At 36.7% G+C, this 57,671-nt stretch carries 51 protein-coding genes, 15 tRNA genes and 4 pseudogenes (1 of these 70 running past the window's edge); 51 read left to right on the forward strand and 19 right to left on the reverse strand.

From position 1 onward, the window contains the following. Nucleotides 1–45 precede the first annotated feature (45 nt). The 15 genes from AC22L0_RS12240 (at nt 46) to AC22L0_RS12310 (ending at nt 1,373) form a co-directional block, all read left to right on the forward strand. A tRNA-Pro gene (locus AC22L0_RS12240) sits at nt 46–119 on the forward strand. A 16-nt stretch (nt 120–135) separates the two neighbouring features. Continuing rightward, a tRNA-Ala gene (locus AC22L0_RS12245) sits at nt 136–208 on the forward strand. Between the two features lie 20 nt (nt 209–228). Further along, nucleotides 229–305 (forward strand) — tRNA-Met (locus tag AC22L0_RS12250). Nucleotides 306–309: 4 nt separating this feature from the next. Beyond that, nucleotides 310–386, forward strand: a tRNA-Ile gene (locus AC22L0_RS12255). A 17-nt stretch (nt 387–403) separates the two neighbouring features. Further along, a tRNA-Ser gene (locus AC22L0_RS12260) sits at nt 404–496 on the forward strand. Nucleotides 497–524: 28 nt separating this feature from the next. Next, nucleotides 525–601, forward strand: a tRNA-Met gene (locus tag AC22L0_RS12265). A 3-nt stretch (nt 602–604) separates the two neighbouring features. After that, nucleotides 605–680, forward strand: a tRNA-Asp gene (locus AC22L0_RS12270). Nucleotides 681–693: 13 nt separating this feature from the next. Continuing rightward, nucleotides 694–769, forward strand: a tRNA-Phe gene (locus AC22L0_RS12275). A gap of 14 nt (nt 770–783) precedes the next feature. After that, nucleotides 784–859: transfer RNA gene (locus AC22L0_RS12280), tRNA-Thr, on the forward strand. A gap of 10 nt (nt 860–869) precedes the next feature. Next, a tRNA-Lys gene (locus AC22L0_RS12285) sits at nt 870–945 on the forward strand. Between the two features lie 13 nt (nt 946–958). Further along, nucleotides 959–1,029 (forward strand) — tRNA-Gly (locus AC22L0_RS12290). A 10-nt stretch (nt 1,030–1,039) separates the two neighbouring features. After that, nucleotides 1,040–1,116: transfer RNA gene (locus AC22L0_RS12295), tRNA-Ile, on the forward strand. A gap of 7 nt (nt 1,117–1,123) precedes the next feature. Beyond that, nucleotides 1,124–1,198 (forward strand) — tRNA-Asn (locus tag AC22L0_RS12300). Nucleotides 1,199–1,205: 7 nt separating this feature from the next. Then, nucleotides 1,206–1,296, forward strand: a tRNA-Ser gene (locus AC22L0_RS12305). A 5-nt stretch (nt 1,297–1,301) separates the two neighbouring features. Beyond that, nucleotides 1,302–1,373: transfer RNA gene (locus tag AC22L0_RS12310), tRNA-Glu, on the forward strand. Between the two features lie 98 nt (nt 1,374–1,471). Here AC22L0_RS12310 and AC22L0_RS12315 read toward each other — a convergent pair. Then, nucleotides 1,472–1,647 (reverse strand): annotated as a pseudogene (locus AC22L0_RS12315) (IS4 family transposase); the annotation flags it as partial. A 483-nt stretch (nt 1,648–2,130) separates the two neighbouring features. Between AC22L0_RS12315 and AC22L0_RS12320 the strand changes: the two are divergent. Beyond that, the gene (locus AC22L0_RS12320; protein WP_000715340.1) at nt 2,131–3,075 is read left to right on the forward strand and encodes an L-lactate dehydrogenase; all 945 of its coding nucleotides are present in this window, start codon (nt 2,131–2,133) and stop codon (nt 3,073–3,075) included. 221 nt (nt 3,076–3,296) lie between these two features. Here AC22L0_RS12320 and AC22L0_RS12325 read toward each other — a convergent pair. Next, nucleotides 3,297–4,175: pseudogene (locus AC22L0_RS12325) on the reverse strand (dockerin type I domain-containing protein); the annotation flags it as partial. Between the two features lie 327 nt (nt 4,176–4,502). On the opposite strand from AC22L0_RS12325, the gene glgB reads away from it, so the two are divergent. The 5 genes from glgB to glgP all read left to right on the forward strand — a co-directional run bounded on the left by glgB (nt 4,503) and on the right by glgP (nt 12,541). Next, nucleotides 4,503–6,440, forward strand: a complete 1,938-nt coding sequence (gene glgB, locus AC22L0_RS12330) for a 1,4-alpha-glucan branching protein GlgB (protein ID WP_000111398.1) — start codon at nt 4,503–4,505, stop codon at nt 6,438–6,440. Further along, nucleotides 6,388–7,518, forward strand: a complete 1,131-nt coding sequence (gene glgC / locus AC22L0_RS12335) for a glucose-1-phosphate adenylyltransferase (RefSeq protein ID WP_000057606.1) — start codon at nt 6,388–6,390, stop codon at nt 7,516–7,518. Before glgB ends, glgC begins: the two co-directional genes overlap by 53 nt. An 18-nt stretch (nt 7,519–7,536) precedes the next feature. Next, a complete protein-coding gene (gene glgD, locus AC22L0_RS12340) occupies nt 7,537–8,571 on the forward strand; it encodes a glucose-1-phosphate adenylyltransferase subunit GlgD (RefSeq protein WP_000504164.1) in 1,035 nt (344 codons plus the stop codon). A 112-nt stretch (nt 8,572–8,683) separates the two neighbouring features. Further along, nucleotides 8,684–10,114: a glycogen synthase GlgA gene (gene glgA / locus AC22L0_RS12345; protein WP_048568044.1), complete on the forward strand. Its 1,431-nt coding sequence runs from the start codon at nt 8,684–8,686 to the stop codon at nt 10,112–10,114. Nucleotides 10,115–10,132: 18 nt separating this feature from the next. Further along, nucleotides 10,133–12,541 (forward strand): glycogen phosphorylase, encoded by a 2,409-nt coding sequence (gene glgP, locus AC22L0_RS12350; RefSeq protein ID WP_000494098.1) that lies wholly within the window; start codon nt 10,133–10,135, stop codon nt 12,539–12,541. Between the two features lie 103 nt (nt 12,542–12,644). Here glgP and AC22L0_RS12355 read toward each other — a convergent pair whose 3' ends face one another. The 4 genes from AC22L0_RS12355 to AC22L0_RS12370 form a co-directional block, all read right to left on the reverse strand. Next, nucleotides 12,645–12,779: a hypothetical protein gene (locus tag AC22L0_RS12355; RefSeq protein WP_000911065.1), complete on the reverse strand. Its 135-nt coding sequence runs from the start codon at nt 12,777–12,779 to the stop codon at nt 12,645–12,647. Between the two features lie 76 nt (nt 12,780–12,855). Further along, the gene (locus tag AC22L0_RS12360; protein WP_001260134.1) at nt 12,856–13,578 is read right to left on the reverse strand and encodes a lipase family protein; all 723 of its coding nucleotides are present in this window, start codon (nt 13,576–13,578) and stop codon (nt 12,856–12,858) included. Between the two features lie 338 nt (nt 13,579–13,916). After that, nucleotides 13,917–14,066, reverse strand: a complete 150-nt coding sequence (locus AC22L0_RS12365; RefSeq protein ID WP_000521639.1) for a hypothetical protein — start codon at nt 14,064–14,066, stop codon at nt 13,917–13,919. Between the two features lie 214 nt (nt 14,067–14,280). Next, nucleotides 14,281–15,063 carry a TIGR00266 family protein gene (locus AC22L0_RS12370; RefSeq protein WP_001147834.1) on the reverse strand — a complete coding sequence of 261 codons (783 nt, stop codon included), beginning with the start codon at nt 15,061–15,063 and terminating at the stop codon, nt 14,281–14,283. Between the two features lie 326 nt (nt 15,064–15,389). Between AC22L0_RS12370 and cspD the strand changes: the two genes are divergently transcribed. Continuing rightward, entirely contained in the window at nt 15,390–15,590 is a 201-nt protein-coding gene (cspD, locus tag AC22L0_RS12375) for a cold-shock protein CspD (RefSeq protein ID WP_001193054.1), read from the forward strand. Between the two features lie 44 nt (nt 15,591–15,634). Here cspD and AC22L0_RS12380 read toward each other — a convergent pair whose 3' ends face one another. Both AC22L0_RS12380 and AC22L0_RS12385 read right to left on the reverse strand, forming a co-directional pair. Next, nucleotides 15,635–16,366 (reverse strand): yteA family sporulation protein, encoded by a 732-nt coding sequence (locus AC22L0_RS12380; RefSeq protein ID WP_087967163.1) that lies wholly within the window; start codon nt 16,364–16,366, stop codon nt 15,635–15,637. Nucleotides 16,367–16,475: 109 nt separating this feature from the next. Further along, nucleotides 16,476–17,429, reverse strand: coding sequence for a 1,4-dihydroxy-2-naphthoate polyprenyltransferase (locus AC22L0_RS12385; RefSeq protein ID WP_087967165.1), 954 nt, complete (start codon nt 17,427–17,429; stop codon nt 16,476–16,478). A 194-nt stretch (nt 17,430–17,623) separates the two neighbouring features. On the opposite strand from AC22L0_RS12385, the gene AC22L0_RS12390 reads away from it, so the two are divergent. The 17 genes and pseudogenes from AC22L0_RS12390 (at nt 17,624) to gntP (ending at nt 36,893) form a co-directional block, all read left to right on the forward strand. Beyond that, entirely contained in the window at nt 17,624–19,018 is a 1,395-nt protein-coding gene (locus tag AC22L0_RS12390; protein ID WP_087967167.1) for an isochorismate synthase, read from the forward strand. Then, nucleotides 19,015–20,769, forward strand: a complete 1,755-nt coding sequence (menD, locus tag AC22L0_RS12395; RefSeq protein WP_001059220.1) for a 2-succinyl-5-enolpyruvyl-6-hydroxy-3-cyclohexene-1-carboxylic-acid synthase — start codon at nt 19,015–19,017, stop codon at nt 20,767–20,769. The genes AC22L0_RS12390 and menD overlap by 4 nt, the downstream gene beginning before the upstream one ends. Next, on the forward strand, nt 20,766–21,578 hold the full coding sequence (gene menH / locus AC22L0_RS12400; RefSeq protein WP_000869216.1) for a 2-succinyl-6-hydroxy-2,4-cyclohexadiene-1-carboxylate synthase: 813 nt from the start codon (nt 20,766–20,768) through the stop codon (nt 21,576–21,578). The genes menD and menH overlap by 4 nt, the downstream gene beginning before the upstream one ends. Nucleotides 21,579–21,647: 69 nt before the next feature. Beyond that, a complete protein-coding gene (menB, locus tag AC22L0_RS12405) occupies nt 21,648–22,466 on the forward strand; it encodes a 1,4-dihydroxy-2-naphthoyl-CoA synthase (RefSeq protein WP_000963886.1) in 819 nt (272 codons plus the stop codon). A 446-nt stretch (nt 22,467–22,912) separates the two neighbouring features. Then, nucleotides 22,913–24,397 (forward strand): o-succinylbenzoate--CoA ligase, encoded by a 1,485-nt coding sequence (locus AC22L0_RS12410; protein ID WP_170925796.1) that lies wholly within the window; start codon nt 22,913–22,915, stop codon nt 24,395–24,397. 12 nt (nt 24,398–24,409) lie between these two features. Further along, a pseudogene (locus tag AC22L0_RS12415) lies at nt 24,410–25,009 on the forward strand (IS607 family transposase). Then, nucleotides 25,006–26,163 (forward strand): RNA-guided endonuclease InsQ/TnpB family protein, encoded by a 1,158-nt coding sequence (locus tag AC22L0_RS12420; RefSeq protein ID WP_000817282.1) that lies wholly within the window; start codon nt 25,006–25,008, stop codon nt 26,161–26,163. Before AC22L0_RS12415 ends, AC22L0_RS12420 begins: the two are co-directional and overlap by 4 nt. Nucleotides 26,164–26,318: 155 nt before the next feature. Next, nucleotides 26,319–27,425 (forward strand): o-succinylbenzoate synthase, encoded by a 1,107-nt coding sequence (gene menC, locus AC22L0_RS12425; protein WP_087967170.1) that lies wholly within the window; start codon nt 26,319–26,321, stop codon nt 27,423–27,425. A 255-nt stretch (nt 27,426–27,680) separates the two neighbouring features. After that, nucleotides 27,681–28,379, forward strand: coding sequence for a response regulator transcription factor (locus AC22L0_RS12430; protein WP_087967172.1), 699 nt, complete (start codon nt 27,681–27,683; stop codon nt 28,377–28,379). Further along, entirely contained in the window at nt 28,372–29,478 is a 1,107-nt protein-coding gene (locus AC22L0_RS12435) for a HAMP domain-containing sensor histidine kinase (protein WP_061654864.1), read from the forward strand. Before AC22L0_RS12430 ends, AC22L0_RS12435 begins: the two co-directional genes overlap by 8 nt. Before the next feature lie 82 nt (nt 29,479–29,560). Beyond that, a complete protein-coding gene (locus tag AC22L0_RS12440) occupies nt 29,561–30,421 on the forward strand; it encodes a D-Ala-D-Ala carboxypeptidase VanY (protein WP_000759395.1) in 861 nt (286 codons plus the stop codon). Nucleotides 30,422–30,779: 358 nt separating this feature from the next. Further along, nucleotides 30,780–31,880: an amidohydrolase/deacetylase family metallohydrolase gene (locus AC22L0_RS12445; RefSeq protein WP_058840199.1), complete on the forward strand. Its 1,101-nt coding sequence runs from the start codon at nt 30,780–30,782 to the stop codon at nt 31,878–31,880. Continuing rightward, nucleotides 31,858–32,961, forward strand: coding sequence for a DgaE family pyridoxal phosphate-dependent ammonia lyase (locus AC22L0_RS12450; RefSeq protein WP_061654863.1), 1,104 nt, complete (start codon nt 31,858–31,860; stop codon nt 32,959–32,961). Before AC22L0_RS12445 ends, AC22L0_RS12450 begins: the two co-directional genes overlap by 23 nt. Before the next feature lies 1 nt (nt 32,962). Next, on the forward strand, nt 32,963–33,718 hold the full coding sequence (gene dagF / locus AC22L0_RS12455; protein WP_000181937.1) for a 2-dehydro-3-deoxy-phosphogluconate aldolase: 756 nt from the start codon (nt 32,963–32,965) through the stop codon (nt 33,716–33,718). Continuing rightward, nucleotides 33,711–34,727 (forward strand): sugar kinase, encoded by a 1,017-nt coding sequence (locus AC22L0_RS12460; protein WP_087967174.1) that lies wholly within the window; start codon nt 33,711–33,713, stop codon nt 34,725–34,727. Before dagF ends, AC22L0_RS12460 begins: the two co-directional genes overlap by 8 nt. Beyond that, nucleotides 34,727–35,452 (forward strand): GntR family transcriptional regulator, encoded by a 726-nt coding sequence (locus AC22L0_RS12465; RefSeq protein ID WP_061654860.1) that lies wholly within the window; start codon nt 34,727–34,729, stop codon nt 35,450–35,452. Before AC22L0_RS12460 ends, AC22L0_RS12465 begins: the two co-directional genes overlap by 1 nt. 115 nt (nt 35,453–35,567) lie before the next feature. Beyond that, nucleotides 35,568–36,893, forward strand: coding sequence for a gluconate permease GntP (gene gntP / locus AC22L0_RS12470; protein ID WP_000356201.1), 1,326 nt, complete (start codon nt 35,568–35,570; stop codon nt 36,891–36,893). A 135-nt stretch (nt 36,894–37,028) separates the two neighbouring features. Here gntP and AC22L0_RS12475 read toward each other — a convergent pair whose 3' ends face one another. Continuing rightward, nucleotides 37,029–37,700 carry a YqeB family protein gene (locus tag AC22L0_RS12475; RefSeq protein ID WP_000710357.1) on the reverse strand — a complete coding sequence of 224 codons (672 nt, stop codon included), beginning with the start codon at nt 37,698–37,700 and terminating at the stop codon, nt 37,029–37,031. A gap of 46 nt (nt 37,701–37,746) precedes the next feature. Next, entirely contained in the window at nt 37,747–38,340 is a 594-nt protein-coding gene (locus AC22L0_RS12480) for a TetR/AcrR family transcriptional regulator (protein ID WP_139894696.1), read from the reverse strand. A 256-nt stretch (nt 38,341–38,596) separates the two neighbouring features. Between AC22L0_RS12480 and AC22L0_RS12485 the strand changes: the two genes are divergently transcribed. Further along, nucleotides 38,597–38,791, forward strand: coding sequence for a YjcZ family sporulation protein (locus tag AC22L0_RS12485; RefSeq protein ID WP_001290395.1), 195 nt, complete (start codon nt 38,597–38,599; stop codon nt 38,789–38,791). 53 nt (nt 38,792–38,844) lie between these two features. On the opposite strand, the gene AC22L0_RS12490 is transcribed toward AC22L0_RS12485, so the two are convergent. The 6 genes from AC22L0_RS12490 to AC22L0_RS12515 all read right to left on the reverse strand — a co-directional run bounded on the left by AC22L0_RS12490 (nt 38,845) and on the right by AC22L0_RS12515 (nt 47,406). Further along, entirely contained in the window at nt 38,845–40,818 is a 1,974-nt protein-coding gene (locus AC22L0_RS12490; RefSeq protein ID WP_000144954.1) for an FtsX-like permease family protein, read from the reverse strand. Beyond that, nucleotides 40,815–41,567, reverse strand: coding sequence for an ABC transporter ATP-binding protein (locus tag AC22L0_RS12495; protein ID WP_487272283.1), 753 nt, complete (start codon nt 41,565–41,567; stop codon nt 40,815–40,817). Before AC22L0_RS12495 ends, AC22L0_RS12490 begins: the two co-directional genes overlap by 4 nt. A 20-nt stretch (nt 41,568–41,587) precedes the next feature. Further along, nucleotides 41,588–43,543 (reverse strand): FtsX-like permease family protein, encoded by a 1,956-nt coding sequence (locus tag AC22L0_RS12500; protein WP_098395253.1) that lies wholly within the window; start codon nt 43,541–43,543, stop codon nt 41,588–41,590. Between the two features lie 68 nt (nt 43,544–43,611). Continuing rightward, entirely contained in the window at nt 43,612–45,591 is a 1,980-nt protein-coding gene (locus AC22L0_RS12505; RefSeq protein WP_098567805.1) for an ABC transporter permease, read from the reverse strand. A 94-nt stretch (nt 45,592–45,685) separates the two neighbouring features. Then, entirely contained in the window at nt 45,686–46,708 is a 1,023-nt protein-coding gene (locus AC22L0_RS12510; RefSeq protein ID WP_000765341.1) for a sensor histidine kinase, read from the reverse strand. A 2-nt stretch (nt 46,709–46,710) separates the two neighbouring features. Continuing rightward, the gene (locus AC22L0_RS12515) at nt 46,711–47,406 is read right to left on the reverse strand and encodes a response regulator transcription factor (protein ID WP_000276738.1); all 696 of its coding nucleotides are present in this window, start codon (nt 47,404–47,406) and stop codon (nt 46,711–46,713) included. 209 nt (nt 47,407–47,615) lie between these two features. Between AC22L0_RS12515 and AC22L0_RS12520 the strand changes: the two genes are divergently transcribed. The 3 genes from AC22L0_RS12520 to AC22L0_RS12530 are packed head-to-tail and all read left to right on the forward strand — an operon-like array spanning nt 47,616 to nt 49,185. Continuing rightward, nucleotides 47,616–47,888, forward strand: coding sequence for an autorepressor SdpR family transcription factor (locus AC22L0_RS12520; RefSeq protein ID WP_001070526.1), 273 nt, complete (start codon nt 47,616–47,618; stop codon nt 47,886–47,888). Continuing rightward, nucleotides 47,885–48,523, forward strand: coding sequence for an SdpI family protein (locus tag AC22L0_RS12525; RefSeq protein WP_087967176.1), 639 nt, complete (start codon nt 47,885–47,887; stop codon nt 48,521–48,523). The genes AC22L0_RS12520 and AC22L0_RS12525 overlap by 4 nt, the downstream gene beginning before the upstream one ends. Nucleotides 48,524–48,546: 23 nt before the next feature. Next, a complete protein-coding gene (locus AC22L0_RS12530) occupies nt 48,547–49,185 on the forward strand; it encodes an SdpI family protein (RefSeq protein ID WP_000820680.1) in 639 nt (212 codons plus the stop codon). Nucleotides 49,186–49,229: 44 nt separating this feature from the next. On the opposite strand, the gene AC22L0_RS12535 is transcribed toward AC22L0_RS12530, so the two are convergent. Further along, nucleotides 49,230–50,102: an AraC family transcriptional regulator gene (locus tag AC22L0_RS12535; RefSeq protein WP_087967177.1), complete on the reverse strand. Its 873-nt coding sequence runs from the start codon at nt 50,100–50,102 to the stop codon at nt 49,230–49,232. 306 nt (nt 50,103–50,408) lie between these two features. Here AC22L0_RS12535 and AC22L0_RS12540 point away from each other — a divergent pair, with 306 nt between their 5' ends. From AC22L0_RS12540 to AC22L0_RS12570, 7 genes are all read left to right on the forward strand, one after another. Beyond that, the gene (locus AC22L0_RS12540) at nt 50,409–51,179 is read left to right on the forward strand and encodes an ABC transporter ATP-binding protein (RefSeq protein ID WP_000859655.1); all 771 of its coding nucleotides are present in this window, start codon (nt 50,409–50,411) and stop codon (nt 51,177–51,179) included. Next, nucleotides 51,166–53,124, forward strand: a complete 1,959-nt coding sequence (locus tag AC22L0_RS12545) for an ABC transporter permease (protein ID WP_087967179.1) — start codon at nt 51,166–51,168, stop codon at nt 53,122–53,124. Before AC22L0_RS12540 ends, AC22L0_RS12545 begins: the two co-directional genes overlap by 14 nt. Nucleotides 53,125–53,266: 142 nt before the next feature. Then, the gene (locus AC22L0_RS12550; RefSeq protein WP_001176053.1) at nt 53,267–53,845 is read left to right on the forward strand and encodes a class I SAM-dependent methyltransferase; all 579 of its coding nucleotides are present in this window, start codon (nt 53,267–53,269) and stop codon (nt 53,843–53,845) included. Continuing rightward, nucleotides 53,845–54,444: a DedA family protein gene (locus AC22L0_RS12555; protein WP_061654854.1), complete on the forward strand. Its 600-nt coding sequence runs from the start codon at nt 53,845–53,847 to the stop codon at nt 54,442–54,444. Before AC22L0_RS12550 ends, AC22L0_RS12555 begins: the two co-directional genes overlap by 1 nt. A 109-nt stretch (nt 54,445–54,553) precedes the next feature. After that, on the forward strand, nt 54,554–54,733 hold the full coding sequence (locus AC22L0_RS12560; protein ID WP_001986677.1) for a hypothetical protein: 180 nt from the start codon (nt 54,554–54,556) through the stop codon (nt 54,731–54,733). A gap of 294 nt (nt 54,734–55,027) precedes the next feature. Continuing rightward, on the forward strand, nt 55,028–55,297 hold the full coding sequence (locus AC22L0_RS12565) for a hypothetical protein (protein WP_000970753.1): 270 nt from the start codon (nt 55,028–55,030) through the stop codon (nt 55,295–55,297). Next, nucleotides 55,282–56,040: a DUF4262 domain-containing protein gene (locus AC22L0_RS12570; protein ID WP_487272284.1), complete on the forward strand. Its 759-nt coding sequence runs from the start codon at nt 55,282–55,284 to the stop codon at nt 56,038–56,040. The genes AC22L0_RS12565 and AC22L0_RS12570 overlap by 16 nt, the downstream gene beginning before the upstream one ends. A 40-nt stretch (nt 56,041–56,080) precedes the next feature. On the opposite strand, the gene AC22L0_RS12575 is transcribed toward AC22L0_RS12570, so the two are convergent. Then, nucleotides 56,081–57,064: an Rpn family recombination-promoting nuclease/putative transposase gene (locus AC22L0_RS12575; protein WP_487272285.1), complete on the reverse strand. Its 984-nt coding sequence runs from the start codon at nt 57,062–57,064 to the stop codon at nt 56,081–56,083. Nucleotides 57,065–57,148: 84 nt separating this feature from the next. On the opposite strand from AC22L0_RS12575, the pseudogene AC22L0_RS12580 reads away from it, so the two are divergent. Further along, nucleotides 57,149–57,493 (forward strand): annotated as a pseudogene (locus AC22L0_RS12580) (DUF2199 domain-containing protein); the annotation flags it as partial. Between the two features lie 40 nt (nt 57,494–57,533). Here AC22L0_RS12580 and AC22L0_RS12585 read toward each other — a convergent pair. Next, nucleotides 57,534–57,671 carry the 3' portion of a diacylglycerol/lipid kinase family protein gene (locus tag AC22L0_RS12585; protein WP_000167895.1) on the reverse strand. Its footprint extends 765 nt past the window's final position, so 138 of the gene's 903 nt are visible here — the last part of the coding sequence; its start codon lies off the right edge, out of view — the gene reads right to left on this strand; it ends in the stop codon at nt 57,534–57,536.

The following is a 57,671-nucleotide window of genomic DNA, read 5'->3' on the forward strand; positions in this document are numbered from 1 at the left end:
TCAAGAGGTTAGGGGTTCGACTCCTCTCGGGCGCGCTTTTATTAACGGGAAGTGGCTCAGCTTGGTAGAGCACCTGGTTTGGGACCAGGGGGTCGCAGGTTCAAATCCTGTCTTCCCGATATTCCTAAAAAACATGGGGCCTTAGCTCAGCTGGGAGAGCGCCTGCCTTGCACGCAGGAGGTCAGCGGTTCGATCCCGCTAGGCTCCACTTATATTAATATCATTTATGGCGGTGTAGCTCAGCTGGCTAGAGCGTACGGTTCATACCCGTGAGGTCGGGGGTTCGATCCCCTCCGCCGCTACCATAAAGGACCTTTAGCTCAGCTGGTTAGAGCAGACGGCTCATAACCGTCCGGTCGTAGGTTCGAGTCCTACAAGGTCCACCATTAGACGTATATATCTCGGAGGTATACCCAAGTTCGGCTGAAGGGATCGGTCTTGAAAACCGACAGGCGGCGAGAGTCGCGCGGGGGTTCGAATCCCTCTACCTCCTCCATTTTTTTCTAAAGTGAATATTTTATCATCGCGGGGTGGAGCAGCACGGTAGCTCGTCGGGCTCATAACCCGAAGGTCGCAGGTTCAAATCCTGTCCCCGCAACCAAATGGTCCCGTGGTGTAGTGGTTAACATGCCTGCCTGTCACGCAGGAGATCGCCGGTTCGACCCCGGTCGGGACCGCCATTTTTTACATAAAGGCTCGGTAGCTCAGTCGGTAGAGCAGAGGACTGAAAATCCTCGTGTCGGCGGTTCGATTCCGTCCCGAGCCACCATTTTGAAATCGCGAGCCGACTTAGCTCAATTGGTAGAGCAACTGACTTGTAATCAGTAGGTTGGGGGTTCAAGTCCTCTAGTCGGCACCACTTTCAAAATGAGCCATTAGCTCAGTTGGTAGAGCATCTGACTTTTAATCAGAGGGTCGAAGGTTCGAGTCCTTCATGGCTCACCATTTACAATTTAATGCGGGTGTAGTTTAGTGGTAAAACAAGAGCCTTCCAAGCTCTGGTCGAGAGTTCGATTCTCTTCACCCGCTTTTTAATTATGGGCCTATAGCTCAGCTGGTTAGAGCGCACGCCTGATAAGCGTGAGGTCGATGGTTCGAGTCCATTTAGGCCCACCATAATTGTTCCGCAGTAGCTCAGTGGTAGAGCTATCGGCTGTTAACCGATCGGTCGTAGGTTCGAGTCCTACCTGCGGAGCCATATTTATAGAGAAGTACCCAAGTGGCTCAAGGGGCTCCCCTGCTAAGGGAGTAGATCGCGAACGCGGTGCGAGGGTTCGAATCCCTTCTTCTCTGCCAGAACTGGCCCGTTGGTCAAGTGGTTAAGACACCGCCCTTTCACGGCGGTAACACGGGTTCGAATCCCGTACGGGTCATACTAAAAGAGATAGCATAATCTGCTATCTCTTTTTTTGTTGTATAAAAGTGAACTTTGGATAGTCTGCTTTTTTATGCAATAGAAGAAATATGAAGTATGGGCTGTTGCAGTTGGGTATATAGAGCCGTAAATACAATTATGTTGTTTATTTGGGCCTGTATGAATATGAAGGAACTATCTATCTAAAATGATACCTCAAGTTGAACTTTTACCCCAGCTGTATGGCTGTAGCCTCCTACACTTGGAGAAACCGATGAAAATACATCCGGGAGCTACTGTGGAAAATAAATAATATATAGAAGAAGCTGCCTCTCAATAGGGTGACCTACTGGAGACAGCTTTTTTATGTTGTCATTATTGTCGAGTTTTGTCGGTAAGTCGATATATTGCAAAAATCGCTGATATAATTTGAGTTACGATCGATAAATTTTAATAATCGCTGATATATTTGGAGTTACGGTCGATATATTCTAAAAATCGCCGATATAATTTCACTTACCAATGAAAACCACAAGAAAAACCCTTTCACAATCTAAAGAAAACGCCTCCATTGAAATGGATTCCACACCTATTCCAATAACTTTACACTCTATGTGAAAAAGTTCACAAATAGGTCATAATTTGTGAAGTAATTCACAATAATACGTGCTACAATATGAATGTAAAGAAGTTAAACAACATTAAATTAGTATTTTAATTAATTACTTAAACAATCATAAAAAAATATATGTGAACAATAGAGAGGGGAAATTACCATGAAAAAAGGTATCAATCGTGTAGTATTAGTAGGAACAGGAGCTGTAGGTTGTAGTTACGCTTACTCAATGATCAACCAAGGTGTAGCTGAAGAATTCGTATTAGTAGATGTTAATGAAGCAAAAGCAGAAGGGGAAGCAATGGACTTAAGCCATGCGGTACCATTCTCTCCATCACCAACAAAAGTTTGGAGCGGTAGCTATGCAGATTGTAAAGATGCAGATTTAGTTGTTATCACTGCTGGGTTACCACAAAAGCCAGGTGAAACTCGTTTAGACTTAGTTGAGAAAAATACAAAGATCTTTAAACAAATCGTTCGGGGCATTATGGATAGCGGATTCGATGGAATCTTCTTAATTGCAACTAATCCAGTTGATATTTTAACTTACGTAACTTGGAAAGAATCTGGTTTACCGAAAGAGCGCGTAATCGGTTCTGGTACTACTTTAGACTCTGCTCGTTTCCGTTACATGTTAGGTGACTACTTAGATGTAGATCCACGTAACGTTCATGCTTACATCGTTGGTGAACACGGTGACACTGAACTTCCAGTATGGAGCCACGCTACTATCGGTGTACAAAAATTAGAAACAATCTTAGCTAACAACGAACAGTACAAACAAGAAGACTTAGACAAAATCTTCGAAAACGTACGTGATGCAGCTTACCATATCATCGAGCGTAAAGGTGCAACTTACTACGGAATCGGTATGTCACTACTTCGTGTAACTAAAGCAATCTTAAACAACGAGAACAGCGTATTAACTGTATCTGCATACCTTGAAGGTCAATACGGCGAGAAAGATGCTTACGTAGGTGTTCCAGCTGTAATTAACCGCGAAGGTGTACGTGAAATCGTAGAACTTGAGCTAAATGAAGAGGAAAAAGTGAAGTTCGCTCATTCTGTAAAAGTATTAAAAGAAACAATGGCACCAGTACTATAATAATTGCTAAATAATTCAGAGGTGGGAAACTGCTTCTTACCTCTGAACTTATATAATTTAATATAAATTCCTTTTCCGGTTTCCCTTGTATATCCCCAATATACCCCTTTTGCTGGATAAGGGTCGTTTATAGAAAAGAGCACTCTATTTTACGTAGAGTGCTCTTTATTATTCCGCTATTTGCCGGGCAGTAAAAACCCACTGATTAAAGTTTCATTTTATTATTTTTTAGGTGTTAATCCTAATTTCTTTAAAATATCTGCCAGTGTACCGCTTTTGGATTTTTCTACAGGTGTTTGTGATTTAGATGCATCTGGACCTTTTTTCAAGAAGTTCCTTTCAACGAAGCGAATATCTTTTTCGTCGACAATACCATCTTTATTAAGGTCTCCGTCTTTTACAGTTACTCCTTTTTTACCATAGTTGCTAGCGATAATTTCAGCATCTTTAATATCGATTACTTTATCAGCATTTACATCGCCGGTAAGGTTTTCATCAGGTCTTGCATAATAATATTGGCCAAGCAGCTTACCGTCTTTTTCAGTACCAAGTTTCATTGTTAGGCGGCTTGTTAAATGTCCTGGCACCTCTACATATAAGTTATAGTCGTGTTTATTAACTGGAAGTCCATTTAGTTTGAAGTATCCGTATTTATCTAGTGAGCCTTCAAACTTATGACGGTAAGAATCAGTCGCATATACTTTTAGGCCAAGCTTTGTATAATCGAACTTTTCATCTAAATATTCGCGTTCATTTAAGAACGCACCAGGTTTAATATTTCCTTCTACTAGTGAGTTTAAGGACATAACTGAGAATGTTTGATCTTGAAGTACACGCATTCTATTTGGTTCTGATTCACCTTGTTTCCAGTAAACAAAAATTGGTGACTCTAATTGAGCGTTTGCTTCATAAAATTCATCATTTTCTGCTTTGAAAGTTACATCAATGAACGGGAAATCACCATCTAATCCAGCAAAGTTTTTGTCATCGATAGCGCCGCCAACTGTAACAAAACCTGCCTCTAATTTCGGTTCATTTACTTTTGCGGTTACTCCTTTTTCGGAAAGTAGCTTTTCAAAAGCAGGATTAAATTTCGCATTTCAATAACATTGTGACAAAAAATATTGAGAAACATTTTTTTATGACAGATTATTTTGTTTTGATTTTGAGTGGAAAATAGCATGAAAAATAGGATAAACATAATAAAATAAAGGTTGAGAAAAAATAATTGGTAAAAATATAGAAGAATAATAAAGCGTTTTCAATGAATATTCGTCAAAATTCGATATTTTACACGGAAATGTGAAGAAAAACTAACATTTTTAAGAAAAAAACGAATGTTTTTTATAAATTAACAAGGATATTGCAGTTTTTCGCAGAAATAGTTAAAGTATAAAAAATTCTGTCATCTAAGTGAGGTGAGCATATTGAGTGTAATAAATTGTGAAGAAGTGAAACGAGATGAGTTTCATACAGAAAAGTACTATGAAAGTTATAACATCTTTGGCGCACATGTTGTGACGGAAGATGAGATTCAAGGGGTACGATTTACAGTCTGGGCTCCTCATGCGAAAGCAATGAGTGTTGTTGGAGATTTTAATGAGTGGGATTATGAGCAACATAAGATGCTACAAGTGACAGAAGAAGGGATTTGGTCCTTATTTATACCGCATATTGAAGAAGGAGAAATATATAAATATGCGATTGAAACGTTGGCTGGTGACGTCATTTTAAAGGCAGATCCGTATGCTATATATGCAGAAGTAAGACCGAATACGGCATCTGTAGTTTTTGATATAAAAGGATATGAATGGAATGATAAAAACTGGAATCGTAAGAAAAAGAAAAAACCGATTTATAAAGAAGCGATGACAGTTTATGAATTACATTTTGGTTCTTGGAAAAAGAAAGAAGATGGAACACTATATTCTTACAGGGAAATGGCAGAAGAACTCATTCCGTATGTGGTGGAACATCAATTTACACATATTGAAATTATGCCGCTTGTTGAGCATCCATATGATCGTTCTTGGGGATATCAAGGAACGGGATATTATGCAGCGACGAGTAGATTTGGTACACCGCATGATTTAATGTATTTTGTCGACGAGTGTCATAAATATGGAATCGGTGTCATTTTAGATTGGGTACCGGGGCATTTTTGTAAAGATGCTCACGGTTTATATTTGTTTGATGGCACACCGACCTATGAATATAAAGATAAAGATGTACAAGAAAATCTAGTATGGGGAACTGTCAATTTTGATTTAGGAAAGAGAGAGGTACGTAATTTCTTAATTTCAAATGCGTTATTTTGGATGAGATATTTCCATATTGATGGTTTCAGAGTAGATGCAGTTGCGAACATGTTGTACTGGAATAAAGAAGGACAAGAGCAAAGTAATGAGTACGCTGTGTCATTTTTACGGGAGTTAAATGAAGCAGTGTTTGCAGAGGATGAAGATTTTCTTATGACGGCAGAGGATTCAACAGCTTGGCCACTTGTAACAGCACCAACGTATGAAGGTGGGCTTGGATTCAATTACAAATGGAATATGGGCTGGATGAATGACGTGCTGAAATATATGGAGTGTGCGCCAGAGTACAGAAAATATATTCATGAGAAAATGACGTTCTCTTTACTATATGCTTACTCTGAAAACTTCATATTACCCCTTTCTCATGATGAAGTCGTTCATGGGAAAAAGTCGTTATTAAATAAAATGCCAGGTGATTACTGGGATAAGTTTGCTCAGCTTCGTTTGTTATATGGATATTTCTTTACTCACCCAGGAAAGAAATTACTTTTCATGGGAGGAGAATTCGGGCAGTTTGATGAGTGGAAAGACCTTGAAGATTTAGATTGGAATTTACATGATTTTGAAATGCATCGTTATATGCATGATTACTTTAAAGAGCTCATAGCATTGTATAAGCGCTCAAAACCACTTTGGCAGCTTGATCATTCGCCTGAAGGTTTTCAGTGGATTGATGCTAATAATAACGAGCAAAGTATTTTCTCGTTTATCCGCCAAGGGGATAAACAAGAAGATGCGTTAGTTATCGTATGTAATTTTACGAAAGCTACATATGAAAACTATAAAGTAGGTGTACCAGATTTCGAGTATTATAACGAGATTTTAAACAGTGATGCACAGCAATATGGCGGTTCGGGACAAGTGAATAAGAAACGTCTTAAGACGATTCTAGAACCGTACCATAATCAAGCAGCACATGTAGAGATTACAATTCCACCATTTGGCGTATCCATATTACGACCAGTGAAGACGAGAAAGGGGAGCAAAAAACAAGATGGCTCAAAAACAAAAGTGCGTAGCAATGTTACTAGCAGGGGGAAAAGGTAGTCGTTTAAGTGCATTAACAAAGAATTTAGCCAAGCCAGCTGTTCCATTTGGTGGTAAATATCGCATTATTGATTTTACGCTAAGTAACTGTGCGAATTCTGGTATTGAAACGGTTGGGATTTTAACGCAATATCAACCACTCGAACTTCATAATTATATCGGAATCGGAAATGCGTGGGATTTAGACCGAGTAAACGGTGGGGTCACAGTCTTACCTCCTTATGCGGAGTCTTCAGGGGTTAAGTGGTATACAGGTACGGCAAGTGCCATTTATCAAAACTTAAACTATTTAAGTCAGTATGAACCGGAGTATGTTCTCATTTTATCAGGCGACCATATTTATAAAATGGATTACAGTAAGATGCTAGATTACCATATTCAGAAAGAATCGGACGTATCCATTTCTGTTATTGAAGTACCTTGGGATGAAGCGAGTCGCTTTGGCATTATGAATACAAATGAAGAAATGGAGATTGTTGAGTTTGAAGAGAAACCACAATTTCCAAGAAGTAATCTTGCATCAATGGGAATCTATATTTTTAATTGGTCAATTTTGAAAGAGTATTTAGAGATGGATGCAAGAAACCCTGAATCTAGTAACGATTTTGGAAAAGACGTACTTCCGCTTTTATTGGATGAAGGGAAGAAGCTAATGGCGTATCCGTTTGAAGGATATTGGAAAGATGTTGGAACGGTGAAGAGCTTATGGGAAGCGAATATGGATTTGCTTCGCGATGAAACATCACTGAATTTAAACGATCGTAATTGGCGTATTTACTCTGTCAATCCAAACGAACCGCCTCAATATATTGCTGAAAAGGCGAAAGTAGAAGAATCGCTTATTAACGAAGGGTGCGTCATTGAAGGGGACGTGAAGCATTCTGTGTTATTCCAAGGAGTGACGGTGGAAGAAGGAAGTATGGTGATTGATTCTGTCGTTATGCCAGGGGCTAAGATTGGTAAAAATGTTGTGATTGAAAGAGCGATTGTTGGATCAGAAATGGTTATCGAGGATGGAACAATCATTCGTCCAGAAAAGAATGTTGACGATGTAGTATTAATTGCTGAAGGGAAATAGAAAAGGGGGATGAAATGAATGGGAGAAAAAATGTTAGGGATTATTAATGCAACGGGAAGTTTTCCTTCCTTAAAGAAAGTAACAGGGCATCGTTCACTAGCGGCGTTACCGTTTGGGGGCCGTTATCGACTCATTGATTTCATGCTTTCAAATATGGTGAATTCTAGTATTCATAGTGTGGCAGTTTTTACAAGCCATAAAAATCGTTCGTTAATGGACCATGTTGGTTCAGGAAAACAGTGGGATTTAGATAGAAAACGAGACGGACTATTTTTATTCCCGCCAAACTGCCAATGTGACCAAGATGAATTTGGGTCTTTTGCACACTTTAGAAGACATATTGATTATTTTCTAAGAAGCAGAGAAGAGTACGTTGTTATTACGAATAGCCATCTCGTAACAGCATTAAATTTTCAAGCGGTGTTAGAGCGACATATACATACGGCAGCTGATATTACGGAAGTTTGCCATGAAGGGGTTTCACTTCAAACATATGTGTTAAAGAAACAATTATTGTTAGACTTATTTGAGTCATATAAAGATGTGGAACAATACAGTTTATTTGATGTAGTGAGAGAAAAGCGCGGGAAATCATTACACATTGCTACATATGAACATACTGGATATGTAGCAATTATTGACTCGATTGAAAGTTACTATAAACATAGCTTAGAAATTTTGCAACCTGCTATTTGGAAGCAATTATTTAAGAAAGAAGCACCGATCTTTACGAAAGTAAAAGATGAGCCACCAACTCGTTATTTAAAGGGTGCAGTCGTGAAAAATACAATGATTGCAAACGGTAGTATTATTGAAGGGGAAGTCGAAAACAGTGTTGTTTCCCGTTCAGTTAAAATTGGAAAAGGTTCAATTATTCGTAACAGTATTATTATGCAAAAGAGCCAAATTGGAGATAACTGTATAATAGATGGTGTTATTATTGATAAAGACGTGAAAATTGGTGACGGTGTCGTATTAAAAGGAAACGCCGATGGGCCGTATGTTGTAGAAAAAGGAAGCGTACAAAACAGTACGATTAATAGTTATTCTTAAAAGAATCAGTGGGGGTCTTCCTCCACTGATTAAAGTTTTAATTCAAATGAAAACTCGAAGGGAGGAAGCTGCAAGAGGAGTAATAAAAACTTTTCGCGCAGTGGGACAACAAGTGAATATTTTATTTGCAGTATCAGAATGTGTACCGTTTGTGAAATCGGGAGGATTAGCTGATGTAGCGGGTGCGCTCCCAAAAGAGCTGAAAAAATTAGGAGTGGACGTTCGTATTATACTTCCGAATTATAGTCTCATTCCGCAAAAGTTAAGAGATGGATGTACGTTACATAAAGTAATTAACGTCCCGCTTGGGTGGAGAAATCAATATTGTGGAATTTTAAAAGGTGAGCAAGACGGAATTACGTATTACTTAATAGATAATGAATATTATTTTAAGAGAGATTCTCTGTATGGTCATTATGATGACGGAGAGCGTTTTTCTTATTTCTCAAAAGCGGTGTTAGAGTGTATTCCGCACCTTGATTTTGAAGTGGATGTTCTTCATAGCCACGATTGGCATACGGCTATGGTTAATTTCTTACTTCGTGAAAAGTATCAAGATAACCCGTTATATGAGCGTATTAAAACGGTATATACAATTCATAACTTACAGTTCCAAGGTGTATTTCCTCCTGAAGTAATGTACGACTTGTTAGAACTTGGTGATGAATATTTCCACAGTGAGCAGTTAGAGTTTTATGGGAATGTGAACTTTATGAAGGGCGGTATTATCGCTTCGGATCAAATTACAGCGGTGAGCCCGACGTATAAAGAAGAAATTCAATATGAATTTTTCGGTGAGAAGTTAGATGGATTACTGCGAAAATATAATGATAAGCTTAGCGGTATTGTAAATGGCATTGATACGAGCGTATATAATCCAGAAACGGATTCGTATATTAAGGCTCAGTATGATGCAGAGTCATTATATGAAAAAAGTGAAAATAAACGCGCTTTGCAGCGTTATTTTGGTTTGCCAGAAAAAGAGGATACACCAATTATTTCAATGGTAACGAGATTAACGAAGCAAAAAGGGCTTGATTTAGTACGTACTGTATTCCGCGAACTAATGGAAGAAGATGTACAATGTATTATTTTAGGTTCAGGTGATTCGGAATATGAGCAATTCTTTGAGTGGATGGCATATGAGTATCCGGAGAAGGTAAAAGTTTATATCGGATTTAATGAAGAATTAGCTCACCAAGTGTATGCGGGAAGCGATTTGTTTTTAATGCCATCGCTGTTTGAACCGTGTGGACTTGGACAACTTATCGCATTAGCGTACGGTACGATTCCAATTGTAAGAGAAACAGGTGGATTAAACGATACAGTACATTCTTATGATGAAGAAACAGGCGAAGGAAATGGTTTCAGTTTCACGAATTTTAATGCACATGACATGCTGCATACGATTCATCGTGCAATTGAATTCTATCACGATAAACCGGTATGGGAGCAGCTTGTAAAACAAGCGATGACTGAAGATTATAGCTGGGAGCAATCGGCTCTTGCTTATAAGGAATTGTATAAAAGTCTCATGGAATAACATGTAGGTGGTGAAAAAATGTTTACTCATGTTGAAAGTTTTAAATCAACTTTTCTAGAAAAGTTAGAGACGATGTATGGGAAAAGTTTCAAAGATTCTACAACTCGTGATCAATATAATACGCTCGGCCATATGGTACGTGAGTATATGAATAGTCAATGGATTGCAACGAATGAGAGTTATCGATCCGGAGAGCAAAAGCAAATGTATTACTTGTCTATTGAGTTTTTGCTTGGACGTTTGCTTGGAAGTAACATCTTGAATTTAGGTATTAGAGATGTATGCGAGCAAGGGTTATCTGAACTAGGGATTTCGTTACAAGAGTTAGAAGAAGTGGAAGCAGATGCAGGCCTTGGTAATGGTGGGCTTGGACGCTTAGCAGCCTGTTTTCTCGATTCACTTGCATCTTTAAACTTGCCAGGACACGGCTGTGGAATTCGTTATAAACATGGTTTGTTTGATCAGAAAATTGTTGATGGTTATCAAGTCGAATTTCCAGAACAGTGGCTTCTTCATGAAAACGTATGGGAAGTAAGAAGGCATGATCAAGCTGTAGAAGTAAGTTATTTCGGCAGTGTTGAACCGCTAGAAATTGACGGGCGTTTAGAGTTTAGGCATACAAATGCAGAAGTCATTATGGCCGTGCCATATGATGTGCCGGTAGTTGGCTATGAGACGAGTACTGTAAATACACTTAGACTTTGGAATGCTGAACCAGTTCCTTTCCCGCAAAACTGCAAAGATATTTTGAAATATAAGCGTGAAACAGAGGCTGTATCGGAGTTTTTATATCCAGATGATACGCATGATGAGGGAAAAATACTTCGTTTAAAACAACAGTATTTCCTCGTATCAGCAAGTTTGCAAAATATCGTTCGAATGCATAGAGAAAGATACGGTGACCTTCGTCAACTACATGAAAAAATTGCGATCCACATTAACGATACACATCCGGTTTTAGCAATTCCGGAACTGATGCGTATTTTACTAGACGAAGAAAAGTTAGCATGGGAAGAAGCTTGGCACATAACGACGCAGACGATTTCTTATACGAATCATACGACGTTATCAGAAGCGCTCGAAAAGTGGCCAATTCACATTTTTAAACCGTTATTACCGAGAATTTATATGATTATTGAAGAGATTAATGAACGTTTCTGTCATGAACTGTGGGAACAGTATCCGTATGAGTGGGATCGTATTGAAGCAATGGCGATTATTGCACATGACCTTGTGAAAATGGCTCATTTAGCGATTGTCGGTAGCCATAGCGTAAACGGTGTAGCGAAAATTCATACGGAAATATTAAAGCAGCGGGAAATGCGATTGTTTTATGAATTTTATCCAGATAAGTTTAATAATAAGACGAATGGAATTGCTCATAGGCGCTGGCTTATGAAAGCAAATCCACAGTTAACAAATCTCATTTCAGAGGCGATTGGAACAGAGTGGAAGAAAGAACCGATTAAGCTTCAAGAGCTACAATTAGTTCAATATGATGCGAGTTTCCAAGAGAAATTTGCAGAGGTAAAACAAGAGCGTAAAGAGATTTTAGCGGAGCGTATTCATAATACAATGGGGATTACCATTGATCCAAATTCTATTTTTGATGTGCAAGTGAAAAGATTACATGCTTACAAACGACAATTATTAAATGTTCTTCATATTTTATATTTGTATAACCGTTTGAAAGAGGATGCTAGTTTTACATTTTATCCGCGTACTTTTATTTTTGGAGCGAAAGCATCACCTGGCTATTATTACGCGAAAAAAATTATTAAATTAATAAATGAACTCGCAAGAAAAGTAAATAATGACCCGTATGTCAGTCAATATATGAAAGTTATCTTTCTAGAAAACTATCGAGTTTCTTTAGCAGAAGATATATTCCCGGCAGCGGATGTAAGTGAACAAATTTCAACGGCGAGTAAAGAAGCATCGGGAACAGGTAATATGAAATTTATGATGAATGGTGCGATTACACTCGGAACGCTAGACGGTGCTAACGTTGAAATAAAAGACCGGGTCGGTGATGATAACTGTTTCATTTTCGGTTTAACAGCCGAAGAGGTTCTTCATTACTATCAAAATGGTGGATATCGTGCAAGTGATTATTATCACCACAATGGGCACATTAAAAAGGTAGTAGATCAGTTAACGAATGGTTTCTTTGCACAGTCGGGAGCCGAATTTGAAGCAATTTACGATTCTCTCGTTATTCAAAATGATGAATATTTCGTTCTGCGAGATTTTGGTCCATATGCTGAAAGACAAGAAGCTGTCGGTAGAGCTTATGAGAACCGAACGAAGTGGCTAGAAATGTCGATTTTAAATATTGCACAGTCTGGTCATTTTGCGAGCGATCGAACGATTTTGCAGTACAGTAATGAAATTTGGGGTATTGGTAATGCAGTTAAACAGTTTTAAAGAGGTTGCTATATTGGGAGATATATTATCGATTTACCAACAGAAATGGATATTAATAAATAAAACGTGCTTAATAAAATTAAGCTCGTTTTATTTATTTTGCTTAAGAAAGAAATGGAACAGTGGTATATATGATACCTGCCCCATCATACTCTCCTGTCGCAAAGTATGAAAATGTAAAGAAACCTGTAACCGTAAAAATTACAATAAGGAAAAATGCGAAGATAAATTTTAACATGTAAGGTCCCCTCATCCAAAAATAACTTCATAGATTATTATAGTATACGAATATTTTATTTCCAATTGTTTACTGGTTAAAAATGAGAAGTCAGACATGTTTTGTATGTTGTAATGGAATGATTATTTGTAATGGATTTTGTGTTTTTTGTAAATGTCATGTTGTGATGGACGTGTGCATACTCCCAGTCATGATCATTAAAATTTATGTTTCGGGGAGGGAGAAGTGGAACGACATCGAATAAGTTGACGAAACGAAAGCTACTAGCTACTTGTAGTTTATAATAATTTCGAAAAGCGATATCTCCTACTTTTGGAGAAGCGAATGTATAAAGTCCATACTGTGCGAAGGCAGTATTTATACGTGCATCTAATATGTGTAATGTGGCAAGCGCGCCACCTAGACTATGCCCAGTAGCTAGCAGTTTTTTATGTGCTGGCAATGATACGAGCATATCCATAATAGAATCACGACAAGACTCATAAATAGAGAGAAAACCGTTATGGACATTTCCGCCATTTAAAGCATAAGGATAAGGTTTTTGATTGACGAGAGAATCAATAATCCAATCTGGATCTGTTTGAGTGCCTCTGAAGGCAACGATAATTGTATCCTCAGATTCTAATATAAATCCGAACCATTCTGTTGTTTGAATTGCCTTTCCTTGAAAACCTTGTACATATTGAAAACCATCTGGTATTTCGAAAATACCATTTTGTTTATATTGTTCATACGTTAACTCACAACAAGAAGCTAACAGTATGGCAGTTTCTTTATCAAAGGATAAAGGAGTACGCATTAAGGTAGCCCTCCTTAAGAAAAGGTATAGTTTAATATATGCGGTGAGGAACTTGATTCATTCTTTTGGAGGTGGGGAATAGCTTGTATCGCTTACCTAAATCAGTGGAGGAAATTATAATGTCAAAATAAAACAGTGCCTGATAAGGGCACTGTTTACTCTTTTTCATCTCAAGGAATCGACTTTTTTAGTTATTCTTAATGAACTGACGCATGCGTTAGTTGCATAAGTAAGAGGTTTGAAAAAATAGCCTGTATATATTTGAATGATGAATAACTTACCTATTTTCTTGTGTTTGTTTGCGTTACATACAGAAAAAATTCGGAAAATAAAACATATTATTTATCTGTTTGTTTTTGCTTCTTTTTCAAATACTCCGTACGCAATTTTTCAAGTTGCTGCTTTTTATCAAATTTGGCAGGCTTCTGTTTTTCATGGAACTTTGCCACAGCTACCTGACTTTTGGAATCCAATTGATATTTTCCCACTTTGTTCACCTACTTTTCTTGTCTCTAAAGAGAATCTACTCAACAAATATAATATACCTTATTTTCCTGAAGTAAACCTTATTACTTTATTTTAACTGCTTTTTCTCGTTTGTAGACGTAAATTAAAACACCCTTTCATTGCATTACTGCAAGCAAGGGTGTTTTAATTTTATTATTTTATTAGTTGATGGCCATTCCCACATAAGGGCACAGTTTACTCTTTCCCATCTAATAAACGACCAAGGCCACCTAATACACTACCTTCGCCAGTACTTTGCGCTGCTGGGCTTGTAAGGCGTGCTGCTAATCGGCTAAGTGTTAAGGACTGAATCCAAACTGTTCCAGGTCCTTCTAACGTTGCGAAGAATAAACCTTCGCCGCCAAATAGAGCTGTTTTTACTTTTCCAACGAACTCGACATCATAGTTAATGTCTTTTGTCATAGCAACAAGACAACCTGTATCAATGCGAAGTTTCTCACCAGGTTTTAATTCACGTTTATATACAGTTCCACCTGCGTGCATGAAAGCAAGACCGTCACCTTCAAGTTTCTGCATGATAAAACCTTCACCACCGAAGAAACCAGTTCCTATTTTTTTCGTAAATTCAATTCCGATAGAAACACCTTTTGCGGCACAAAGAAAGGCATCTTTTTGACAAACTACTTTTCCTTGATATTCTGTTAAATCTACAGGAATAATTTTACCAGGATAAGGAGCAGCAAATGAGACGTGGCGTTTGCCGTGACCTGTATTTGTAAATACAGTCATAAACATACTTTCGCCTGTAACGAGACGCTTACCAGCGCCCATTAATTTTCCGAATAAACCTCCAGATGGGCCAGAACCATCACCGAAGATTGTTTCCATTTCTATGTAATCTTCCATCATCATCATTGCGCCAGCTTCTGCGATCACGCTTTCTTCTGGATCTAACTCAATTTCAACAAACTGCATATCATCGCCGTATAATTTATACTCGATTTCATGTGCTTGCATTTTTCTCACCTCATAAATATGTAGTAATTATATTGTACAGAAATTATTAGAATTAGCACACTATAGTTTTGTTAATTTTCCAATAAAATATGAATATGGAAATTCAACATTATATTAAAATTATAAAAAAATGGTGGAATGAAAGTGTTCTCATTTGACGTTTTTGATATAGCGTGATATAGTGAAGTCACTATTGAGCTACATAATGTGGTACGGAAATAAAGCACGTTGAATTAAAGGCTGTAAGCTTGTTATACATTCATGTCCTTTATATCCACCTTTTCATGTGGATTCATAGTTTCATTTTTATTTAGGAGGTACATGACATGCAAACAGGTAAAGTTAAATGGTTCAACAGCGAAAAAGGTTTCGGTTTCATCGAAGTTGAAGGTGGAGACGATGTATTCGTTCACTTCTCAGCTATCCAAGGTGACGGATTCAAAACTTTAGAAGAAGGTCAAGAAGTTTCTTTCGAAATCGTTGAAGGTAACCGTGGACCACAAGCTGCTAACGTTACAAAAAACTAATTAGCTAGCGATAAAAAGCATTCCGATTTTCGGAATGCTTTTTTTTATTCTTTGGAACTAGATTCATTTGAAGATAATTCACCTTTGAAGGTACGCTCTTCAAAGTCATCAAGCATTTGTTCATATTCTTCATGTTCTTCCGTAGCGAAAACTTGCGGATTTTTTCCATACATATCTGTACCAATAAAGTTTTCGAAATCTTCTACGTATCCTACATTTTCCTCACTGTTTACGTACATGCCATTATAGTTTTTCGAATCTTGTCTTTCTAAATCAGACGGCGTTTCAGATGTTCCGTAATTTGCGACATCTTGCCACGCATCTTCCGCATCGTACTCAACAGAATGGTCCTCATCATGCTTGTGAAAAGAAGGAGATAACACTTCCTCTTCAACTGGACGCGCATCCATGTTTAATTTATTTATTGCGTGCTGAACGCATGTTGTAGCAGTCGGCATTGCTTCCAATCTTTCAAATGGAATTTCTTCACCAGACACTTCGCAAATGCCGTACGTACCCGCTTCTATTTTTTGCAAGGCATGTTTCGTGTCCTCAAGCTGTTTATGCCAAAGCTCAATAAGCCCGAAGTCTTTTTCCCGTTCATATAGCTCTGTAGCCATATCAGCTGGATGGTTATCATAGCTAGATAATTCTCCAACGGAATCACGTTCAGAAGCACGATCTGTATTTTCATGAGTTTGTATCGTTTGCTCTAGTTCGTGTTTTTGTTTTTCTAAAACGGATTTAAATTGATTTATTTGTTGTGGAGTTAACATAGTCGTCCACCTTCCTACAATTCAGTTTCTTTACATAGTATGAGCGTTGCGAGTAGGAATTATGAGATGAATTTCAGATATGAAAAAGGAGCCGCATAAGCAGCTCCTTTTATAGAAAGTATCCAAGTAATAATCCGATTCCCATGAGGAGACCGAAGATCGTATTTGTTTTTGCTGTTGCAATCATCGCAGGTACCATTTCCATTGGAATGCTTTTGCCGATAAAGCCTTTCGTTGCTTTAAATGCTTTCGGTGCACTTAAAAATACGATAAGCATCCATGGTGATACGATGCCCACGATAATTAAAGCAATTGTCCAAATGTAGGAAACGATGAACATAGAAGCAAGTACACCAACCGCTCTTTCACGTCCAACGAGAATTGCTAACGTTTTACGACCGTTTTCTTTATCGCCATCTAAGTCACGAATATTATTAGCTAGTAAAATGGCACCAATTAAAATGGAGCTTGGAATAGATAGTAAAATGACTTCTGATGTTACAGTTCCAGTTTGAATAAAGAATGAAATTCCAATAATGATAACACCCATAAATAATCCGGCTGTTAACTCTCCAAATGGTGTATAGGCAATGGGAAGTGGGCCACCCGTGTAAAGGTAAGCAACGGCCATACAAACAAGACCGATTGCAGCAAGCCACCAGCTAGAATTCATACAAATATAAACACCTAATAGTATTGCGATGCCGAAAAATCCAAATGCTAAGTTAAGCACTGTTTTTGGCTGAATGCCATCGCGAACGATAGCGCCGCCGATACCAACTGAACCTTCGTGATCGAGTCCTCTTTTATAATCAAAGTATTCATTAAACATGTTTGTTGCTGCCTGAATGAGAAGACAAGCAAGAAGCATTATAAGGAAAAGAGGGAGATGTATTCGATTTATACCTCCGACCTGCATTGCATAGGCTGTTCCGATGAAAACAGGAACGAAAGCTGCTGTTAATGTATGGGGACGTAGTAAACTCCACCAAATGCGCCAGCCTGTTTGCTTGCTTGGTTTTGGCGCCGTAGGAGAGGAATTCGTTTCGACGTTCATTTCCATGTTGAATCCTCCTTTGGTCACATATTGTACACAACTAAGTGTAGAAAAAGCATCATTTAGTGTCAACGTTTATTTTCTAGGAAGAGAAGGTGAATTTCTCAGAAATGCTAAACGTTGACAGGCCTTTCGTTTGAGGTGTATCTTAAAATCAAGCGTAATTATGACTATTTTTCGCCCATAGGGGGGAGACAATTGTGATTCAAACGAAACAAAAAGGCTTGCAAGAAGTTCTTAGTGCAGCCATTAAGCATGCAACTGATGAAAAAATATTGGTTAGTTTTGTAAAACAAATAGACTGGATGGATCCGCTTCTGTTTTATGCAGCAGGAAAAAGGATTGCATTGGAAAATAGATGTTATTTTGCAGATCCAGCTCAGCATGTAATATTTGCTGGAATTGGCTCTGTTTTCACTATAGCAAATTCTTCTCACAAACGCTTTCAAGCGGCTCGTGACGAGTGGAATAAAGTAAAAGAGAAAGCATTTGTACAAAGAGAAAAATATGAATTTGGAACAGGTCCTCTTTTATTTGGTGGATTTTCATTTGACCAAGAAAAAGAGAAAACGGACTTATGGAAAGAATTCGATGATACGACATTTTCACTACCAGCATTTTTATTAACTGTAAAAAATGAAAAAGCATGGTTAACAATGAATACATTCGTTTCAGCAACAGATTGTGCAGAAACTCTTTATAACGAAATGATTTCTTTAGAAGAGAAAATTTTTGGGGAGAGTAAATGTGCGCTAAACGGATCGAAATTAACTGTTATTTCTAAAGTAGAAGTGGATCCGAAAGGCTGGATGAAAGCCATTGAGAAAGTGCAAGATGAGATGAAGCAGGGTAACGTGCAGAAGGTTGTATTAGCGAGGGAGCTAAAAGTAGAAATGGATCATCATATTGATTCTGCTCTTGTTTTAGAAGCACTTCGCATTGGGCAACCGGATTGTTACGTATTTTCTTTTGATTATAAAGGAGCATGCTTCTTAGGAGCGACGCCAGAGAGGTTAATTCGCAAAGAAGATAAGAAGTTTACTTCGATGTGTCTTGCTGGTTCAACTGGTCATGGTCAATCTATAGAAGAAAGTAAGCGAAATAGTAATGCGCTTCTTCATGATGAAAAGAATTTAGCTGAACACGGTTATGTTGTGAACATGATCAGGTCGGTATTAAATGAGCACTGCGAATACGTTAATATTCCGGAGAGTCCAGGTCTATTAACAACGAAAAACTTAATTCATTTATATACGCCTGTAGAGGCAAAAGGCACTGCGAGTCTTTTAACGATGGTAGAAGAATTACATCCAACACCAGCTCTTGGCGGGACACCTCGTTTGGAAGCGATGAAACTGATTCGTGATGTTGAATTGTTAGACAGAGGATTATATGGTGCACCGATTGGCTGGATAGATGATGAAGGAAATGGTGAATTTGCGGTTGCACTTCGCTGCGGATTATTAAATGGCGAGAAAGCATCCTTATTTGCCGGTTGCGGGATTGTAATTGATTCAGTACCGCAACTTGAATATGAAGAGACAAGTTTGAAGTTTAGACCGATGCTTGGTGCTTTGGAGGAATTAATGAAATGAACAATCATATAGAAGCATTATCATATTATTTAGGCGCGTTCGTGGATGAACTGACGCGTCTAAATGTATGTGATGTTGTCATTAGTCCAGGCTCACGGTCAACGCCGATTGCTCTACTAATGGAACAACACGAAGGAATGAACACATATTTACATGTAGATGAAAGATCTGCAGGATTTTTTGCGCTCGGTATCGCAAAAGCGAAAAAACGTCCGGTTGCATTATTATGTACGTCAGGAACGGCAGCAGCGAACTACTATCCAGCTGTATGTGAAGCTTTCCATTCACGAGTGCCGCTTATCGTCTTAACAGCAGATAGACCGCATGAATTAAGAGATGTCGGTGCACCACAAGCGATGAATCAATTTAATTTATACGGTACGTTTGTGAAGCAATTTACAGAGATGGCACTTCCAGAAGCGAGTGAAGCGATGTACCACTACGCTCGCATGACAACGCAGCGCATGATAGCAAGTGCTTGTTTAGCGCCGCAAGGACCTGTTCATCTTAATTTTCCAGTTCGTGAACCGCTTATCCCGGACTTTTCATTAGAAAGTTTATGGGATAAAGGACGCGGGGAATATACAGGAGTAGTTCAGCAAGGGAACGTGGTGATGCCGAGTGAATATGTAGATTCTCTTGTAGGGCGCCTTTCACATATGGAAAAGGGGCTTATTATTTGTGGAGATGATAGTCATTCAGAAATCGCAACGTTTGCAACGCAACTAGCTGAAAAAACGGGATACCCAATATTAGCAGACCCACTTTCTAATATTCGTAGCGGACACCACGATAAAACGATGGTAATCGACTGTTATGATACATTTTTACGAAATGAATTGTTAAAAGAGACGTGGAAGCCGGACGTTTTAATTCGTTTTGGTGGTATGCCTGTTTCGAAAGCATTAACGCAGTTCATTAAAAAACAAACGAAAGCTGTTCATATCGTTGTTGACGAATCCGGACAATGGAGAGATCCAGCTCTTGTTGCGACAGAAGTTGTACAGGCAAGTGATATTGCATTTTGCAGTACATTAATAGAAAAAATGCCAGTTATGAAAAAGAATGATTGGTCCCAAATGTGGCAACATATAAACGAAAAAACGAAGGAAACGCTTCGTGAAATGGAAACATATGAAACTGCATTTGAAGGAAAAGTCATTACAGATATTGTACGCGTATTACCAGAAGGAGCAACGTTATTTGCGAGTAATAGTATGCCAATTCGTGATACAGATTCATTCTTCTTCACATCAGATAAAAATATTCAAGTGATGGCAAACCGCGGTGTAAATGGGATTGATGGCATCATTTCGACAGCTTTAGGAGCGAGCATGATTTGCGATCCGCTCGTATTAGTCATCGGTGACTTATCATTCTATCACGATTTAAATGGACTATTAGCTGCAAAATTACATGAATTAAATATAACGATTGTCGTTGTAAATAATGATGGTGGGGGTATTTTCTCATTCTTACCACAATATGAGAAAAAGGAACACTTCGAATCGTTATTTGGAACGCCGATTGGGCTTGACTATGAGCATGTTGTTAAAATGTACGGTGGTTCATTTAGCCGTGTAAATGGTTGGGAGCAATTCCGGGAGGAAGTACAAAAGGGAGCAACGACAGAAGGTTTACACGTTGTAGAAATTTGTACGAACCGTGATGAAAACTTAACGTTGCACCGTACGTTATGGGCAAAAACACAGGACGTAATTACTACATCATTGCAAGGTGAATCAAAATGAAAGTAACGCTGCAAGGTGTATCGTATGAATATGAAGTAGTCGGAAGCGGGGAACCACTTCTACTTCTTCATGGTTTTACGGGAAGCATGGAAACGTGGCGTTCTTTTATCTCTTCATGGAGTGGGCAGTTTCAAGTTATTGTAGTGGATCTTGTTGGACACGGAAAGACCGAGAGTCCTGAAGATGTTGCGCATTATGACATTCGAAATGTGGCATTGCAAATGAAAGAACTATTAGATTACCTTCATATTGAAAAAGCACATATACTTGGCTATTCAATGGGCGGTAGACTGGCGATTACGATGGCGTGTCTATATCCAGAATATGTACGTTCTCTTTTATTAGAAAATTGTACAGCTGGACTCAAAAGTGAAGATGAGCGAAAAGAACGCTGTGAAAAAGATGAGCGACTTGCCGATAAAATTGAGCGAGAAGGCATAGAAAGTTTTGTATCGATGTGGGAAAATATTCCGCTGTTTGAAACGCAAAAACGTTTAGCAAAAAACGTACAAGAAGCGGTGCGAAAAGAACGACTTGCTAACAACCCAAAAGGGCTCGCAAATAGCTTGCGCGGCATGGGAACTGGGGCTCAGCCTTCATGGTGGGATGAGCTAAAAAACTTAAAAATACCTGTTCTTTTAATGAACGGAGAGCATGATGAAAAGTTCTTTCGCATATTAAAAAACATCGAAAAATGCGTCTCTGATGCGAAAATTGTCAAAATTGATGGTGCTGGCCATGCAATTCATGTGGAACAACCGGAAAAGTTTGATACAATAGTAAAGGGATTTCTAAAAACTATGCAGTGATGCTTTTTTCAGTTAAGAATGAAGTTACACTTATAGAGGAGATCAGAAATATACAAGGAGGTAGTTGTAATGGCTATTGAATGGGTAAAAGAAGGCAATTACGAAGATATTATTTATTCAACATACAATGGTATCGCAAAAATTTCGATTAACCGTCCTGAAGTACATAACGCATTCCGTCCAAAAACGGTAATGGAGTTAATCGACGCTTTTGCACAAGCTCGTGATGATGCAAATGTTGGCGTTATCATTTTAACAGGTGAAGGTGGACGTGCATTCTGTTCTGGCGGCGACCAAAAAGTTCGTGGTCATGGTGGATATGTAGGTGACGACCAAATCCCACGTCTAAACGTATTAGACTTACAACGTCTAATTCGTGCAATTCCTAAACCAGTTATCGCAATGGTAGCAGGTTATGCAATCGGTGGAGGACACGTACTTCATATCGTATGTGACTTAACAATCGCTGCAGAAAATGCTGTATTCGGACAAACAGGTCCTAAAGTAGGAAGCTTTGACGGTGGATACGGAGCTGGTTACTTAGCTCGTATGGTAGGCCACAAGAAAGCTCGCGAAATTTGGTACCTATGCCGTCAATACAGTGCTGGGGAAGCGCTTGATATGGGCTTAGTAAATACAGTAGTACCATTAGAACAACTTGAAGCAGAAACAGTACAATGGGCACAAGAAATCTTAGCAAACAGCCCAATGGCACTTCGTTTCCTAAAAGCTGCATTCAACGCAGACACAGACGGTCTAGCTGGTATTCAACAACTAGCTGGAGATGCAACGTTATTGTACTACACAACTGACGAAGCAAAAGAAGGTCGCGACGCATTCAAAGAAAAACGCAGTCCGGACTTCGGTCAATTCCCTCGTTTCCCTTGATCAAATCAAAAGCGGAGCCGACTGTTTAGCCTCGTAGGCTAAGGTTCTTTCGCACAGAAAGTGTTTTTTACTTTCTCGTGCGGAAGGTTCTTAGACGGAAGGGGCTAGGAGGCGCAGCTAGATGAAACAAAAAGCGGAAGCGGCTCGCTTAGAATATGAGGGGAATGGAGCTTCTGACGTAGAGGCGTTTTTTGCCTCGTAGGAAGAAGTGAAGCCACCGAACATTCTAGCCGCTGTAGCTGGATGAAATTAAAAGCGGAAGCGGCTCGCTTAGAACAAGAGGGCGTTGGAACTCCTGACGTAGAGGCGCTTTTTGCCTCGTAGGAAGGCGTGAAACGACCGACTGTTCTAGCCGCTGTAGCTAGATGAGATCAAACCGGAAACAAAACAACTAAGAGACTTGATGTCACATCAAGTCTCTTTCTTTCATGAAAGGAGAATGTATGATGGAGACGATGCCAAATTGGTTAAAGCAACGTGCATTTTTAACACCAGATCGTACTGCAATTGAAATAGAGGAAGAGAAAGTTACTTTTATGCAGCTGCATGAAAAGGTAGTATCTGTTTGTGAACACCTCACGCATGTAGGAGTGAAGCGAGGGGAAAAGGTGGCTGTTCTGATGAAAAATGGTATGGAGATGATTACAGTTATTCACGCCCTATCGTACGTAGGGGCAGTAGCTGTGCTTTTAAATACGCGTCTTTCAAGAGAAGAGCTACTTTGGCAAATGGATGATGCTGAAGTTATTTGTTTAGTGACCGATCAAGAATTTGATGCTAAAGATGTTCCTGTCTATTCATTCGCCGAAGTGATGAATGGACCAAAAGAGGAAGCCTCTATACAAGAAGAATTCTCTTTAGAAGAAGCGATGACGATTATTTATACGTCAGGGACGACAGGGAAACCGAAAGGCGTTATTTTAACATATGGAAATCACTGGGCCAGCGCGGTTGGCTCTTCGCTTAATTTAGGACTTCGTGATGATGATTGCTGGTTAGCGTGTATGCCGATGTTCCATGTTGGCGGGTTATCTCTTCTAATGAAAAATATTATGTACGGCATGCGCATTTTACTCGTTCCGAAATATGATGCTGATTTTATTCATACAGCACTTCAAACGAGAGGCGTAACGATTATTTCAGTCGTATCAAAAATGTTAACTGATTTATTAGAGAGACTTGGAGAAGAAACATATCCTTCTTCTTTACGATGTATGTTACTTGGCGGAGGACCAGCGCCAAAACCGTTACTCGAAACATGTGTAGATAAAGGAATTCCTGTGTATCAAACGTACGGTATGACAGAAACGTCTTCGCAAATTTGTACGTTGTCCGCAGATTACATGTTAACGAAAGTAGGATCAGCTGGAAAGCCACTATTTCAGTGCCAACTTCGTATTGAAAAAGACGGCGTAGTAGTGCCGCCACATGCGGAAGGTGAAATCGTAGTAAAAGGACCGAACGTAACAGGTGGTTACTTTAACCGTGAAGATGCGACGCGTGAGACTATTCAAAACGGATGGCTTCATACTGGCGACCTCGGTTATTTAGATGAAGAAGGATTTTTATACGTATTAGATCGCCGCAGTGATTTAATTATTTCTGGCGGAGAGAATATATATCCGGCTCAAATTGAAGAAGTGTTGCTGTCCCATCCAGCGATAGCGGAAGCTGGTGTTGTCGGTATGACTGATGATAAATGGGGACAAGTACCCGCTGCTTTTGTTGTGAAAAGCGGGGCGGTAACAGAAGAAGAGATTCTTCGCTTTTGCGAGGAGAAATTAGCGAAATATAAAGTGCCGAAGAAAGCATGTTTCTTAGAGGAATTACCACGTAACGCTTCGGAAAAATTGTTAAGACGAGAGTTAAGAGAATTAGTGGAGGAGAAAGAAACAGTAAACAAAAACATAGACAAAAGTAGGCATATATAATAAAAAGTAATTATGAAACAATATAAACCAAAAGAATTTTCAGAAATGCTTAATGTCTCTGTTAAGACATTGCAAAGGTGGGACAATCAAGGTGTTTTAACTGCTTACCGAAACCAAAAAGGAAGATGATACTATACAGAAGAACAGTATAAGGAATATATGGGTATTCAAGAAGAAAATAAAGTAGGCAAAGTAGTTATTTACACAAGAGTATCAAATCCAGGTCAGAAAGATGATTTAGAAAATCAGGTTGAGTTTTTAAAAACATTCGCAAATGCACGAGGGATGATTGTAGATGAAGTTATCAAAGATATTGGTAGCGGATTAAACTACAAAAGAAAACAGTGGAATAACCTGATTGACAGTTGTATGGAAAGAAATATTTCGACTATCATCATTGCACACAAAGATAGATTTGTACGTTTTGGATATGAGTGGTTTGAAAAGTTTCTTCGTAAAATGGGAGTGGAAATTATGATTGTTAACAATGAAAAACTATCTCCTCAAGAAGAACTTGTGCAGGATTTAATATCTATCATTCATGTATTTAGCGGTAGAATATATGGGTTGAGAAAATACAAAAAGAAAATGTCGGAGGATGAAGATTTATGAAAAGAGCATATTTAATAGAAATCAAACCGACAACTGAACAAGTTAGTAAAATCCGTCAAACTATTGGGGTGTGTCGATATGTATATAACCTGTATATCTCTAAAAATAAAGAGGCATATGAGTCGGATGGGAAATTTCTTAGTGGCTATGACTTTTCTAAATGGTTAAACAACATTCATACAAAAGAGTGTGACCAGTGGATTAAAGAAGTGTCGAGCAAAGCGGTAAAACAAGCGATTATGAATGGAGATAAAGCTTTTAAGCGATTTTTTAAAGGTTTATCTAAGTTTCCACGATATAAAAAAAAGAAGAAGCAAGATGTGAAGTGCTACTTTCCGAAAAACAACAAAACAGATTGGACAGTAGAAAGACATAGAGTAAAAGTCCCTACAATTGGTTGGATAAGGTTAAAAGAGTATGGATATATTTCAAAAAATACAACTGTAAAAAGTGGTACAGTATATCAAAGAGCAGGAAGATACTATGTGTCTATACTCTGTGAAGTGAAAGAGGTAAAACCAAATTCAATTCTCAATGCAGTAGGTATAGGAATTGATTTGGGAATTAAAGACTTCGCTGTACGTAGCGATGGAAAAACTCACAAAAATATAAATAAAACAGTACAAGTAAAAAAGATAGAAAAACGGTTAAAACGTGAACAACGCTCTTTATCACGCAAATTTGAAAATATAAGAAAGAGAGGTGAACAACCTGTTACTAATAAAAGAGCGAATATAAACAAAAATATTCTTAGGGTGCAACAGCTACATGCTAGGCTAGCAAATATTCGATTAGCGTATGTAAAGTCTATTGTAAATGATGTGGTGAAAACCAAGCCAATGTTTATTACAGTAGAAGATTTGAATGTGAAAGGTATGATGAAGAACAAACATCTATCTAAAGCTGTAGCGCAACAATGTTTTTATGCTTTTAAAACATGGTTATCAACGAAATGTAGGGAATATGGAATTGAACTACGGCAAGTGGACAGATTCTATCCATCTTCTAAAATATGTTCATGTTGCGGTCAAAAAAAGTCGGATTTAAAGCTGTCTGACCGAGTATATACATGTGATTGTGGAAATGTAATGGATAGAGATTTAAATGCATCTATCAACCTTTTACAAGCAAAAAAATATACAATACTAACGTAAATAGATTGTATATATGTACGGTGGGCTACATCGGAATTTACGCCTGTGGAGTGTCACAGCAAACTGTAGTAGCAAGTGATTAGCGAGGCAGGGCACGTAGAAGCAGGAATACTCTAAGAATATACATTTGTCTATATTTTTAGTAGCAGATGTAGGTGGAAATAAAAAAAGCGACACTTCATATAACAGAAATGCCACTCGTAATCCCGTTTGCTGCAAGCTACGGAACGTATGAGAAGCGTGAGAGCATCGTTATTAAATTAGAGGATACGGACGGATACATTGGATTTGGCGAAGTCGTCGCCTTCTCTGAACCGTGGTATACGGAAGAAACAGTGAAGACAGCATTGCATGTACTGCAAGATTTTTTATTACCTGATTTATTAAAGGCTGAAATTTCTCATCCGAATGAAGTGCCAAGTTTGTTCCAGCATATAAAAAGAAACCGAATGGCAAAGGCAGGAATAGAAGGAGCTGTTTGGGATTTATATGCGAAGCGACAAAAGAAGTCATTAGCGACATTACTAGGCGGGACTAGACCTGAAATTGAGGTCGGTGTTGTAATTGGTATCAATACAATTCCGGTTATGTTAAAACAAATCGAAAAGTACGCAGAAGAAGGGTACGAGCGTTTTAAAGTGAAAATAAAGCCAGAGCATGACTACGAATTATTGAAAGAGATTCGTAAAGAATTCCCGCACATCCCGTTAATGGCTGATGCGAACTCAGCGTACACGTTAGCGGATACGGAGAAATTGAAACGATTAGATGAATTTCAATTGATGATGATTGAACAACCGTTAGCGGATTACGATTTTCTTGATCATGCACAGCTGCAAAAGAAAATCGAAACGCCAATTTGCTTAGACGAAAGTATCCATAGTTTAGAAGACGCGCGCGTTGCGACTACGCTTGGAAGTTGCCGCATCGTAAATATTAAACCAGGGCGAGTGGGCGGATTAACGGAGTCGATTCAAATCCATGATTATTGTATGAAGCATAATATCCCCGTTTGGTGTGGCGGTATGGTGGAGATGGGGATTTCAAGAGCACAAAATGTTGCGCTTGCCTCATTGCCGAACTTTACGATTCCAGGCGATATATCTGCTTCTAGCAGACATTGGGAGCAGGATATTATTTCGCCGGAAGTGATGCTTGAGGGCGGAAAAGTGATTGTACCACAAAGCGTTGAAGCTGAGTATGAAGTAGACCGCGGAAGGTTGGCGGAGATCACGAAACAGCGAATTGTTTTGGAGCGGTAACTTGAGTCTTTAAAGTAGCGGGCGAATTTCGTTGTTAATTGTCGGTAAGTCGATATATTTCAATAATCGCTGATATAATGCGAGTTACGGTCGATATAATTGAGAAATCGCCGATATAATTCAAGTTATGGTCGATATATTTGGAAAATCGCTGATATAATTTTATTTACAAAGGTTACTCTAACGGGTAACCTTTTCGTATTGTACAAATTGGATAGACTAGTTTACAATCGAGCGTATAAAAGGGGGAGTAAAATGAAGCGCATTTCAATTTTAATAGTGGATGATGAGGCAGAAATTGCTGATTTAATTGAGATACATTTAGAAAAAGAAGGGTACCACGTCGTGAAGGCAGAAGACGGGGAAGAGGCTGTTCATATTATTGAAACGCAGCCAATCGACTTAGTGGTTTTAGATATTATGATGCCGAAAATGGATGGGTATGAAGTGACGCGTCAAATTCGCGCGAAGCACCATATGCCAATCATTTTCTTAAGTGCGAAAACTTCGGACTTTGATAAGGTGACAGGTCTTGTATTAGGTGCAGATGATTATATGACGAAACCTTTTACACCGATTGAATTAGTTGCGCGTGTAAATGCACAATTACGTAGGTTTCTTACATTAAATCAGCCGAAAGTAGCGGAGAATAAATCTGCTTTAGAGATAGGCGGAGTTATTATTGATCCTGAGCGAAGAACAGTGAACGTCTATGGAGAGCAAATTGAGTTAACACCGAAAGAGTTTGATATTTTATATTTATTAGCGAGCCATCCGAAGAAAGTGTATAATGTGGAAAATATTTTTCAGCAAGTATGGGCAGATGGTTATTATGAAGGCGGAAATACAGTTATGGTACATATTCGTACGTTGCGGAAAAAGCTTGGGGAAGATAAAAGAAAGGATAAATTAATAAAAACAGTGTGGGGAGTAGGTTATACTTTCAATGGCTAATATGATGAAAAGTTTTCGATTTAAAATGATTGCCTTATTTGCGTTAAGTATGGTGCTTGCAGCAACTGTAACTTATATAATTTATAAAGGATTGCAGCTGTATTATAAAACGATGGTTCGCTACGAAGAGCCTTTAGCGCAATTTAGGTCAGTGGTAAGGGAATTTGGAGACATTAACTTCTTTTTAATTTTCTTTATTCCGTTATCTATTATCTTTTTCTTCTTTTTGACAAAACCGTATTTAAAGTATTTTAGTGAGATTTCTAACGGGATTCATCATCTTGCGAACGGTAACTTTACGAATAAAGTTCAAGTTTCATCAAACGATGAGTTTGGAGATATCGCACGTGAAATAAATGTTGCGAGTGAAAAGTTAAAAGAAGCGGTGGAAAGAGGAGACTTTGCTGAAAGTAGTAAAGATCAGCTCGTTGTAAACTTAGCTCATGATTTAAGAACTCCATTAACATCCGTGTTAGGGTATTTAGATTTAATTCTTAAAGATGAGAATTTAACAAAAGAACAAATTAAACATTTCTCCACAATTGCATATACGAAATCGCAAAGGCTCGAAAGTTTAATTGATGAGTTATTTGAAATTACACGTATGAATTATGGCATGCTAAAGCTGGATAAAAAGCCGATTGATATAAGTGAACTACTTATACAGTTAGATGAGGAATTGTATCCTTTATTAGAGAAACATCATTTACAAGCTAGGTTGAATATTGATCCTCATTTGCCAATTAACGGTGATGGAAAATTGTTAGCTAGAGTATTTGAAAACTTGTTAACAAATGCCGTTCGATACGGATATGATGGGCAATTTGTTGATCTGAATGGGTATATCGATAATGGAGAAGTTGTCGTACAAGTTATGAATTATGGAGACAGCATTCCAGAAGAAGATTTACCGTATCTTTTTGATATGTTTTATACAGGTGATAAATCGAGAACTGAGAACCGTGGCGGGACAGGCCTTGGACTGTTTATTGCGAAAAATATTGTTGAGCAGCATAACGGTACAATTTCTGCTGAAAGTAATGTAGTTAGAACAATGTTTGAAGTGCGATTGCCAAAAGACGAGAACTTAACAATTTAATAAAAATTTAAACTTTACCCCACTTTTTATTTTAATAGTTTTTTCTATTCTATACGTAAGTTACGTTAAGGAGGAACTAGAAATGAAAAAGTGGGTATTTATTTCTTTTTTTATAGCATGCACAGTATGTGTAGGCTTTTATATATCACCGTTATTTCAAAAGGAAATCGATGTTAAAATTGTCGGAAAAGATGAGCTAGTAAAGGCGGCAAATACCGAGAGGAAAGAGATTACGAAGGAACAAATTTATAAGGGTGATTTATTATTAGTTAATAGGGATTATCCAGTAAAAAAAGATAGTATTAGGTCTGATATTATAAATGTAAATCATAATAGTGAATTAGTAAGAGGCTACGTAATATTTGATAGAAATCTTCGTTTATCAAAGTATGTTGTAAAAAAGTTTTTGAACGTTGTCGATGCGGCTGGAAAAGATGGCGTACAGCATTTCTTAATGAGTAGTGGGTATCGAGATTTTAAAGAACAAAGTAAATTATATAAAGAAATGGGATCTGATTACGCGCTTCCAGCAGGATATAGTGAACATAATTTAGGATTATCACTAGACGTTGGATCAACGCAAAAGAAGATGGAGAAAGCGCCTGAAGGAAAATGGATCGAAGAGAACGTATGGAAGCATGGCTTTGTATTACGTTATCCGAAAAATAAAAGTAACATTACTGGAATTCAATATGAGCCATGGCATATCCGTTATGTTGGCCTACCTCATAGCGCAATTATGCAAAAAAAGAATTTCACACTAGAGGAATATTTAGAGTTTTTAAAAGAGGAAAAAGAGGTTTCAACTGAAGTAGAAGGTAAGAAATATACTGTTTCTTATTATAAAGTTTCTGAGAATACGAAAGTGAACGTTCCAGCAAACAAGCAGTATGAAATTTCCGGGAACAATATGGATGGGGTTATTGTGACGGTTCAGGAATAGAGAAGAAGGCTGTGCCATTTGGGACAGCCTTTTCTTATATAAGAAAGGAATTGACGTTTCTTGTCGGTAAATCGATATTCCTTGTCGAATCGTTGATATATTATAAGTTATGATAGATATAATTGAAAAATCGTTGATATATTGTAAGTTATGATAGATATATTCAAAAAATCGTTGATATAATTTCCTATACTATTACCATTTTGGAGGAGCATCTTTTTATTCACTTTCAAACATTATAACGTTATATTTACTTCTCCCTTTTTTTGTGTTACGCTAAACGTGTGAAAGACATATAAAATGAAACTTTAATGTAAGCGTATTCTTATGGCTTCTTATAGAAAAGGGTGGAAGTACAATGACAGAACGATTCGTACTACGTAATGTAAAACGTGTGAACGGGGAAGAGATTGACATTGTAATTGAAAATAATAAAATCGCACAGGTGACGAAAGCTGGTGCTGGCGAAGGTGGAAAGGTTCTTGATTACTCAGGTACTTACGTATCGAGTGGCTGGATTGATTTGCACGTTCATGCTTTTCCGGAGTTTGATCCGTATGGCGATGAGGTGGATGAAATTGGCGTTAAGCAAGGGGTAACGACAATTGTTGATGCGGGTAGCTGCGGAGCTGATCGTATTGCAGATTTAGTAAAAAGTAGAGAGCAGGCAAAAACGAATTTATTTGCCTTTTTAAATATTTCTCGCATCGGTTTGAAACGAATTGATGAACTATCCAATATGGAATGGATCGATAAAGAGAAAGTGATAGAAGCAGTAGAAAAGTATAAAGATGTAATCGTTGGGTTAAAGGCGAGAATGAGTAAAAGTGTCGTTTGTGATAGCGGAATTGAACCGCTTCATGTTGCACGCTCTTTATCCCGTGAAACATCATTACCAATTATGGTACATATCGGTTCAGCGCCTCCTCACATTGAGGAAGTTGTACCTCTTTTAGAAAAAGATGATGTCATTACACATTACTTAAACGGGAAAGAAAATAATTTATTCGATGAAGAAGGCAAACCGCTACCTGTATTACTAGATGCAGTGAATCGTGGTGTTCATTTAGATGTTGGTCACGGTAATGCTAGTTTTTCTTTTAAAGTAGCAGAGGCGGCGAAGCATCACGGTATTGCTTTTAATACAATTAGTACAGATATTTACCGGAAGAATCGTATACACGGTCCCGTGTATAGTATGGCTCACGTTCTTTCGAAATTCCTTTACTTAGGTTATCCGCTAGAAGAAGTAATTGACGCGGTTACGAAAAATGCAGCAGAGTGGCTGAAAAAACCAGAGCTTGGCCGTATTCAAGAAGGAGATATTGCAAACTTAACTTTATTTACAGTGAAAGATGAGAAGGTTACGTTAATTGATTCAGAAGGGGATCAGCGCATTGCTGAAAGAAGGATTGATACGAAAGGGGTTGTAATCAATGGGTCATTCATTGAATGCTAAGTACGGATTAAAAAGAGTAATTAATGCGAGCGGTAGAATGAGTATTTTAGGTGTATCCGCTCCTACAGATACAGTTATGGATGCGATGAAACATGGTGGACAAAATTATGTGGAAATTGCTGATTTAGTAGATAAAGCGGGAGACCATATTGCGAGAATTCTAGATTCAGAGGCAGCGGTCGTTGTGAACTCAGCATCGAGCGGAATTGCGCTTTCTATCGCTGGTATCGTGACGGAAGGAAATCGCCGTAAAAGTGAAAGACTTCATCAAGAAGTAATCGCGAAAAACGAAGTAATTATGTTAAAAGGTCATAACGTTCAATACGGTGCTCCAGTTGAAACGATGATTTATTTAGGCGGCGGTAAGCTTGTTGAAGTGGGTTACGCAAATGAAGGGAAAGCAGAGCATATTGAAGATGCAATTGGTGAAAATACAGCAGCGATTCTGTATGTGAAATCACATCATGCAGTGCAAAAAAATATGATTTCTGTTGAAGAAGCATGGGAAGTAGCGCAGCGAAATAACGTACCACTTATCGTTGATGCGGCAGCTGAAGAAGACATTCAAAAATATGTGAAGTATTCAGACCTTGCCATTTATAGTGGTTCAAAGGCAATTGAAGGACCTACTTCTGGTATTGTTGGCGGTAAACGAAAATATATCGAATGGCTGAAAGTGCAATTACATTGCATCGGAAGAAGTATGAAAGTTGGGAAAGAAACAACTTTCGGCTTACTTCAAGCGCTTGATGAGTACGGCGTAAAAGAAGATAAAAGTGAGCAAGAAAAAGAATTGCTACAAGTACTTATACCGCTAAAAGAATTAAAAGGTGTAAATGTAACGATCGTTCAAGATGAAGCCGGAAGAGCAATCTTTAGAGCACGTATTCATATTAACGAAAAAGAGTTAAATAAATCGGCAAAAGACGTTGTGACAGCATTACGCGAAGGGGAAATCGCAATCTATACACGTGATTACGGAGTAAGACAAGGATTCTTTGATATTGATCCACGTCCACTTCAAGGTGATGACATACATGTAATTGAAGAAAAATTGAGAGAAATTGTAGGGGGAAACTAAAATGACAAATATTCAAAAACGTTTTTATAAAGGCCGCGTAGCATTAAATGTATTAGCGAACAATACCCGAAATGCGAAAGATATTTTTGAAGCAGCAGAAGGGTATGTAGTAGTGGGGGTATTATCAAAAGACTACCCAACAGTAGAAGAAGCCGTTACAGCGATGAAAGCATACGGAAAAGAAATTGATGACGCTGTATCAATCGGACTAGGAGCAGGAGATAATCGCCAAGCGGCAGTTGTAGCTGAAATTGCGAAGCATTATCCTGGCAGCCATATTAACCAAGTGTTCCCTTCAGTTGGAGCGACACGTGCAAATCTTGGCGAAAAAGATAGCTGGATTAATAGTTTAGTATCCCCAACAGGAAAAGTGGGTTACGTAAATATTTCTACTGGTCCAATTAGCGCAGCTGGAGAAGAAAAAGCAATCGTTCCAATTAAAACAGCAATTGCACTTGTACGTGATATGGGCGGAAATTCATTGAAATACTTCCCAATGAAAGGTTTAGCTCATGAGGAAGAATATCGCGCAGTTGCGAAGGCTTGTGCAGAAGAAGGATTTGCATTAGAGCCAACAGGCGGAATTGATAAAGAAAACTTCGAAACAATTGTACGTATTGCGCTTGAGGCAAATGTAGAGCAAGTTATCCCGCACGTGTACTCTTCTATTATTGATAAAGAAACTGGTAACACGAAAGTAGAAGATGTGCGTGAATTATTAGCAGTCGTGAAGAAGTTAGTTGATCAATATGCGTAAGAAAATTGCAGCATTCGGCGAAGTAATGATGCGCCTGCAAGTACCTGGATATGAGTTATTGTCGCAAGCTAACACATTAAATTACTCCTTTTCTGGTACAGGTGTGAACGTGGCAGCGGCACTTTCTCATCTCGGGCATGAAGGCTTTCTTATTTCAACTTTACCAGAAAATTCGGTTGGAGATGCTGCATTATCTTACATTCAAAAGTTAGGTGTGCAAACCTCACTTGTTTCAAGAGGTGGCAAATATGTCGGCATGTACTTTTTAGAAAATGGATTTGGTGCACGTGCAAGCCGCGTTACGTATTCGAATCGACTAGAAAGTAGCTTCAATACGGCGTCTGAAGAGATGTACCAATTTGAAGAAATTGCTAAGGAAATTGATATCGTTCATTTTTGCGGTATTACACTTGCGATGAATGATACGGTGCGCCATCATATGAAGTCTTTAGCGAGAGCAGTTAAAGAAAACGGAGGAACCGTCGTTTTTGATTGTAATTATCGTCCATCACTTTGGGGAGAAGACGGATATGAACAGGCAAAACCGCATTATGAAGAAATGCTGGGACTTGCTGATATCGTTATGATGAACGAAAAAGATGCAATGTTTGTTTTAGGAATAAAAACCGAAGAAACGGAGCGAGAGGCGCAACTTGTTGATCTTATTCCAAAGGTAGCTGAAACGTATCATATCGCTACAATCGCTGGTACTCATCGCTCTATTAACAGTGATAATACACATTCGCTTCGCGGATTTATATGTAAAGATGGCGCGTTCACTTTTGCAAAAACACTTACGTTTTCTGTATATGATAGAATAGGTGCTGGAGATGCTTATACGAGCGGGATTATTCATGGCGAGATAGAAGAGTTTGCACCAGAGAAAGCTGTTTCATTTGCGTCAGCAGCTGGAATGCTTGCACATACAATCGTCGGTGATACGCCAATGTCATCAGAGAAGGATATACTTCGGGCAATGACGGCATCAGTAGGTGATGTAGAAAGGTAGTGGGTGTAACGGTGAACGTAACGAGAAAAAAAGGACCATTATATTTACAAATAAAAAATATTATTCGTGATCGAATATTGCATGGTGTATATGCGATTCATACGAATATTCCTTCCGAACCGCAGTTAGAAGAAGAGTTCAAAGTGAGCAAAATTACAGTGCGTAATGCGATTAAAGAACTCGCTCAAGAAGGATATTTAGAAAAGAAAAGCGGTAAAGGAACGAAAGTTATCCGCAATACTTCTGCGACAAAGTTGTCAAAAGGTAAGAAATTTACAGAAGTGTTAGTGGAAGAAGGATATAAAGTACAAAAAAAATTGCTAAAAGCAGAAATCGTTCATAATGAAGAAGGAACGGTGCCATTTCGATTATTCGGCAAGGAGAGTTTTCGTATTGAACGTTTATATACGTTAAATGATGCACCTTACATTCATTATACGCACTATTTCTCAGCAGGAATGGCAAGTACAGATTTATCGGACTTTGACTTGCAATCGCTTTATGATTTAGTTGAAGACCGAGGCATTCACTTAGAAAACTTCAGAGATGAATTCGCTGTTGGACTCGCGCCTAGTTTCGTTGCAGAAGTGCTAGGTGAAAAAGAGGGGACAGCGTTATTAAAACGTATGCGCTATTCTTATGATGAAGTTGGCGAAGTAATTGAATATAGCGAAGGCTACTACAATACAGAGATGCAGCATTATGTAGTGAATTATGACGTATAAAAAAGAGGGGATGTTCCCTCTTTTTTTATAAAGTAAAACTTTAATTAGTGGAGGAGGGCATCATCCACTAATTATTAGCTCACACCAATCGGGATAAAAGTAAGGGGAATGGGAGATGGATATATACTTATTAATCGTCACGTTACTTGCGATCACAATTGTTATTTTAGGGGTATCATGGTGGAAATGGCATGCATTTATTAGTTTAACAGTTGCGAGTTTATTTTTAGCCATTATGTCTGGACTGAATGTAACGAAAATAGTGACTGCCTATGAAACTGGTGTTGGTAGTGTACTAGGGCATTTAGTTGGTATTTTAGCTCTCGGAACAATTTTAGGGAAAATGATGTCCGATTCAGGGGCCGGCATGCAAGTGGCAGATTTCTTTATTCGATTTTTCGGTGTAAAGAAACTACCTTGGGCTATGTTATTTGCAGGGTTTGTTATAGGGATTCCCGTATTTTTTGAAGTGGGGATTGTCATTTTATTACCACTCGTTATTTCAATTCGAAAAACGACGAAGCAAAATATATTATTAATTGCGTTACCTGTCATTGCAGGATTATCTATTGTTCACGGGCTCGTACCACCACATCCAGGGGCGATGACAGCAATCGGTATTTATAACGCGAACTTAGGAAAGGTACTTTTATATTCATTAATTATCGCGTTACCAACAGCCATTATCGCAGGCCCAATATTTGCAAAGTGGGTACATAAGAGGGTTATACCTGAAAATGAACCGGAGCTTGTTCGAGTTACGACAGTATCAACTGATTTGCCAAGTCGTAAAGTTTCATTCTTTATTATTTTATTACCAGTTGTATTGATGATTTTATCAGTAGTTGCACCATATATTTCATTACCGAAAAAATTGACTGAATTTTTTGTGTTTATAGGGAGTCCAGTAATCGCCTTACTTATTTCATGTTTCGCAGCATTTTATTTACTTGGTATCAAACAAGGTATTAATAAAAAGATGATTAAAAAATTAACAGATGAAAGTTTATTGCCTGTCGGTTCTATTATTTTAATAATTGGTGCAGGCGGTGGATTTAAACAAATATTAATTGAAAGCGGCGTTGGAACAGCTATTGCACAAATGGCAGAACATATTTCGTTATCACCAATTGTATTAGCTTTCATGGTAGCTGGTTTAATTCGAATTGCAACAGGTTCAGCTACAGTAGCATTAACGACAGCAGCAGGGATTGTTTCACCAGTTATTCAGCACATGTCTGGTGTGAATTTAGAGTTGCTAGTTATTGCAACCGGTGCAGGATCATTAATGTTTTCTCACGTAAATGATGCAGGGTTCTGGCTTGTAAAAGAGTATTTAGGTTTGACGGTGAAGGAAACGTTTAAAACGTGGACGGTACTCGAGACATTGTTATCATTTATTGCATTTGGTTTTGCTCTTTTGTTGAATATGTTTCTTTAGGGAGAAAAGCCTATTTTAATTAATAAAACCCACAGGAGAAATTCAATTTCTCTGTGGGTTTTGCTATTTTTTAATCGTAGTTACTTACAAATATACAGGGCAAGGTGCTTTTTATATCTTTTTTCTATTGTCCTATTATTTAATAGAACGGACATACTGATTTTCTCCATCGTCTTTGACAAAGACTCCTAGCTCATTCAAATCTTTGCGTAAATGCTTCTTTTTTTTCGAGTTTCCTTCTCGAAGGGCATTTCGTCTTTCATACAAAATAGTATTTATGCTTTTATTAAATCGCGCATCCTCTAATTTCCATAAGCTATACTCATGTTTATAAGGATCTTGTTCCACCCAGGGGAAGCCGTGCATTAAGAAAGTATCTTTAATTTTGCTTGGGGTAATGTCAGATGTTTCACGTAACCATTCTCGGTCTTCTTGATCAATGATAACCACTTGACGCTTATCTACAAAAACGGCTTTTACATTTGATCTGGTGATTTGTTTCTTTTGATCGTCCTTATTCACGTGAATGCTTTCCGAAGTAATGTTCATTTTTAAAGCTTCACTATAAATAATTAAAGAAAATAAAATTCCTGCAATAACACCAATTAGCATGAGGATAATAGGAAGCCAGAAGGGATTAATAAAATTTAAAAGTTCTATAATTTTTGAATCAGAAAAGAGAGGAATCTTTTTTATAATCTCTATTAATTTAGGTGAAAAATATCCAATAACGCCTAAAAGGATTGGACTTACTATAGCAAGTAACTTTTCTAAAAAACCTAATCCAATGACAGATGCCTTTTTCATGTGTAGTTCATCCTTTCTTATATATATTTTTTAACCAGGGCATGTTTTAAATAGTGAGTTTTTTCACCATTTTTATGAGCTCATCTGAGTAATTTTCTATGGATATAGATGAATTTGCCTTCAACATTCTTTCTTCGATTGCTCCTAAAATAAATGAAGCTAATGTGTCGGTTTGAAAAGAGTTAGAAAACACACCATTTTGTTGTCCAGTCTTCAAAATATCTAATAACATCGTTCTAAGAGCATCATCTTCGTCGTCGTCTTCGATTCTGTAATAAGGAACATTCTCTTCATTTCTTGCATTAAAGACAATCTCAATTAAGGCAATATTATTTTTGTAATGAGTTTCTTGATAAGTCAAATGTGCTTCAATAAAAGCCTCTAGTTTGTTTATTTCAGATTGGGCTAATAGTACTCGATTACTAATAAATTCATGTTGTTTATCAACTAAAAATTGTAATGTCCGATTCATAAGATAAAGCTTATCGTTAAAATGATAAGAAATAAGTCCAGTGCTAATCTTAGCTTTTTTTGCTACCTTCGTTAAGCTCAAGTTGTTATATCCAACCTCTTCTAATGTATCAATACATGCAAGAATAATTTGTTCACGCCTAGCCTCTGCAATAAAAGAATCAGTCATGCTATTCAACTCCTGATTTATATAATTTGAATGTATAATCAAAAAATTAATTGATCGTTCAATTAAATATTAGTAAGAAATTATTAGTATGTCAAATGTTTTATACCTACATCTTGATAAGGCTCATTTTCTGAAACAAGCCCGTTTTTAGGTAAGCCAAGCTTCCTATTCGCCCTGAAAACATAATATAAATGGAATCCCCTCATTTAGAGCAAGGTGAACTTGTTATGAATGATACTAAAGGAGGAATAGGGTAATGAGCGAAAAGTGTGAACACAGACATGATGATTGTAACCGCAGACATGGTTGCGGAGGCGGTTTTGCGCTTCTAATCGTATTGTTTATTTTATTAATTATCATCGGTGCTAGCTGCTTCGGCGGAGGCGGCGGTTGTGGTTATGGCGGTTACGGCGGCTACGGATATGGTGGCTACGGCGGATATTGCTGCTAATTATTAAAAACTATTGAAAATGGCCTTGTGCAATATGCACAAGGCCATTTTATTCATATTTTTATATGCTGTGATAATTTATTAATGTACAGAGAGCGGATTAAGAAGAAGAAAATAATCTCGATAATCCCGAAAAAGGTGAGTACGATACATGTCTCTTTTAGTAATGAGAAAGAAAACATGCTTTGTAAAAACTTAACCGCAAATAACGTGTGAACACCAGCAACGATGTAAGGTACGAAAAATAAAATTCCTAATTGAATCGTTGCAGAGCGAAACATTTCTGATTCAGTTAAGCCAAGCTTTGTAATCGTAATATACTTTTGTCTTTCAGTTGTTAAGTCATTATACATACGGAAGTATAGAACACTAGCCGCACCGATAAAGAAAATAAAGCCGAGAAATGCCCAAATAAAAAATTGAGCAACTGCATTTCCTTTACCGTAAATAAGTTCATCCGTAGCCGTATGTATGAAGAAAGGAACTTGAGCGTTCTCTTCAGTATGCTTTTCGTAGAACTCACGTGCATCACCACTAATAACACGTAACATATTTTTTGTTGGAACGATTGCATTTTCCCAGTTTTCTACGAAATAGTTATAGATTACAGTTGTTTCAATATGAGGAATCATATTATCAAATACATAATCTTGTACGACAGCTAAATGAGGGAATGCAAATGATGGTTCGATTCCCTTATTAATAAACCCTTTAATATGAAATTCTTTTTTATTAGATCCAAGTGTAATCGTATTTTGCTTTGCAAATGGATTAGATACGAGATCGAGAAGTTCTGGTGAGTGGCGAGAAATAATATACACTTCTGTAGAATCAATTGTTATTTCCGGTCTTTTCAATTGTTTAGCAATTGCGTTATAATCACTCATCTTCATAAGCATAATATCTTCTTTGGAAGCTGTATCTTTTAATACTGTAAACTTATATTTTTTGTAAAGAAAATTATTAGTTGTAAGCTCCGTTTCAATTGTAGAAATATGCTTTTGTTCAAGGGAATTGTCACCTTCTGATGTATACGTGAAGGGAACGGGATATCGCTCTAATACTGATGCCTTCGTATTGTTATTAGCGGCGAATAATCCAATAATAATCGTAAATGCAAGTGCAGATAGCATAGAAACAATAAAGAGTACATTAATATTACTGCGTGTACGAGAAACTAAATCTGAAATCCATAACATATTTATTTGTTTCAAATAAAACTTTCTGCGCTTCTTTAAAATATAGATGAAAAGAAGGAATGTTTGTGAAAAGAATAAATATGTCCCGACTATTACGAGCGGTAAAATAGATAACATAATAAAAAAGACAGATCCATTTTGCACATTTTTTTCCGTTACGTAGCCTCGCGGATAACCAGCGATATAATAGCATAGCCCTAAACAAATTAAAGCGAATAAAGAGATGAGTATAGATGGTCTTTTTTCAGCTGGCATTTTCTTGTTCCCTTTAATGAGGTGGGCTGTCTTTCGAGTACGAATAAACATTGGTGTAAATGTAGAAACGATTAAAAATAAAATGATAAACGTTACGGTTGTAACGATAATCGCTTCTGTTGGCCAATATAAATAGAGACCTTTCGCACTTGTTAATTTCGAAGTGACTAATAAGAAAAAGTTAGAAAATACAAGTCCACCTTGAATGCCGATAAAGATAGATAATATCCCAATTATCATGTTTTCGGTAAATAACAATCTTTTTAATTGTCTCTGTGAGATACCAAGAATAGTGAGTATCCCGAATTGCTGTTTCCGTACATTTAAAAATGTTCCAATTGAATATAAGAGAAAGAAGAACGAGAACATAACAATCACAAGCTGTGCTGTACTAGCTAAGTTCATTAGAGGATCACGTTCTTGGAAACTTTGTACACTTTGTAACCGCGGGTGATACGCGTATACAGTAAATGAAAAGAAAACCATGATAGAAAACGCACTACTTACAAAGTAGGCGAAATATGCTTTCGAATTACGTGAGACATTTTTAAATGCGAATTGCCAAAATGTCATCCACGTCTTCCTCCTAATAATGCTAAAACATCTAATATTTCTTGATAAAATTTCTCGCGATATAATCCGCGGTGCAGTTCATTGTAAAGTTCGCCATCTTTAATAAAAATAACACGGTTACAATAACTTGCTGCAAACGGATCGTGCGTAACCATTAAAATCGTTGCATCTTCTTCTTTATTTAATTTCGTAAATAACTCCATTACGTCAATTGCCGCTTTTGAATCTAAGTTTCCTGTCGGTTCGTCGGCTAGTAGAAGTGAAGGATGATGAATAACAGCACGTGCTACTGCGGTACGCTGTGCTTGTCCTCCAGAAACTTCAAAAATACGCTTGTCCAAAATATGATCAATTCCAAGCTTTTTTGAAATGTTATCAAGCTTTTCATCCATTTCTTTTAATGGAACATTATCTAATGTTAAAGGTAGTACGATATTTTCACCGATTGTCAGTGTATCTAGTAAGTTAAAGTTTTGGAAAACAAATCCTAACTCTTGTCTTCGGAAAATAGCTAACTTCTCTCTACGAAATATGTGCGGTTTTTTTCCGTTAATCACGACATCACCAGAAGTCGGAGAATCGATTGTAGAGATAACGTTTAAAAATGTAGATTTTCCGCTACCAGATGGTCCCATAATGGCAACGAATTCCCCTTTATCCACGTGTAAATTTATATTTTTTAAAGCAGTATGAGGGACTTTCCCCTCATATACTTTTGAGACGTTTTTTATGTGTAATACTTCTTCCATAGTAATCACCTTTCTACTTTTTAAAACTTAATGTGTTGTGATAATTTTTGCATATAAAAGGAACGAATTAAAAGGAAAAATAAAATTTCAACTGTTCCAAAAATCAACAGTACGACTGTAATTTCAGCGAAGAACGAGAGATGTAATATTTCTTGTAGCATCTTTGTCGCAAACATTGTATGGATTGATGCCATAATGTAAGGTACGAAGAAAAGAATCGCAAGCTGAATTGTCGCTGAACGTTTCATTTCAGTCTCAGTTAAGCCGATTTTCGTAATCGTTATATATTTTTCTTGCTCATTTGTTAAATCTGTATACATCCGGAAGTAAAGAACACTGCCAGCACCGATAAAGAAAATAACTCCTAGGAAAGTACCAATTAAGAAGAACGAAGCGACATTTAGTTTTGTCTTATATAGAGAATCGCTCGCTTCACTTGCATGGAAAGGTGGATGCTCTGCTTGAATTGCTGCATTATCGTTATGGATTTTTGTTATAAACGATGAACCGATATTATGTGCTTTTTCCCAATCTGTAACTTTGAAGTTATATACACTCATTTGTTTGGAAACTGTGGATAAGGCTTCTACATTTTCATCAGATAGTATGAGTAATTGGTATATTAAGCTGTTTGGGAATGGGCTATAACTTTTATATTCTTTCACTTGTAGTTGTAAATTGTTTTGAGTAAGTGTAAGAGTATTTTTCTGTTCTTTATTGTGAAGTGTTCCAATAACTTGATCATCTAAGTCTTTCATAAGAATATAAGATTCATTCTTATTTACCGTGAGTTTTTCCAAATTTAACGCTTTAGCAAGTACATTATAGTCACTTTGTTTAATGGCATAATAGAGCTGCGTGTTATCTTCAGCTGAAGATACTTCATATATATCTGTTTTAAATTTTGTATAAGTAAAGTGCTCTTCATTAAATTTCTGCTCTAACCAGTTTAAATGTTCATCAGCTAACGTATTTTCAGTATGCGATAAATAAGTAAACGGGAAAGGATTTTGTCTAATCGCATCAAACTTTGTAAATTTCCCGAAGCCATATAAGAATGTAATCATTGTAAAAGCGAGCGTCGATAACATCGCCACAATAAAGAGCATATTAATATTCGTCCGAATACGTGATGCTAGATCAGAAATCCAAAGCATATTAATTCGTTTCATATAAAACGTTCTTCGCATTTTTAAAATACGAATAAGTAAAAAACTAATTTGTGAAAAGAAAAAGTATGTTCCAGCTGCAATAAGCGATGGGATGACAAATATACTAGAGACGGCATATAAAAGTCCAATTATGTCACCTAGCGACATAAAATACAGCGGATTTGCGGCTAACGCATATCCACATATTAAACAGATCGCACCAAATAGAGAGATGAGCACGGATGCTTTTCTTTCTTTTTGTTGTTTTCCTTCTTTTAAAAGACGTACGGCTTTTCTCGTGCGAATGAGCATCGGTGTAAAAGATGATACGAGAATGAAGAGGCCGAGAAAGATGATGATAGTTAAAACGATAGCACTTGTAGGCGGATATAAATATAAACCAGGTACGTGTGTAATTTTGGCGGTAACTAACAAAAAGAACTGTGAAAAGACAAGTCCAAGTTGAATGCCAAAAAATATAGAAAGAGCACCAATTAACATATTTTCTATAAATATGAGTCGCTTTAATTGTTTTTGAGATATGCCAAGCACTGTTAAAATCCCGAACTGTTTTTTTCGTACTTTTAAAAACGTCCCGATTGAATACAGTAAAAAGAAAAATGAAAAGAACACAATGACAACTTCTGAAATTGTCATTAATATGTTCAGAGAAAAATTCACGTCTGTCATATGCAATTTAGGATGAAATAAATAAACTGCAAATGAGAAAAAGATTGCGATGGAGAACGCACTGCTTACAAAATAGGCGAAATAAGCTCTGGCGTTTCTTGTGACGTTTTTAAATGCAAACTGCCAAAATGTCATTCACCTAAACCTCCTAATAGGGTGAAGATGAAAAGAGTATGAGAGATACTCTTTTCATCAAGTTTGTTTTAAATATTTTGTCCACTCGTGTAATGTGATAATTTTTGCATATAAAGTGAACGAATGAATAAGAAAAATACGATTTCAACGAATCCAAAAATAATAAGAACGGCTGAAACTTCTTTGAACAGAGATAAACCAATTACATCTTGTAGCATTTTTGTTGCGAACATTGTATGAATGGATGCCATAATGTACGGAATGAAAAATAAAATACTAAGTTGAATGGTTGCAGATCGTTTCATCTCTGTATCTGTTACACCGATTTTAGAAATCGTTATATATTTCTCTTGTTCGTTCGTCAAATCCGTATACATTCTAAAGTAAAGAACGCTACCAGCTCCAATGAAGAAAATAACTCCTAAAAATGTCCCGATTAGGAAGTACGCGGCACTACTTGATGTTATTTTGTATAACGATCCTGCTGATTCAAAGGAACGAATAAGAGGCCCTTCATACTGGTATTTATTTCGATCTTTTTGCACTTTTTCTATAAAATTATCAGCAATTTCATATGTCTGTTCCCAGTTTTGAATTTTGTAATTGTATGCTGATATATGTTTTACGGTGTTAGGTAAGTTATTTACGATAACATCAGGCAACACTATCGTTTGATATGAAAAGTCAGATGGGATTGCGTTTACATGCTCATAGCCTTTAACTCTTAATTTCGTATTTGTACTAGAGAGTGTAATGTAATCTCTATTGTAGCTTTGCTCAAATTCGTTGAATATGGTGATATAAGATGTCCCTGTTAACACATATGCTTCGTTATCATCCATAAATAGTTGTTTCATTCGTAAAGAATTCGCAAGTTTGTTATAGTCACTTTGCTTAATTGCGTATACGTCATTATAAATAGCTATATCTTTATCTTCTTTTAGTGGTGTTTCATATATATCAGCTTTTATTTTTTGATAAGGGAAATGCTCTTTTTGTAATTGTTGCTCAAGCCAATTTAAATGCTCTGTAACAAAAGGGTTCGCATCATAAGAGAAATAAGAAATTGGGAAAGGGGAAGTTCTATTCACCTCTAGCTTAATAAATTTCCCGAATCCATATAGGAACGTGATCATTGTGAAAGCAATTGTAGAGAGCATCGCTACAATAAAAAGCATATTAATATTCGTCCGAATACGGTTTGCTAAATCTGAAATCCAAAGCATATTAATCCGTTTCATATAAAATCTTCTTCTTTTCTTTAAAATATAAATCAGTAAGAAACTAATTTGAGAAAAGAAAAAATATGTTCCTATTGTAACAAGCATTGGGATAACGAAAATACTCGAAACCATATATATAACACCGATTTGCGGGCTTACTGATACGAAATATTTAGGATTTCCAGCTAACGCATAACCACCAAATAAACAAATCGCACCAAATAATGAAACAAGTATGGATGGTTTTCTTTCTTTTTGTTTTCCACCATTTGTTTTTAAAAGGTGTACCGCTTTTTTTGTACGAATAAGCATTGGTGTGAATGCAGATACAATGATAAAAAGACTAAGGAAAACAATGGTTGTTAAAATAAACGCGTTAGTAGGACCGTATAAATATATTCCTGGAACATGCGTAAGTTTGGCTGTTACTAATAAAAAAAATTGAGAAAAAACAACTCCAAACTGCATGCCGAAAAAGATAGATAAAATCCCGATTAACATATTCTCCATAAAAACAAGACGATGTAATTGTTTTCTTGATATTCCTAAAATGGTCAAAACACCAAATTGTTTTTTTCTAACTTTTAAAAAAGTACCAATGGAATATAGTAAAAAGAAGAAAGAGAAAAATACAATTACTACTTCTGAAAATATCATTAATCCTGAAATTTCAGAGGTCATGTCAAAGTTTTGTAATTTCGGATGGAATAAGTAAACAGCAAACGAAAAGAACACAGCAATGGAAAAGGAACTACTTACAAAGTAAGCAAAATAAGCTCTCGAGTTGCGCGTGACGTTTTTAAATGCAAATTGCCAAAATGTCATAGATTATACCTCCGGCTAGAAGATATAGAAGTAGTTGTATTGCAAAAAATGTATGAGAGTGTGTTCTCATACATTTTGCTTGCATATGTTACGATCATGCTTCGGTCACCTTCTCCGTATGTTCTGCTTGATTATTTGCAGCGTTGTGGAAGATGATTTTAATCGTCGTTCCTTTACCAACTTCAGAATCTAGTTTGACAGAGTGACCTAAATAATCACAAATTTTACTTACAATATAAAGCCCCATACCAGTAGATTCTCCGAATGCGCGACCGTTTTTCCCAGTGTAAAATGGTTCAAATACTCTTCGAATATCTTCTTGCGGAATACCAACACCTTCATCACGAACTTCTAAAATAATATCCTTTCCGTTTCGGTAAGCAGATAAGAAAACTTTCTTTCCGCGCTCACCAGAGTAACGAACAGCATTTGTCATTAACTGATAGATGATAAATTTTAGCCATTTCGCATCAGAAGCAACTTTTAAATCAGAATGGACTTCTAAAACAGGGAAGACACCATTACGAATGAATAGTTCTTTTAATCCGTTAATATTTTTTGTTACCGTATCTTTTAATGAAATCGTCTCAACATGGAAATCTTCATGGAAGTTATTTAACCTAGCCATGTATAAAGCCATATCAAGCCCTTGGTTTAGACGCTCTAATTCTTTTTTAAACTTTGGAATTAAATGCTCGTCTTCCATTTCTAGCACCATAAGCTGCATAACAGAAACAGGTGTCTTCATTTGATGTACCCAGTGGTTAATGAATAATTGATGTTCTTGTTGTTTTACTTCATACGATTGTAGTTCTTTTTGGAAGAGGCGGTACTGCGTACGCACGAGTTCATTGACACCGTGAGGCATCGGAGCAGTTGCTCTTTCAATAAACGCATCTTCCATTTTTTCTGGTTGCTCGCTTAATCTATGGTACATTCTACGATTGCGAACGTAACGGTAAGCGAGGAAACAAATAAATAAATATAAACTTAAAACGACGAAATAAAATTTATTGTTTTGAAATCCATCTACTGCATCATAAAGAACGAAAATGATACCGAAGTTTAAAACGTACAGTAGGAAAAATGCAAAATGATCACGTAAAAATAGCTTCATGCTTATTCACTCCAAGTTGCGTTAAAGCGATATCCAAGTCCACGTACTGTTTCAATAGAGTTCTCAATACCAAGCTCATTAAACTTTTTACGAAGACGCGTAATGTTTACGTTTAATGTATTTTCTTCAACGAAGCTTTCGTCATCCCAAAGCGCAGCTAATAAATCTTCACGGCTTGCTGTACGAGGGAATTTAGATAATAACATTTCAGCTAAAATAGCTTCTTTTTTCGTTAAAAGAACTTGTTCAGATCCGAAGTGAATTTCAGGACGTTCTGGGAATAGTTTTAAACCTTCTACTTCAACGATACGTTCAGAAATATTTGGTGCATAATCACCGTAAATACGGCGTAATTGTCCTTTAATTTTTGCCATTACAACGTCGTAGTGGAATGGTTTTGTAATGTAATCATCCGCACCGCTTTCAATTGCCATAATTTGTTCCATCTCACCAGCACGCGCTGAAATGAAAATAATTGGACAAGTAGATTCATGACGAATTTGACGGCACCAGTAGAAACCATCGAATTTCGGTAAGTTTACATCAAGTAAAACAAGATGTGGTTTCACAGCGTTAAACGATTCCATAATATCATCGAAATTCTCTGCAACAACAGCTTCATAACCGTACTTCTGAATGTGAGATTGCAGTAATGATGAAATATTTGGATCGTCTTCAACGATTAAAATTTTATACATATGTATATTCCTCCTCAGAAAAACAATTGTAGCTATAGTGTATCATGTGTTTCAAGTCTTTTCATTATGTTGAAAGATAAGCTAGTAAACAGTATAGGATAAAAGTGAGAAAAGTAAAAAGGGCCTCGTATATAATTGACAATCAACTGAAATCATTTTAACATTTAGATAAGTATCTAAATGTCTAATTATCGAAAGGAAGAAAGACATTGAATCAAGCATTCAAAGCATTAGCAGATCCAACAAGGCGAAAAATTTTAGACTTATTAAAAGAAGGTGATCTAACCGCTGGTGAGATCGCTGAACATTTCAATATGACAAAACCAAGTATTTCACACCACTTAAACGCACTTAAAAATGCTGAACTTATTCAAGATGAAAAGAAAGGGCAATTCGTTGTGTACTCTTTAAACACAACGGTCTTTCAAGATTTGTTGACTTGGGTGTTTACATTTACGAATAAGGGGGAAGAGGGGAAATGAGAAAGCATATATTTCCGTTACTATTAATAGCTTTAACGATTATTGCATGGTGCATCGCGTGGCCGCATTTACCGGGAGAGGTTCCGAGTCATTGGAATGTGTCTGGTGAGGTAGATGGGCGTATGTCAAAAATGGGCATGATGATTTTGGATGTTGCAGTTATGGTTTTTATATATGCTTTATTGACTTTATTGCCTAAGATAGATCCTAAGCATGAGAATTATGAGAAATTTTCTAAAGGGTATAATGTAATAAATTATAGCGTATTATTCCTATTATTTTTAGTAAGTATCATTGGAATTGGAGCTGGATTAGGTTATGACATTCCAATGAATAGTACACCATATATTCTTGTTGGTCTTTTATTTATAATCATCGGAAACTATTTACCACAATGTAAACCAAATTACTTTGTAGGTATAAAAACACCGTGGACATTAAGTAACGAGGAAGTATGGAGAAAGACACACCGTTTTAGTGGGAAGGTGTTTGTTGTATTAGGAGTTATTATGATTCTAAGTGTTTTTGTACCAGTAACGTGGAAATCTTTCGTAATGGTTGGAATTATTATTGGTGCAGTAGGATTAACAATGGGATATTCATATATTGCTTATAAAAAAGAAATAGGGGCCTAATAAAAAATTATGGGGGAGAGAGGATGAAAAGACACGTATTACCATGGAGTTTAATTATTGGCATTGTAATTGGATGGTATATTGTATGGCCATATTTACCAGAACAAATTCCACGCCATTATAATGCAGCAGGAGTAGTAGATGGATATTTTTCTAAAGTAGAAGCAAGTTCTGTTTCAATAGGAAGCATGATGTTGCTGTATTTGATATGGCTAGCTCTTGGGTATATTGACGTAACGAAAGATAAGTATAAACAGCATGCTAAAGTCCTTTCCGCAATCCGTTATGCTATTCTTTTGATAGGATTCGGCTGTAACTTATTTGCGCTATTAGCAGCGTCTAATTATATTGCATCGGGCTCAATTGCATTTAATTTTGGACTTGGAACATTGTTTCTTGTACTAGGTAATTACATGCAACAAACGAAGCCAAACGGGTTAGTAGGCATTCGAATGGACTGGACATTAGAAAATCCTGTAGTTTGGAGGAAAACACATAGATTTGCTTCGAGGGTATTTGTAATAGGTTCACTTTGTATATATGCCGGGGCTTTGCTTCCAGATCCATTTAATATTTTTATAGGGATTGGAATCATATTAATATGCATTATCGTATCAACAATAAAGTCATATAGTATTTATAAAGAAGAGTTGAAAATGTAAATAAAGCTGCTTTTCCTTTTAGGGAAGAGCAGCTTTGTTTTTTATCACTTCTTCAAAACCGGTATCCAAATTTCACTTTTAAAGTTTGGAGAAGATATATCTTTCTGTTTATTCCACAATATCTCCGGTCCTTCCGCTAGTTCATAGTTCGAAGAAGGGAACCATTCAGAATAAATACGTCCCCATACATTTTGTAATGCATCAGGAAATGGACCGACAGCTTCGAATATAGCCCATGTTGAAGCAGTAACTTCAAGCTGTTTAAACTGCTCTGGACAATCCTTTGTTGTGGCTACTCCAATGTAGTGATCGAGTTCGCCTTTTTCCTCCATTCTTCCTTCAGAAAAGTTAGTAGAAGCACTAATAATTCCAGTAGGTTCAATGTTTGAAAGGGACTTTAATGTTTGAATAGAATCTGGGTTTAAACTTTTCCACATAGAAGCAATTTCTTCATTTACACCGTTAAAAACGATTGGTACTCGTTTTGTAATACCTATAATTCGAAATGGCTCTTTTTCTTCAATTCGATAGTTCATTTCATTTCCTCCTTGAATGGACAATTGGAAGGTCATTGGTGAATAAGCCTTCAAAGAATGGCTACTATTTCGGGCCTCTGAAGGTGTTATACCGTGCAAGTTTTGAAATGCACGAGCGAATGAATCTGGTGAGTTGTAGCCATATTTTATAGCGACATCAATGACTTTTGCATCGCTATTTTTTAGTTCAAAGGCAGCGAGAGTAAGACGTCTACAGCGAATATAATCAGATAGTGATATACCTGCTAAAAACGAAAACATTCTTTTAAAGTGATACTCAGAACAGAGAGCTAGCCTCGCAACTTCTTTAAAAACAATTTCATTCGTAAGGTTATCTTCAATATAGCGCATTGCAGTATTCATATTTTTAAGTGAATCCATATTATGACCTCCTCTGTACATAGAATAGCAGGAACGAAATAGCTCCATCCGACATTTCGTGCACAACTTTGTAGGGGACATTTTTAACCTTACAAAATTGTAATGTTCCTGTAAGGAGAATGAATGGATGGTATGATATCCCAATGTTATAGTAACAAAGTACTTTTGTTCAGTAGGTTAAATTTTTATATCTTTACTTATGCGTCTTACATAACTGTCATGTTTGTGTAAGAAACATCGATAGTGGCAAGAGTAGAGAGTGTATATAGTTGAAAATAGAGAATAGAAGAAATGAGGGATGTCGAGATGAAAACAGTGTTAGAAGCAAAAAATATTGAAAAAGTGTACGACACGGGTGGGAATAAATTTGCAGCGTTAAAAGGTATTAACTTACAAGTAAAAGAAGGTGAGTTCGTTGGAATTATGGGACCTTCTGGTTCTGGTAAGACGACTTTACTAAATGTTCTTTCTACAATTGATAATGCGACGAACGGTGAAATTTTAATTGATGGAAAAGATATTGTAAAGATGAATGATGATAAGTTAGCGTTATTCCGCCGTGATCATTTAGGTTTCATTTTCCAAGATTATAACTTATTAGATACGTTAACGGTGAAAGAGAATATCGCTTTACCACTTGCGTTATCAAAGGTGAAAGCGAGTGAGATTGATCGCCGCGTTCTTGAAATCTCAAAGAAATTCGGTATTGATCATATTTTAAGTCAGTTCCCATATCAAGTATCTGGTGGACAGAAGCAGCGCTGTGCAGCATCGCGTGCAATTGTTACGAATCCAAGTATGATTTTCGGAGACGAGCCAACTGGAGCACTTGATTCTAAATCTGCAACAGATTTACTTGAAAGTATGAAGTCGTTAAATGAATATGATAACTCAACAATTTTAATGGTAACGCACGATGCGTTTGCAGCAAGTTATTGTAAACGAGTTATTTTCATTAAAGATGGTGAACTATATAAAGAATTACACCGCGGTGAATCGACGCGTAAACAGTTCTTCCAAAAAATTGTTGACGTAATGTCTTCTATTTCTGGAGGTATGGCTGATGACCTTATCTAGCATTGCCCTCCGCAACATACAGCGGAACTTTAAAGACTACTTTGTATATTTTGCATCTATGATTTTTAGTATCGTTATTTATTTTACATTTAAAGCACTGCAATATAATTCACAAATGGAAAAAGCAGCAGAAGCTTCTAAAAAGATTAGCGGAGCGTTCCAAGTTTCAAGTGTGATGCTTATCATCTTCGTAGCAGTGTTTATTATATATTCGAACGGATTCTTTACACGTAAACGTAAAAAAGAAGTTGGACTCTATTCCTTATTAGGTATTCGTAAAAGACAAATTGGTAAAATGCTCTTTTATGAAAATATGTTAATGGGATTAATGTCATTAGTAATTGGGATTGCTATCGGTAGTGTCCTTTCAAAATTATTCCTTGAGTTATTAGTAAATATGATGGGATTAAATTTAAACGTTCATTTTGAAGTACCGATGGCTGCCATTATTGATACAGCAATTATTTTCTTTGTGATTATTTTATATACATCACTTCAAGGATATCGTTTAATTTATCGCTTTAAGTTAATTGAACTTTTCCGTGCAGAACGTGAAGGAGAAGCAATGCCAAAAGGATCTGTCATCATGGCATTAATTTCAGTTTTCTTAATCGGTTCAGGTTATTTTTTAGCATTAATGTACATGAAAGCAGTTATGTATGCAGACTTTATGGTCGTTGCATTATATATTTTATTAGCGACAGTAGCAGGGACTTATTTACTGTTCATGTTCTTCACAGTATTTGTATTGAAACGTGCAAGAAATAATAAATCATCGTTTTATAACGGTATGAATATGGTAACGACGTCACAGCTACTATATCGTATTAAAGGAAATGCAAAATCACTTGCGACAATTTCTATTTTAAGTGCGGTAACATTAACAGCGGTTGGTACGTCAGTTACGATGTATTACAACACATTTACGCAATCAAAAGTTGCTGCGCCGTATAGTTATTCCTATGAGAAAAAAGATGCAGCATTAGATAAAAAAGTAAATGAAATACTTGCTGGAGAGAAGAATAATCACCCAGTCACATATGAATCAGAAGTTGAAATGATTCCTGTGAAGGGAACATTTAAAGGTGAAAGAGCTGATCAAGTTCTGAACACACACTATAATGTTACGAATCAGTACCAGCTTATTTCTCAATCAAGCTTTAATACACTTGTGAAACATTTAGATGTAGAACCTGTAAATTTAAGTGCGAATGAAGCTTTCGTATATGATAGCTTATATATTGAGAAACTTGATTTTGGTCCTCTTTATACAGGAAATACAGCTGTATTCCCTGTTGGAAACGAGTCAAAAGAATTAAAAGAATTAAAAATTAAAGGTGTAAATAATAGAAGCCTTACAAATTTAAATGAACTATTTGTAATCGTTCCTGATAAAACATATGAGCAAGTGAAACAAGTAAACGAAACGCGTACTGTAAAAAATATTGATGTAAAAGGTGAGCGAAATAGTAAAGAGTTAACAGCAAAATTAGCAAGCATTATGCCAGCTGGAGAATCAGAAGTTTTAAAACCATTTAACGATTTCTATACAGGATTCCAAATGGGGCTTGAAACAACAGGCTTAATGATGTTTATTGGGTTATTCTTAGGATTAGTATTCCTATTAGCAACAGGCTCAATCATTTACTTTAAACAATTAACAGAAGCAAGTGCTGACCATGATCGTTACGTTGTTCTTCATAAAATTGGTGTAACGAAGCAAGAGATGAAGAGAGCTATCGCAAAACAAGTGAGCTTTATCTTTGCTATTCCGTTAGTAATTGGTATTTTACACAGCCTATTTGCACTAAAAGGTTTATCAAATATATTACCATTTGAAATTATGATTCCGCTTCTAATTAGTATCGGAGTATACGGCGCGATTTATATTGGATATTACTTCTTAACGGTTCGTTCTTATTATAAGATCGTGAGTGCGAAGTAATAAGGGACAGCTATCGCTAGAGGCGATAGCTGTTTTTTTATTCTTCATAAAATCTTAAGAAATCTCCTCAATTTTTGTTAAGAAATAATAGTTATACTTAGAAACAAGTTAAAAACTATTGAACGAATGAGGAGAGGTTTATATGCAACTCATAACATTCTTACATGAATTTATTAAACATCCGAAACATACTGGTGCAATTGCGCCAAGTTCAAAAATATTAGCAAAGAAAATGGTAGATGTAATTGATTTTAATAAAGCGAAATGCATTGTAGAGTTAGGTCCTGGTACAGGAGTCTTTACGAAAGAAATTATGAAGAGAAAGAAGAAGGAAACAATATTTCTTCTTATTGAAATTAATGAAGTGTTTTGCAAGGAACTAAAGAGAAAATTTAAAGATGAGCAGAACGTCATTGTTGTACACGGTTCAGCCGAAAATATAAAAAAGTATATAGAAGATCTCAATATAGAATGCGTGGATTACGTTTTATCGGGATTACCTTTTACCTCTTTACCAGAAGAAGTTTCAAAGCGTATTTTAAACAATGTAATGGAAGGGATACATGAGAATGGTGAATTTATTACATTTCAATATTCACTTGTGAAAAAAGGATTTATACAGCACTTCTTTCCTGAAATTACGCTAGAGAAAGTGTGGCTCAATTTCCCACCAGCGTATGTCTTTAGCTGTAAAAAAGAGCTAAGGAGAGCATATGCATAATGGAATTACATGAATTATTATCTTATATTGAACAATACGGTTATTGGGCATTATTTTTCTGTTTATGGTTAGGTATTATTGGTATGCCAATTCCAGACGAAATGATCGTAATGAGTGGTGGCTTTGTATCTTCACTAGGGATATTAAGTGTCATTCCTGCATTTTTATTAACATATTTAGGTGTTGTATCTGGGCTTTCTTTAGGTTATATATTAGGGAAAATATTTGGTACGAAAGTACTTGATAAGCTAATGAAAAAGAAAAAGGCGAAATATCTTTTGAAATCTCAACAAATGGTAGAGAAGTATGGTCATTATGCGTTAGTCACAAGTTACTTCATACCAGTTGTAAGACATATCGTACCGTATTTAGTTGGAATGAATAACATGTCATTTAAGACGTATGCTTTGTATTCTTATATGACAGGATTTGTTTGGACACTCGTTTACTTTGTGCTCGGTGCTTTATTTGGACAACATATTGAAAGTATTGTAGCGATCGCGATAGAATATGGTGTGTATTTTGGCGTGATTGTTTTTATAGTTACAGGTATTCTTTATTTATATAGAAAAAAAAGAATCACACTGATGAGTAAATAGAAGTAAAGAAAGTTTCTTCCAGTATGAAGGACAAGATAGGATTATAAGTATAAAATTATCTTTATTTAATGGTAAAATATAGGTAATTAGTTAAGGGAGGAAGAGCGTTGTGCTACTCATTTTTAGCCTTATCTTAATTGGAATTATGTGCAGTATGAAAATAGTATCCTTACACATGATAGAACGACAAAAGGTAGAGGAACGATATGTATATTGTCCAAAATGTGATACGAAAATTAGAAGAGGAAATTCAGCTCCTTTTTGTTCGAAATGTAATTTAATATTTTAAAAATAAAAAGTCCGAAATCACTTTATATAGTTTCGGACTTTTTATTTTTAAGTAAACATTAATCCACCTAGTTCTCTTTCGTTTGTTTATTAGCTAAAATGGATTATGAATAACAATAGTATGTAAACGAAAATAAATATAAATGTACACATGGAGTGTTATATTTGGAGATTTTAATCATAGTAGGATGCCTAAACTGTATGGATGTTAACCTTTTTAGAGAAAGATATCCCAGCTAATTTAGTTTGGAAGATTGAAAGAATAGATTGAAAATAGATGAGAAGTGGAGTGCATATGATGGAGACACAAATCGTTATTGGAGTACCTGGTTTATGGAAAGATAGAACAGAATTAATACAAGAAGTTGTGAGTAAAAGTAACTATATATTAGCGGGAAATGTTATGCACCATAAGGAGAAAGAGATTGGCTTTGAAATTGATATATATGAACAAGAGGATCCATTTTATAATCCGTGTGGGGTATGGAAGTTAGAGAGTGCTTCGGCAAAGAAATCTATCTTTCAAAAATTGGGGAGTGTGCTAAAAGGATGGAAAAATACATAAAAGAACAGAGGAGTATATGTGATAAATATAAAGCGGAGTATGTAGAATCTCCGAATGACTTGAAATTAGGAATAGCGCAAAATGTGAAAGATGGTATCGCTCCGATTAATGGGTTACGAATGCCTATAGAAAACGGAACGACAGGTTGGCACATTTGGGCTGGTGAAGAAATGGGGACAGAAGAAGATTTCTTTCTTCCTTTACACGTTCAACATATTGATGAATGGGCACCTGAAATAAAGAAGTATTTAGGGTTACCACCTGGTTGGAGATTTTTAATTGCTGGAGATTACGAGGACGTGTGGTATGATTCGAATTTGTTTGATGAAGATTTAGAAGAGGATGCAGATGAATGGGAAGAAAATATGCTACAAGAGTATGGATGGTACATGCATAGCATATTAGCAAAAGATATTGATGGCATCCATGCTAATTATCATACGCATGGTCTAAGAGATAACTTTAATCATCAAGATTTACAAATAGCATTAAATATGGATCCTGAAGTCGCGCATAGTGTTTTTTGTACCATAATAGAAGAAATAAAGAGCGGAAAAAAGTTTGAACAAGGGATTGAGTATACGAATATTATTGAAGGATATCCCATTATTATGAAGTCTTTCGTAGAGATGGATCGAGAAGTTTTGAGGGTTTTATTACCTGATGAAAGAGGGATTCTTCCTACGAGGCCAGAGTGTGATGAATGTTATAAGACTCAATTGGATGATATTGAGGAGAGTTGATAAAAAAGAGCTTGAAACTATTCAAGCTCTTTTTTTATCACTATTTATGTCCTAAAATATGCTCAATCTCATGCAAACTTAATTTACTTGCCTTAGCAATCGTTTCAAGTGGTATACCAAGATCATACATATTTTTAATCATTTGAATTTTTCCCTGCTGAACTCCTTCTTTTCGACCTTGTTCAATGCCCTGTTCAATGCCCTGTTCAATGCCCTGTTCAATGCCTTTTTTAATTCCTTGTTTCATCCCTTGTTCCATTCCTCTTTTTATTCCTTCTGTCTCTGCATGGGCGAATTTTGCTGCTTCATCCATTAAAACTTTCTCCCTTGCGTCATAGGCTTGTCGGAAAGATGAATCTTGACTCATACGTTCCCATTTATTTATCGCTTTTTGTAAAATAGGGTCTTGGTTCATAGCAATATCCTCCAATAGTTTAGTTAAGTGCTCATCCTCATTTGCTGAAAGCAATAAAAGCCAACGAACAAATGGATCTTTCCACGGATTTACTTTTTCTTCATGCCATTGTTCAGTTAACTTTGGAATTTCTATAATGTGGATTTCAATGTCGTCACTCAGGAGTTTTTGTTGTTGTGTATTCCATAATATGCTTGTTGTATGGAAGGCTGGGTGTTCCGAAAACATTACGAAGTTTAGTAAGTTTATGGTGATGGTTTTGTGAAGTGCACTGTAGGGCATCCCTTTTTGTAGTTGAGATGTGTATAGTCTTCCCCAATAATATAAACTGCGTTTAACCATATCGTGATTATTATTGAGTTGTATTTCTACATTGACTTTTGTTCCTGTGTCTAATGTTGCTGAAATGTCTAAAATAGATAACTTATCCTCTTCATATTCCCTGTGTAAATGTGGATCTTCTAGTTGTAGAGAAGCAATGGGCGACTCTAAAGACTCTTGTAACATAGCATTTAAAAATGCAATTAGAATATCTTCGCTACCATTCGTACCAAACAATTGTTTAAATGCAAAATCAATGCGTAAATTAACTAACTGTTGGTTGAACAAAGTTTGTCCTCTCCCTTATATGAAGGTGCTTCTTTCCTTCATTGTACATAAAAAGAACTAGAGTATGCAAACAAGCCATTCTTCTATTTTATTAGAGGATGTTTAGAGATTCCTATAATTGACTACCACGAAAATTTCATATGGACTGTGTGGGTATCACTTAGTAAAGAAAGTTATGATGAAGTATTAGAAAAGTGGGATGAGAGAGGCCGAGAAAATAGTGATCCTTATTTTGGTTGGTTATCTGTAGAAATACCAGTTTATCCAGAAACATTAAATTTAAAAACAAATGTACATATAAGAGAAGTTGGAATGGCACCGTATGTTGAATTAGAGCCAACCGAGCATCCTTTAGCGATCGAACAAAGAAATGGAATTACTTTAGAGAGAGTTAAAGAAATAGAGGAAATGATCCAACAATATAACTAGATTAGAAGAGAAAAAACGAGTGCTAGCACTCGTTTTTTTATTACACAACCGCAGGATTATAAATCATCGTAAAGTGTCCTGGTAATAATTCAATGTGACAAGGTGTATGAAGCGAGCTTTCTCCATCTGTATCTACTTCTTTTTCTTCTTTCGTTTCAATATGAATGGATTTCGCTTT

Source organism: Bacillus sp. LQ01 (genome assembly GCF_057624735.1).

Coding starts and splice junctions, on each gene's coding strand:
- AC22L0_RS12410 (WP_170925796.1), top strand. CDS start 22,913: ATGGAGACGATGCCAAATTGGTTAAAGCAACGTGCATTTTTAACACCA.
- AC22L0_RS12485 (WP_001290395.1), top strand. CDS start 38,597: ATGAGCGAAAAGTGTGAACACAGACATGATGATTGTAACCGCAGACAT.
- glgP (WP_000494098.1), top strand. CDS start 10,133: ATGTTTACTCATGTTGAAAGTTTTAAATCAACTTTTCTAGAAAAGTTA.
- AC22L0_RS12495 (WP_487272283.1), bottom strand. CDS start 41,567: ATGGAAGAAGTATTACACATAAAAAACGTCTCAAAAGTATATGAGGGG.
- AC22L0_RS12450 (WP_061654863.1), top strand. CDS start 31,858: ATGGGTCATTCATTGAATGCTAAGTACGGATTAAAAAGAGTAATTAAT.
- AC22L0_RS12570 (WP_487272284.1), top strand. CDS start 55,282: ATGGAAAAATACATAAAAGAACAGAGGAGTATATGTGATAAATATAAA.
- glgD (WP_000504164.1), top strand. CDS start 7,537: ATGGGAGAAAAAATGTTAGGGATTATTAATGCAACGGGAAGTTTTCCT.
- glgC (WP_000057606.1), top strand. CDS start 6,388: ATGGCTCAAAAACAAAAGTGCGTAGCAATGTTACTAGCAGGGGGAAAA.
- AC22L0_RS12445 (WP_058840199.1), top strand. CDS start 30,780: ATGACAGAACGATTCGTACTACGTAATGTAAAACGTGTGAACGGGGAA.
- AC22L0_RS12505 (WP_098567805.1), bottom strand. CDS start 45,591: ATGACATTTTGGCAATTTGCATTTAAAAACGTCACGCGCAACTCGAGA.
- AC22L0_RS12500 (WP_098395253.1), bottom strand. CDS start 43,543: ATGACATTTTGGCAGTTTGCATTTAAAAACGTCACAAGAAACGCCAGA.
- AC22L0_RS12480 (WP_139894696.1), bottom strand. CDS start 38,340: ATGACTGATTCTTTTATTGCAGAGGCTAGGCGTGAACAAATTATTCTT.
- AC22L0_RS12420 (WP_000817282.1), top strand. CDS start 25,006: ATGAAAAGAGCATATTTAATAGAAATCAAACCGACAACTGAACAAGTT.
- menH (WP_000869216.1), top strand. CDS start 20,766: ATGAAAGTAACGCTGCAAGGTGTATCGTATGAATATGAAGTAGTCGGA.
- dagF (WP_000181937.1), top strand. CDS start 32,963: ATGACAAATATTCAAAAACGTTTTTATAAAGGCCGCGTAGCATTAAAT.
- AC22L0_RS12530 (WP_000820680.1), top strand. CDS start 48,547: ATGAAAAGACACGTATTACCATGGAGTTTAATTATTGGCATTGTAATT.
- AC22L0_RS12380 (WP_087967163.1), bottom strand. CDS start 16,366: ATGTTAACTCCACAACAAATAAATCAATTTAAATCCGTTTTAGAAAAA.
- AC22L0_RS12440 (WP_000759395.1), top strand. CDS start 29,561: ATGAAAAAGTGGGTATTTATTTCTTTTTTTATAGCATGCACAGTATGT.
- AC22L0_RS12320 (WP_000715340.1), top strand. CDS start 2,131: ATGAAAAAAGGTATCAATCGTGTAGTATTAGTAGGAACAGGAGCTGTA.
- AC22L0_RS12535 (WP_087967177.1), bottom strand. CDS start 50,102: ATGGATTCACTTAAAAATATGAATACTGCAATGCGCTATATTGAAGAT.
- AC22L0_RS12385 (WP_087967165.1), bottom strand. CDS start 17,429: ATGGAAATGAACGTCGAAACGAATTCCTCTCCTACGGCGCCAAAACCA.
- AC22L0_RS12545 (WP_087967179.1), top strand. CDS start 51,166: ATGACCTTATCTAGCATTGCCCTCCGCAACATACAGCGGAACTTTAAA.
- AC22L0_RS12360 (WP_001260134.1), bottom strand. CDS start 13,578: ATGCGTACTCCTTTATCCTTTGATAAAGAAACTGCCATACTGTTAGCT.
- menB (WP_000963886.1), top strand. CDS start 21,648: ATGGCTATTGAATGGGTAAAAGAAGGCAATTACGAAGATATTATTTAT.
- AC22L0_RS12475 (WP_000710357.1), bottom strand. CDS start 37,700: ATGAAAAAGGCATCTGTCATTGGATTAGGTTTTTTAGAAAAGTTACTT.
- AC22L0_RS12540 (WP_000859655.1), top strand. CDS start 50,409: ATGAAAACAGTGTTAGAAGCAAAAAATATTGAAAAAGTGTACGACACG.
- AC22L0_RS12435 (WP_061654864.1), top strand. CDS start 28,372: ATGGCTAATATGATGAAAAGTTTTCGATTTAAAATGATTGCCTTATTT.
- AC22L0_RS12515 (WP_000276738.1), bottom strand. CDS start 47,406: ATGTATAAAATTTTAATCGTTGAAGACGATCCAAATATTTCATCATTA.
- AC22L0_RS12550 (WP_001176053.1), top strand. CDS start 53,267: ATGCAACTCATAACATTCTTACATGAATTTATTAAACATCCGAAACAT.
- cspD (WP_001193054.1), top strand. CDS start 15,390: ATGCAAACAGGTAAAGTTAAATGGTTCAACAGCGAAAAAGGTTTCGGT.
- AC22L0_RS12525 (WP_087967176.1), top strand. CDS start 47,885: ATGAGAAAGCATATATTTCCGTTACTATTAATAGCTTTAACGATTATT.
- AC22L0_RS12355 (WP_000911065.1), bottom strand. CDS start 12,779: ATGTTAAAATTTATCTTCGCATTTTTCCTTATTGTAATTTTTACGGTT.
- AC22L0_RS12430 (WP_087967172.1), top strand. CDS start 27,681: ATGAAGCGCATTTCAATTTTAATAGTGGATGATGAGGCAGAAATTGCT.
- AC22L0_RS12555 (WP_061654854.1), top strand. CDS start 53,845: ATGGAATTACATGAATTATTATCTTATATTGAACAATACGGTTATTGG.
- AC22L0_RS12370 (WP_001147834.1), bottom strand. CDS start 15,063: ATGCAAGCACATGAAATCGAGTATAAATTATACGGCGATGATATGCAG.
- AC22L0_RS12565 (WP_000970753.1), top strand. CDS start 55,028: ATGATGGAGACACAAATCGTTATTGGAGTACCTGGTTTATGGAAAGAT.
- gntP (WP_000356201.1), top strand. CDS start 35,568: ATGGATATATACTTATTAATCGTCACGTTACTTGCGATCACAATTGTT.
- AC22L0_RS12490 (WP_000144954.1), bottom strand. CDS start 40,818: ATGACATTTTGGCAATTCGCATTTAAAAATGTCTCACGTAATTCGAAA.
- AC22L0_RS12510 (WP_000765341.1), bottom strand. CDS start 46,708: ATGAAGCTATTTTTACGTGATCATTTTGCATTTTTCCTACTGTACGTT.
- menD (WP_001059220.1), top strand. CDS start 19,015: ATGAACAATCATATAGAAGCATTATCATATTATTTAGGCGCGTTCGTG.
- AC22L0_RS12460 (WP_087967174.1), top strand. CDS start 33,711: ATGCGTAAGAAAATTGCAGCATTCGGCGAAGTAATGATGCGCCTGCAA.